The sequence below is a fragment of the Paenibacillus sp. LC231 genome (genome assembly GCF_001860525.1).
Taxonomy (GTDB): Bacteria; Bacillota; Bacilli; order Paenibacillales; family Paenibacillaceae; genus Paenibacillus_AQ.
Genome location: NZ_JFOM01000008.1, coordinates 115,343 through 173,013 on the forward strand (window position 1 = coordinate 115,343; position 57,671 = coordinate 173,013).

The following is a 57,671-nucleotide window of genomic DNA, read 5'->3' on the forward strand; positions in this document are numbered from 1 at the left end:
GGAGGACTGGAACCGGCGGGCGTGGCGGACCGAGGTCACCTATATGCCGCAGCAGCCGTATTTATTCGGTGCTAGCCTGGCGGATAATGTTCGCTTTTATGCGCCGGAGGCGACCACAGCGCAAGTCGAGGCAGCGGTAGAAGCGGCGGGTCTGTCGGATCTGGTGAAGAGCTTGCCTGGCGGACTCGCAGAGATGATCGGCGGCGGCGGGCGCACTTTAAGCGGCGGTCAGGCACAGCGTGTAGCCTTGGCCAGAGCGCTGCTCGGGGGCCGGCGGGTTCTGCTGCTGGATGAGCCGACGGCCCATTTGGATATCGAGACGGAATACGAGCTGAAGGAGAGGATGCTTTCCCTTTTTCAAGATAAGTGGGTATTCTTCGCGACGCACAGACTGCACTGGATGCAGGATATGGATTACATCATCGTTCTGCATCAGGGGCGGGTGGCGGAAACGGGAACCCATGATGAGCTTATCGCTCGGCAAGGCGTCTATTATGGGTTGATTACATCGCAGATGGAGGGAGTACAATGAAGCAGGAATCGTGGTTTCGGCCTTACGTAACGGCAAACTTCTGGCGCTTTCTGCTGATTGTGATGCTTGGCGTGCTCACGATCCTGTTCGCCGGGATGCTGATGTTCACATCCGGGTATTTGATCTCCAAGTCCGCCCTAAGACCGGAAAATATCCTGATGGTATACGTGCCGACCGTAGGGGTTCGGACCTTCGGCATCGGACGCGCGGTCATCCATTACGTGGAGCGCCTGGTGGGGCATGACACGATTCTTCGCATCCTGTCCCAGATGCGCCTGCGGCTGTACCGCATTCTGGAACCGCAAGCCCTCCGTTTATCCTCCCGGTACCGCACCGGGGATCTGCTGGGCGTGCTCTCCGATGATATCGAGTATTTGCAGGACGTCTATATTCGTACGGTCTTTCCATCGATTGTTGCGCTTGTGCTATACGCCGGGGTCATTCTGGCCGTCGGCCTGTTTGATCCGGCATTTGCTCTTCTGCTCGCGCTGTATGCAGCCGTGCTGATTCTGGTACTGCCGCTCGTTTCCCTGCTGCTCACCAAGCGGAAGAACCGGGAAATGAAGCAGGCCCGAAGCAACCTCTACCAGAAGCTGACCGACGCGGTACTGGGCATTCATGAATGGTATGTCAGCGGCCGGCAGACGGAATTCCTGACCGGATATGAGGCGGATGAAGCGGAGGTCGACCGGACCGATCGCTCTCTCAAGCGCTGGTCGCGTCTTCGGGCTTTTATCGGCCAATGCGTGGTTGCCGTGACGGTGGTATCGATGGTGTATTGGTCAGGAAGGCAGTATGCGGACGGCTCGATCGATGTTACGCTGATCGCGGCTTGCGTTCTGGTTGTGTTCCCGTTAATGGACGCATTCCTGCCGGTATCCGAAGCCGTGGAGCGGATTCCGCAGTACGGCCAATCGGTCGCAAGGCTTCAGGCGATAGAAAGCGCCGAAACATCTGAAGGGAAACGGAATCGGGGTCAACAGCTCAATAAGGGAGAGATCGAATCTGTCATAAGCAGCGGTGTCCATGTGAAGGCGGATGGCGTCAGCTTCCGTTATGATCAGGCGGCAGGCGGCAAATCCGGGCTGGAACGATCCGGTATGAATGGGGAAGGGGCTACGTTAACGGATGTATCCCTGGATATTCCTCCTGGGGCCAAGGTGGCCATTATAGGGCGTTCAGGTGCAGGCAAATCCACCCTGCTGCAGCTGATTCAGGGTGTGCTGGCACCCTCAGGGGGCAGCCTGACTTTAGGCGGAGTGGATTCCGTGCGGTTTGGCGACGAGATATCTTCCGTTATTTCGGTGTTGAACCAGAGTCCGCATTTGTTCGATACGACGCTGGCAAACAACATCCGGCTCGGACAGCCGGATGCCACGGAAGCGGAAATACGGGACGCGGTTGCTTTGGCACGGCTAGAACCGTTGGTGGCTTCCCTTCCGGAAGGTCTTCGCACCCGAATGCAGGAAGCCGGGCAGCGTTTCTCCGGAGGAGAGCGCCAGCGCGTGGCTTTGGCCCGAATCCTGCTGCAGAAAACGCCCGTTGTCATTCTGGATGAGCCTACGGTCGGGCTGGATCCCAAAACGGAGCGGGAACTGCTGTCCACCATATTCGCCAGCCTGCAGGACCGGACCTTGATCTGGGTGACGCATCATCTGGTCGGCGTGGAGCGCATGGATGAGATCCTCTTCATGGAAGACGGTCAAATCGTCATGCGGGGTACCCATGATGAGCTGATGGAGCGATATCCGCGGTATCGGAACTTGTACCGTTTGGATCGTCCGGCGATATAGACAGCGATAGCGATTTGTCAGCAGAAGAACCGACCTTTCAGGAGGGTGGTTCTTCTTTTTGTTGCCTTCTTTTTTTCTTATAAGCCCGATAAAAGATCAGAATCCACGTGCCTTCTGGAAAGATGTAACATTAGTCTTAAGCAGGATCAAGGGTTAATTACAACGTTAGGGGTGTGGTGTAGGGTGGATTCGAAACAGTTGGTGAACGTGTTTCGTCATTTTGCTGAACGGGAATGTCCGGGATCCAGTGTGTTCTATGAGTACTTGGCTCGCCATATAGCCGATGATGAAGAGGTGCTGCAAGTCGCTGCGTTTGTTCCTGCAGGCCAGCCTGTCCCCAATATGCTGTTTGGCGCCGTTCAATATTTGCTGCTGCAGGGTGAGGGGCCGGATCTGAGGGCGTATTACCCCGGTCTTGTGGAGCATCCGAAGGAAATGAGCTCCTGTTATCCCTATTTTCGTTCATTTGTGCTGAAGCATCAGGCAGCCATTATCAGGATCCTGGAGAGTAAACGGGTACAGACGAACGAAGTCCGCCGCTGTGCGTATTTGTACCCGGTGTTCTGCTCGATCTATGATAAGGTCCGTAAGCCGCTTGCCTTGGTGGAGCTTGGAACCAGTGCCGGATTGCAGCTGCTGTGGGATCAGTACAGCTACTCCTATGGAGACGCCGTTCGTTACGGCCTAGCGCGGTCGAAGGTTCATATTACATCGGAGATCAGAGGAGGTCGGACGCCGTTCCTGCCAGCTTCCATTCCCCCGGTCGTCTATCGGATGGGGATCGATCTGCATGTGAATGACGTGCGGAACCCGGAGCACTTTTTGTGGCTGCGGTCTTTAATCTGGCCGGGGAATCACGACAGGGTATCCATGCTGGAGCATGCGGCGGAGGTATTGAAGCAGCAGTCCGGGATACAGTTCCGGGAAGGGGACGGGACCGAACTGCTTCCCGATATCGTGAAGAGCATCCCGGAGGAGGCCGTCATTTGCGTATTTCATACGCATGTGGCCAATCAGATCCCGGAGGCATCCAAGCAAAAGCTGCTGCATCACTTGAATGAAATCGGAAGCGTCCGCGATATCGTCCATGTCTACAACAATATGCAGGATGGCGATCTTCATGCGGATTATATCCTCAGGGGCGTGCGAAGCGAGTTTATGGTCGCGCGGACGGACGGGCATGCTCGCTGGTTCCAGTGGCTGTTGTGAAGCGGCAGTAGTCCCGTTAGCTTGATTGAAGAAGCATAGCGAATCGTGAGGCACCTGCCATTGTTCCGTGTGAAGTGACGGCAAGCAAGCGAGCCTGGAAAGCAGCCGAATCAAGGCTGTATGTATGGAAGTCGCAGCTGTTCATCCGGTCTGTTTTTTTCTTGGGCAAGTCTATGTCATAATAGGGGAGATGGAATAATAAGCGCTTAAATTCAAGGAAGCCAAAGGAGGAAGTTGGGATGGATTATCGTATTGAGAAGGATACCCTGGGTGAGGTTAAAGTGCCTGCGGATAAGCTATGGGCAGCGCAGACACAGCGCAGTTCCGAGAATTTCCGGATTGGAACCGAAACGATGCCGAAGGAAATCATTCGGGCGTTTGCGATATTGAAGAAAAGCGCGGCTATTGTGAATGGCAAGCTTGGCAAGCTGGACGCAGACAAAGTGGATGCCATTACGACCGCCGCCGACGAGATTGTGGCCGGCAAGTGGGATGAGCACTTTCCGCTGGTGGTTTGGCAGACCGGCAGCGGCACGCAGTCCAATATGAACGTGAACGAAGTCATTGCGAATCGGGCCAATCAGCTGCTTGAGCAAAAAGACAGCGCCCTGCGCGTTCATCCCAACGACGACGTCAACAAATCCCAAAGCTCTAACGATACGTTTCCGACAGCAATGCACATGGCCGCGGTCGTGGCCGTGGAAGATCATGTGCTGCCCGCGCTGCGCCGCTTGAAGAAAACGCTCGAGAAGAAAAGCGATGAATATAAGGACCTGATCAAAATCGGCCGCACGCACCTTCAAGATGCCACACCGCTGACCCTCGGACAGGAAATCAGCGGCTGGCACCGGATGCTCGAGAAGTGTGAATTGATGCTGGCTTCCGCCGTAGAACCGCTGCGTGAGCTGGCTATTGGCGGCACAGCCGTCGGCACCGGCATTAACGCTCATCCGAAATTCGGAGAAATGACGGCAGCTGAAATCAGCATGCAAATCGGAAAAAGCTATACGTCGGCCAGCAACAAGTTCCATTCGCTGACCAGTCATGACGAGATTGTATTTGCCCATGGGGCACTGAAGGCGCTGGCTGCCGATCTGATGAAGATCGCCAACGACGTTCGCTGGCTGGCAAGCGGTCCCCGTTCCGGGATTGGCGAGATCTCGATCCCTGCCAACGAACCGGGCAGCTCGATCATGCCGGGGAAAGTGAACCCAACCCAGAGCGAGGCACTGACGATGGTGGTCTGCCAAGTGATGGGCAACGATGCCACGATCGGTTTTGCAGCAAGCCAGGGTAATTTTGAGCTAAACGTCTTTAAACCGGTCATCATCTATAACTTCTTGCAGTCCGTACGCCTGCTGTCGGATGCGATGGATTCATTCGACCAGAATTGCGCGGTCGGCATCGAAGCCAACCTTGACGTTCTCCGTGCGAACATGGAGCGGTCGCTGATGCTGGTGACGGCGCTGAATCCGCATATCGGATATGAGAATGCAGCGGCCATCGCAAAAAAAGCGCATAAAGAAGGGACAACGCTTCGCGAGGCGGCTCTGGCAAGCGGGCTGCTCCGCGGAGAGGATTTTGACCGGATCGTTCGTCCGGAAGAAATGATCCATCCGAAGGAGTAAGGGCTCAATGTTTGGAGCTTGATCGGAAAACACGCCTCGGTTGACCCAAAACCCATTTCACGACGGTGAAATGGGTTTTGGGTTTTTAGATTTTTTCTTTTCCCAAGCTTCGCAGCGGTTATAATAGGGTGTCAGGATATTGACCATGATTGACAAACCATTTGCATGAAGGACGGATGATAACTTGAAGAAACATCAATGGATTGCCACGCTGCTCTCTCTGGTATGCACCGGGCTCGGGATGTTTTATATCGGGACGCCGGGTATGATTATAGGCGGAACGCTGCTTATGGCGTTTCAGGGAGCGGCTTTGTTTATTTTTTTCATGACATTGGGATTTTTGGGCCTGATTATTGGTCCGCTCGTTATTGGACTACATATTATAGGTCTGATTATACCGGTTATTTACTTCAACTACCGATCACCCAAGAAACCGATGTTCGACGAGAAGCGGAAGCGCCAATTCGCCTCTCCTTGGAAAATCGTCTTGCGGACGGTGATTGGACTTGCCCTGTTCGCCGGGTCCATCTACGCGGGGTATACCTGGGGATCTGCTCCGTTCATGAAGACGGCCGCCGAGAAACGAGAGGTCCAGGAGGCGGCAGAGTCCTATTTGGAACAGAAGTACAACGAACCTTTTAAAGTTACGGACGTGGACTATACCTGGGCCATCGGCTCATACAATCTGAAAGCCCATCCGGTACAGTCGCCTGAGCTGGAATTCACGCTTAGCAGCAATGAAGCCAGCCCTCCCAGCATATCGAATGATACATATTTGAATCTGCTTTGGGGACAGCAGCTGAGAGACCGGCTGAAACCTCTGCTGGCTGAACTTTATCCGGACCAGGCGTTTGCGAATGCTTATGTTAACTCCGATATCGACACCATCGAGCGTGATTATAACCAACTCGCAAATACCGACGGGAATATCAGTCAGAATATCAGTTTAATCGTATTCGCGGATCTGACGGCAGACAATCTGGCGCAAGAGAAGGAACGGGTGCTGGAGCTGATTCGGCGGCTGCCTTCGGTGACGGTACCGGGGGAGACGGACCTTCACATTGAATATTATGGGGCGGATTTGAAGACGCCGGACCGTGTGAAGAAGCTAGAGCAGGATTTTGATATGAAGGGGAAACAGAGCACCCATATTTTCAGAGAGTTTGATATTACGAAAATCACGTCCACGGATGACATTGAAATCAGAGGACTGGAATGAGGAATATGGAAAAATTGAAGGATTGGATTGCCTCAATTCCGAATAAAAGCCAGGCGGAGTTCATGACTCTGCCTGGCTTTTTTAAGTATTCGTTAGGGGAAATGGGAGCTTCAGCGCTGGGACAGATGAATGATGCTCCCTTTCTGGGTGTGCTTCATGGTCAGCTTCAGATTTAAGGCTGTGGCCATATCTCGGACAGGTACGTAGAGGGTATTCTTGATGAAAAGAGGGCCGTTATACTTGCTCTCATCAAGCTTGCAATGATCCGATTCCTCGGGGCATAGCTTGGCCGGCTTATAAATGTCGATATCGTTCACGTTCATCTCTTGCGTTGCCCGCCGAACGATCGTATACCCCCATCTGTCGTTGCCCCATATCGATACCGGGGGGCTGTTCGCAGCCTTCACGTCATATTGATGAAAGTTGTCCAACTCTTCCTTCAGCGTATAGGAAATTTCATACCCCATTGCATCAGCTAAGGACTTGAGCGGGACGTACGCTTTGCCTTTGTGAACAAAAACGCTAGTCAGGGGGGTGCCTGCTGCCTTCACGGAATAGTTCTCTGCATCGCTAGCGGCTGCTGGTTCGCTGTTCCAGACCAGCGAAGCGGCTAGCAGGACACTTGTCAGCGCGAACAACGATATTCTTCTGAATTTCACGATCATCATAACCTCCTTCCGTTTTTCGGGTATAGGCATCCAAATCTGGGAGCCTATCTATAATATAAACCCTTTTTCAGGACGTTTGGTTAGTTAAAATCCTGCTTATTGGAGCTGACCATATCCTACATGCTCACGGTGTTTTTCGCATCCCGATAACCGGACAGTTTGTTTACGAAGAACGTAATCAGGAACGAGCAGAGCATGCTGGCTGCCATAGAGATCAGGAAGCCAATGGTGTTATTCGATGTGATGGGACCGATGAAGGAAGGCACGTAGGCGGTTCCCCGAACGCCGAATAAACCGACGAGCATGCCGCCAAGACCTGCGGAAGCAATCGCTCCAGCAAACACGAGTTTGTTCGAAAACATGAAGGGATAGGCGGCTTCAACGAAGGTGCCAAACCCCATATTGATGGCAAAACCGGGAGCCGCTACGGCCGCTTCTCCCTTATCACGCGGGGCGATAATGTTAGCCAGCGTGATTCCTGCGGACACCATCACCAGACCGACCATATCGACCGCGCCGAGGAAGCTGTTGCTTGTTGTCTCCATCTCCAAGAGTACAATCGGCAGGATGGCCGCATGATAAACGCCGCCAATGATCGCGGGCCAGATCAGCAGGCCTGCAATCAATCCGGCTATAGCCGGGCTCCAGGAGACAAGCGTTTCGATCAGGAAGCGGATACCTTGCCCTGCACTTAGCGCAATCGGTGCAATGAGGAAGTAAACCAGCAGACCGGCAATCAGCCCCGATATACCGCCTGCAACAATGTTGACCGTGGTTGCGGGGAAACGCCACTCCACGCACTGACGGAATATGTAATGGACGATGATACCTGCGCCAATTCCGCCAATGATGCCTCCGATAATGCCCCCCTCGATGGAGAGGACACCTGCCACGATGCCTGCCACGATGGATACCTCGTCCAGTTCGGATACCTGTTTGGCTGCGATGACAGCAACGATGACCGGCAGCGCCTTAATCAATAGATCAAACACTTCAGTCAGCGAGGATAACCCCGGGATTTTGCTGACTGCGAGGATCAGGGCCATGCCGATAAACCCGGGGAGGGATGCCATCATAATGCCCCGAATATTGATGCGCCGCCATGGCGACGAGCTTCCGGACGCTCCGTGAAGGTTCGCGGCTGCATTTCCGATGACCGGCCGATACGTTAGTCGCCAATGCTTGCTGAGGGAAGTAACAAAGGTGACCGCGCGGGTTCGGTTGGTGGTTCCAGTGGTACCCGAAGCGGCGATGACATGCGCGCCTTTGGTTTGTATGATGGCCATGGAAGTCCCGCCAGTACCGGTCACTGGCAACCGGAACTTGGCAGCAGCCTCAATGGCGTGCCGGTTGCTGCCCTCAGGGTCGGCACTCATAACGATGATGCCGTCAATCTCGCCGAGTTCAATCTGCTCGGCAATCTCCCGGTCCAGCCGTTCAGCCGCCTGATTGACCTGCTGAAGAGTGCCCTCGGCAATGACGACCGGCTCCCCTTGAGAAATGCTCCAGCTGTAAAGCGCGGCAGGCGTTGTATCTTTGGCTGCATCCATAGAGACCTGGGCAGCGATAAACTGCAGCGCCCCGCAGGACAAGCCTGCGCTCTCCAGCTGCATCAATATCTCATCCAGCAGCTTGCGCGGGTCTTTGCCGCCGAGATTGTACAGATTGCCGCCGCTGCTTCCAATGATAGCGATTTGACGATTCATGACTTGCTGCCCCCCATATATATAAAATTCGATTATTTCTATATTACAGTAGAGTTATAACTTGTTAAAGTGTTAAAATGCCATTCCGATATACGAAAAGCCGCCATGCATAACCCTGTAAGGGCTGCATGGCGGCTTGGCTATCTGTTATCTATTCGTTGTTTTCGCTTGCAGCTGCGACGGCAGCTGCTTCTTCCGCTGCTGTTTCGGCTGTTTCTTTAAAAATTTGCAGCTTCGTGTAGCGGTGGGTCTTCTTCTCGATGATGGTAAACGTCAGTTCACCGTAAGTCCATGTATCGCCTTTGGCAAGCTCGGAGTTATGTCCGTATAGCCAGCCGCCGATCGTATCCAGATCATCGGTGCTCAGGTCGATGTGAAGCAGATCGTTGATCCGGTTAATGGATACCTTGCCGTCGGCAATAATGCGGTTCGGCTCAGGCTGGGTCAACTCGCGTTCTTCATCCTCGTCGAATTCGTCGCGGATTTCGCCGACGATCTCCTCGAGAATATCCTCGATCGTGATCATCCCCGAGGTGCCGCCGTATTCATCGATCAGGATGGCCATATGCGTGCCTTCCTGCTGCATTTTCCGAAGCAATTTCTTGATCGGTATCGCTTCGGATACCGTCATGGCCGGATGAATCAGCTTGGTCAAGTCGATGTTGGAATTGTCATCAAACTCCAGAAAGAACTGCTTGGTGTTCACCATGCCGACGATCTGGTCCTTGTCACCGCGTACAACCGGAAAACGGGTGTACTGCTCGCGCTTGATGATCTGCAGGTTCGCAGCAAGCGGCTTATCGACATACAGGCAGATCATATCGGTACGGGGTACCATAATTTCTTTGGCAAGCATATCATCAAAAGCAAAAATTCGGCTTACATAACCGTATTCGGCTTGGTTGATTTTTCCGCTCTCATAGCTGTCGCTCAGAATCATGCGGAGTTCTTCTTCCGAGTGAGCTTCCTCGTGCTCACTGGCGGGATGCATGCCGAACAGACGAACGATCTTGTTGGCGGATCCGTTCAGCAACCAGATGAACGGGTACATGATCCGGTTAAACCAGATAATAGGTGTCGCACAGAGGAACGACACGGCTTCCGCTTTATTAATAGCAATCGTCTTCGGCGCAAGTTCACCGATAACGACGTGAATATAAGTCATGATAATAAATGCAAGCAAAAACGAGATTAGCGATCCGATGGCCGCAGGAATTGCAAAGCTATCAAACACCGGGTGAAGAATTTTCTCGATGGTCGGTTCCCCGAGCCAACCAAGACCGAGCGCCGTGATGGTAATTCCCAGCTGACACGCGGACAGATATCCATCCAGATTCGAAGTTACCTTTTTGACGGCAAGCGCGCCTTTGCGCCCTTCCATTACCAATTGGTCTACCCGGCTGGGGCGAAGTCTTATGATAGCAAATTCCGTCATAACGAAAAAAGCGGTAGCTGCGATAAGCACAGCGACTAAGAATAAATTTAAGCCTATACTGTCATCCAAACAAAACACATCCTTTTTTATCTGATCCGAATTAGTTTTTTAATAACCATCACTTACTATGCATGGCTGTCAACATAATTCGACCGGAATTTTAAAGGGTCTAGTTTCATGTGCTTTAGGAGCAGAAACATATCGGTATCCGTGCGGCATGTAACGTTATGCAAGGAAAGCAGAGACACATGGTATTTCGACTCCAACATCAACCGAACGGGTTCCGGGCTCTTGGGTATCGGCGTTGGCGATGGAAGAGTCCCTTCAGACGCTTCCATTCCCTGCGTAGCAGCAGCGGAATCGGTAATGTCCACCAGGGGGACATGCGTAAAGGAAGCAATCAGAAGAAGGCCAAGTGTTGAACATATAATTCTGTTTATCCTTCGTATGGGGTCCAAGTCGGATCGTCACTCCTACAATTCATAATCGATTTGTTCATAAAAAATATATGGCTTAATTGTCAGCGTATGAGTATGAGTCATTTAAGTTGTTGTACGTAATTTCACCACGAATGCGAGTTTCAAAACAAGGTATATTGCTAAGATTATAAAATTTATAGTTTTCAGCGAAGCTGAACAAATTCGATAATCGCAAGAAAAACTTCCTCTAAACGCGGTCTGTCTACTGTGAAAGTACATCGATAGAGTTTTTCTTATTAATCATAAGAAAAAGTAAGCCGCTATGTCAAATAACCGTCGCCCTCGGGTGTGAAAAACCTTATGCATCAAGGGTTGCCGGCGATTCTCTGCCGAACACAACAAAAGGACAACCCTTTCGATTATCGAAAGAGTTGTCCTATTAAGCAACGGGCTATTTATGGTATGGCAGCTGTCTGATATAGCTGTCCGACAGATGGAGCAGCTGCAGCGCGCGTTCGAATTCTTCCTTGGTCGCCTGGATCTTCTTCTCGTCCGCGTTCGGGAGCGGATGCTTGGTTCCATCCTCAAAGCCGATTCCCGGGATGTACAGGGTCGTATTGTTAATAAAGGTACCGGAAGGAAGGTAATACCGTTCCGGCAGCAAGTTATTATCGGTGTTGTTTAACAGATCCTGGCCGAAATGAAGCTGATTGTCCATCGATACGCCGAGCAGGTTAGCCACCGTGGGCATGAGGTCGATCTGCCCGCCGACTTGCTCCCTCACTTCCGGCTGAATGCCTTCTCCGTGAATCAAAAGCGGAATATTGATCATATCCCCGGAGTTATAATCACGGCCATAAATTTCGTGCATCAGCTCTTTATCCTTGTTGTCCAAGGAATAAATCGGCAGTCCGAGGTGGTCTCCGTAGAGAACAATCAGGCTGTTATCCCACACGCCGTCTTTCTTCAGCTGCTCAATGAATTTACCAAGCGCATCATCGGCGTAATTCTGCGAACGGATGTAGTCGCCGACGAAGGTGCCTTCATAACGCTCCGGCAGCGTCATCCGATATTTATCTTCAGGAATCGTGAACGGATGGTGAGCCGACATGGAAATGACATGGCTATAGAACGGTTTATCGGCTTCGTTCATCTTCTTCAGCTCGGCTGCGGTTTTGGAATACAGGGCATCATCCGAGGCACCGAAGAACAGCTTATCTTCATCGCCGAAGAATGCTTTATCGTAATAACGGTTGAAACCGAGCGCCTTGTACAGCTCTCCACGGTTCCAGAATTCCACCACATTGGTGTGGAAAGTCGCAGTATCATAACCTTCCCCTTGCAGCAATCTCGGCAGGCTTGGCAGAACTCTGTCCGCATAATGCTGCGTTGCCGCTCCCCGCGGCGGAATGTAGAAGGAAGTATTCACCACAAACTCGGCATCCGAAGTATTACCTTGGCCGACATTCTGGTAGAAGTTCGGGAAGTATTGGCTCTCGCGGGCCAGCTTGTTGATGTTAGGCGTAATTTCCTTGCCGTCAATCTTGAGGTCGACCAGGAACTCCTGGAAGGACTCCATCTGGATAATGATCAGGTTCTTCCCTTTGGCGACACCCGAGAGCAGGGCTTCCTGATCAGCCGCTCCGAGGCCCTTCAATTCGTTGACTTTATCCTGCGTGATGGTCTTGGCGTCCACGAGCTCTTTGTTCTCCTGCTGGAAAATCGTATAGGCCTCATAGTTAAGAATGCCCATCTCCTGAGCCTTCACGATTTCGTTCATGCTTGCGCGGTTCGGCATAATTTGGAACAGGCACAGCATTAAAGAGACAACGAAAACAATAGGGATAATTTTGCGTTTTTCTTTCTTGGCATGCCGAATCTTCCATTTTTTAACGCGGTCACTTCGCCATAATAGAAAAAACATACCGATGATATCCGTGAAGATCAGCAGATAGTAAGGGTCCATTAAGGAGAATACGCTATTGCTTACCGCGGTTACCTGATTGACCTGCTCCAGCGCGTGATACGTAACAATGACACCGTAATATTTATAATACATAATGGCTGCGAAGAATATGGCGGTCAGCAATAAGTTAACACTCATATAGGCAGCGAGCTTTCGCTTGGAAGCGAACCATTCGATTAAGCTGAATGCAAGCCAAATAAAAGGAATTTCCGTAATGAGCGGCTTCCATGGCATGACATCATCAAAAATAACCATCCAGGCCAGGTAGCTTTTGAGCAGCATAATGACAGAGAAAAATATAAAAGGCTTCGTAATCGTTAACCGAAACCGCGAGGTGGAAAACACCTGTATCGCCTTCCTTTCAGTGCCGCGGTATACCTAATTCTAAAACTCCAGCGGCCATTCGTTATTTAAGAATCGATAGACGTTATTCTTACTGTTGATATACATTCCGTATACCATTTATTTTACAAAACTAATGAACAGAACTTATTATGACCTCTTCGGAGGAGGTTGTCAAAGAGTTAAAGTAAGTCCCCAAGCTTCTTATAACAACATGAAATAGACAACCAAAAAAAACCGGCCATCGCCGGTTTTGTCAGGGTCTTAGCAATATTAATAAAGAAAGGACATAATCAGTGGTGCGGTTCCTAGGGTGAAGAGAGCGGCGACAATCATCGAAATGCTGGAGATCGTCCCCGAAAGGGAGCTGAATTCGAATGCCTTGGAGGTGCCGGTTCCATGGGCGCTGGTCCCAAACAGCACACCTCTTGCGATATCGCCCCGAATCCGGAAGATCCGCATGACGGCCGGTCCGATCATGGAGCCAAGAATCCCGGTCATAATGACAAAGACGGCGGTCATGTTCGGCACCCCTCCAATGACCTCCGAGACGTTCATGGCAATGGGCGTTGTTATGGAGCGCGGCACGAGACTGGTGGCGAGCGAGCTGTTCAAGTGCATCCATTTTGCGAGAAATGCAGAGGATATCATCGCAAGTACCGATCCGGTCAGCACGCTGAGCATAATTTCGGCCGCATGCTTTTTAAGGGTTTGGAAGTTTTTATACAAAGGCACGGCAAAAGCGATCGTAGCCGGTCCAAGCAGCTTGCTGATCCACTGCGCCCCTTCATTGTATGATTCATAGGATACGCCTGTTTGTGTCAATATCACAACAATTAGTACAGGAGTAATAAGGAGCGGTGACAAATAGACCTTTGGCAGGCGGCGATACAGTTTTTTGGCCCCCCCATAAATCCCGATCGTTAACAATAAGCCGAGAATTACCGTCAACAGGATGTTCATGGTGTTTTTCGCTCCTTTCTGGATGAGATGAAGCCGGCGGTTAGTCCTGAGCTGACCATCACAATGACGGTGCTGAACAAAACCACGGCTAGAATCTGGAGCCCTTCGGCCTCCAGCATCGGGAAATATTTCATGATGCCGACCGCAGCAGGGATAAAGAACAGCAGCAATTCGGCGAGCAGCCAATTAGCGCCGAGTTCGATCCACTCCAGGCGGAGGACTTTGGTTTCGAGAAGTATGAAGACAACAACGATTCCGAGAATGCTGCCCGGAATTCCTATATTCAGCCAAGCGGCCAGTCGATCCATCCCTAAGGAGAGAAGCATGAAACCGGCCACTTGGAGCGTTCCTTTCAATATGTTGATCATGACCGGCCTCCTTTATTTTCATTGGTAATGAAATTTTACAACGATAATTTTCATAGGTAAAATGCATATATCGAATGATATGCATTCCATTTATCTATACATAGAAGAAACCGGAGGGAGTATCGGATGGATATACGGCACTTGGAGTATTTTCTTGAGGTAGCGAGGAACCAGAGCTTCACCAAGGCTGCCGAGAAGCTGTATATTACGCAGCCAACGATCAGCAAAACGATTCGCAACATGGAGGACGAGTGGGGCGTAACTTTGTTTTATCGGCAGGGCAAGCGGATTGAGCTGACGGACGCGGGTCATATCATGTATCAGCAGGCTCAGCAAATGGTGGATTCCTTTCAGCGGGTATCGGCCGAGCTGGAGGATCTTATGAACCTGAAGCGCGGCCATCTCCGTATTGGGCTTCCGCCTATGGTAGGTTCAAGCTTTTTCCCGGAAGTGATCGGGCAGTTCCACCGGGAATATCCGAAGATCACCATTCAGCTGATTGAAGATGGGGCGAAGAAGGTCGAAGCGGATGTGGAAAGCGGTCAGACGGATATCGGCGTCGCGGTGCTGCCGGTCAATGAGGACGTATTCCACTATTATTCCTTTGTCAAAGAGAAGCTGAATTTGCTCGTCCATCCTTCTCACCGGCTCGCAGACAGAGATCATGTGCATCTGAATGAGCTTGCCGACGAGGCGTTTGTGTTGTTTCGAGAGGACTTTACGCTGCATGACCGGATCATCCGCGAATGCGTCAGCGCGGGCTTCGAGCCAAGGGTGGTCTATGAAAGCTCGCAGTGGGATCTCATCAGCGGTATGGTGGCCGCGAATCTGGGCATCGCACTGCTGCCAGAGACGATCTGTAAGGAAATCGATTCTTCGCGCGTGACGATACTGCCGCTGGATAATCCCTCGATCCCCTGGCAGCTCGGGATGATCTGGAGGAAGGACCGATACCTGTCCTTTGCCGTCAGGGAATGGATCAGCTTTACGCGCGCACTGTTGGGTGAGCATGATTAAGTTTGTTTTAAATTAAGGGACATTTCATACATTTTCACTCCTTGGACATAATATCCATAGTAAGAGAACCCATTTTACAAGCCTTATATCCAAGGAGGAATGACATTCGTGAGTGGTCAAGAACATGATGGTAATAATGGAACGAACCCAGAACGGGAAGGATTTGCCCAGAACCGCGGCGAGACGGAGCGGGAGGATACGCTGACGAACCGCCAGGGGCATCCTATTTCGGATAATCAGAATGTGAGAACGGTAGGGAATCGGGGTCCGATGACCCTGGAGAATTATCATTATCTGGAGAAAATCACGCATTTTGACCGGGAACGCATTCCGGAACGCGTCGTGCATGCTCGTGGTGCTGGAGCTCACGGTTACTTTGAAGCTTACGGGAAAGTGGGCGATGAGCCTGTTTCGAAATATACCCGGGCCAAGCTGTTTCAGGTTGAAGGCAAGCGCACACCGGTGTTTGTCCGGTTCTCCACCGTTATCCACGGTGCCGGCTCACCGGAAACGCTTCGGGATCCGCGCGGGTTTGCCGTGAAATTTTACACCGAAGAAGGCAACTGGGATCTGGTCGGCAACAACCTGAAAATATTTTTTATCCGTGATCCGCTCAAATTTCCGGATATGGTCCATGCGTTCAAACCGGATCCGGTATCCAACGTTCCGGGGCCTGTCGGCATGTTTGACTTTGTCTCCCGTTCCCCGGAAGCGACGCATATGATCACGTTTGTTTTCTCCCCATGGGGCATTCCGGCTAACTACCGCCAAATGCAGGGCTCTGGTGTGAATACATACAAATGGGTCAATGCAGAGGGCAATAGCGTGCTGATCAAATACCATTGGGAACCGCTCAAGCAAGGCATTAAGAACCTTACCCAGGAAGAAGCAAGCAAGATCCAGGCCATGAATGACAGCCACGCGACACAGGATTTATATGAGGCCATTGAACGCGGGGATTATCCGGAATGGGAGCTATGCGTTCAGATTATGAGCGATGATGAGCATCCGGAGCTGGAATTCGATCCGCTTGATGCTACCAAGCTGTGGCCGGCAGATCAATTCCCGTTCCTGAAGGTAGGCAAAATGGTGCTGAACCGCAATCCGGAGAACTACTATAACGAAGTGGAGCAAGCGGCCTTTGGCACGGGCGTGCTGGTGGATGGGCTCGATTTCTCGGACGACAAGATGCTCCAAGGTCGCACATTTTCTTACTCGGATACCCAGCGGCATCGGGTGGGCACCAACTATTTGCAGCTGCCGATCAATGCGCCGAAGAAGCGGGTCGCTACTAATCAGCGCGGCGGGCAGATGTCTTATTACGTGGATAAGGCACCAGGGCAAAGTCCACATGTGGATTACGAGCCGTCCATGACCGACGGTCTGGTGGAAGCCGCTCAGACAGCGAAACCGCATCAGCCCCATTATAATGCCAACCTCGTCCGGCAGAAGCTGGATCGCACGCTGGATTTCAAGCAGGCCGGGGATACGTACAGAGCCTTTGAGGATTGGGAGCGAAACGAATTGATTAGCAACCTGGTGGGTGCGCTGATCCAATGTGATATCCGGATTCAAGACAAGATGGTGGAATATTTCACAAATGCGGATGAGGATTATGGACGCCGCGTGCGGGAAGGACTCGAGCAGGCCAGAAAGGGCTCGAACGAGAACGTACGGGAGCAGGCGGTAGAGGATGCAAACCGCATGGGCCATGAGGCGGATCCTTACTAAAATTCGCTAGGCCGAGAGCGGTCTCCAGGTTATCATTTAGCTATGGCAATAAAGAAAGCCGCCTGTACAGTGATTAATGTGCAGGCGGCTTTCCCATTTGAGGTTGTAAAATATTTGCGGAATGTTAAGATGTTGCAAGGAATCAAAACGATACATATCGAATCAACATAGAACCATGGGAAGAGGAGGCTTGCTTTATGGCAATACAAGCGGGAATCATCGGCTACGGCCTGTCCGGGTCGGTGTTTCATGCACCTATCCTGAGAAGCGTGCCGGATTACGAAGTCCACACGGTTGTGTCATCAGATCCGGACAAGGTTCATAAGGATTTGCCTGATACGGCGGTTGTCGATAGTGTGGATGAGCTTTTGTCTAATCCGGATATTGATGTTGTCATCATTACGAGTCCGAATGCAACGCATTACGAATATACCCGGTTAGCCATCGAGGCTGGTAAGCATGTGGTCGTCGAGAAGCCGTTTACCGTAACATCCGCCGAAGCGGATCAGCTGATTGATCTTGCCAAGCAGAAGGGTGTCCTGCTGACGGTATATCACAACCGCCGCTGGGACAATGACTTTCTGACCGTCCGCAATCTGCTGGAGACGGGGGCGCTCGGCAAGCTTTCCATTTATCAGGCGCAGTTCAGCCGCTACCGTCCGGAGGTGCAATCGGAGCGGTGGAGGGAACAGGGAAATCCCGGGTCCGGCATTCTGTACGATTTAGGTTCGCATTTGCTTGATCAGGCGCTGTTCCTGTTCGGTCTGCCGGAGACGCTGTGGGCGGATTTGAGGACGGAGCGCAAAGGGTCCAAAACCCATGATTATTTTCATCTGGTGCTGGGTTACAAAACGTTTCGCGTTATTCTGCATTCCGGTTCGCTGGTCCGGCAAGCCGGCCCGAAATTCGAGCTGCACGGGGATAAAGGAAGCTTCCTGAAGTATGGAACAGACCCTCAGGAAGGCCAGCTGAAGCAGGGGATGCACCCGGGGGATGCGGGCTGGGGCGAAGACCAGCCGGACCAGTACGGGGAGCTTGCTACCGAGCTGAGCGGGCTTGCGGTACAGGGCGAGATTGAGACGCTGCCCGGCCGCTACCAGGCCTTTTATCAGGGGCTAGCCGAAGCGATTCAGAAGGATGGCCCGTTACCCGTCCAGCCTGAAGAAGCCCGCAATGTTATTCGCATGATCGAGTATGCATTGCAGAGTCATCAGAAGGGCCGATTGATCAAGATCACGTGAGACGCCGCTGAATCCGGTATTTGAGTCCTTGCTCGCCAACACATAGTTTGCTCCGATTTGTGGGATATTAGGTGATGCTACCCTTGGCAGGTCTTTCATCAGGGGAGTCGATCCATATCACAACAATGAAGGAGAGAGAACGGATATGAAGCAACGTGGTATCCTTCGTCCGGCCCTTATGCTTCTTATGAGCTTGGCGGTGATGCTGTCCATCGCCGGAGCGGCTTTGGCGGGCGGAAGCGGTCCGTTTCATTTTGGGTTCAAAAAAAGCGTCAATGGCCAGCTGCCCTCCATCAACGAGGAGGGTTTTAAGGAGCTCCTGCAAAAATACGATGCGATCTTCATGGGCGATGCCGAGCAGAAGGAGCTTTATCTTACGTTTGATAACGGATACGAGAACGGATATACCTCCCGTATCCTGGATACGCTCAAAGAGAAGAAGGTGCCCGCCACCTTTTTCGTGACCGGACACTACGTGAAGACGCAGGAAGATCTGCTGAAGCGGATGACGGCGGAAGGCCATATTATCGGCAACCATTCCTGGAATCATCCGGATGTGACCACGATCTCGGCAGAGAAGCTGACCGAGGAGCTGGAACGGGTGAAGAAGGAGGTTATGCGCATAACCGGTCAGCCGGACATGAAATATTTGCGTACGCCGCGGGGCATTTTTGATGAGCGGTCGCTGGCGACCAGCAAGCAGTTGGGTTACACCAATGTCTTTTGGTCGCTCGCGTATATGGATTGGGACGTGAAGTCCCAGCGTGGTGCGCAGTATGCGTATGATAAGGTAACCGCGCAGCTCCACCCGGGCGCTGTGATCCTGCTGCACTCGATCTCCAAGGACAACACCGAGGCGCTTGGGCGAATCATTGACGAGGCCAGGAATCGGGGGTACGAGTTCAAGAGTTTGGATCAGATGCAGAAGAAAGCCCCGTAAGCATAGTTGCATACAGCGTGCAGAACGCCATCCTGTCAGGATGCCTTCTGCACGTTTTTTGTTTCGAACGAACTTGGATGCTTCGCTTTCAGGAACGAATGTTTGGTATAATACCCTTCATAGAACATGAACGAAGGAGACCATCATGCCTCATACTATCCAAATATCCGTCAGGCCGCTGGTGGAATACGTCTTTCGCAGCGGCAGCATTACCTCGGGTTTTCGCACGGCGACATCCTTGACCGAGGGGACCCGGGCGCATCAACAGGTGCAGCGCGACTATGGTGAGAACGATCAGAAGGAAGTTCAGCTTGAAGTGGAGATTCCTTACGAGGATCTTCTGTTTGTCGTGGAAGGTCGCTGCGACGGTCTGATTCAGGAGGAAGAGCGGATCATGATTGACGAGATCAAGTCGACCTCCGGCGATTTGGGCGTGATTACGGAGCACACGTACCCGGTTCATTGGGCACAGGCGCAAATGTACGCCTATATGTACGCCAAGCAGCATGAGATTCCGAAGATGGCGGTGAGATTAACCTACTTCCAGGTCCCGAGCGGAGAGCGGAAGCAGTTTGTACAGGAATGGAGCTTCGCTCAGCTGGAATCCTTTGTCTTGGAGGTCGTGGCGGCTTATGCGCCTTATGCCAACCTGCTGCGGGAGCATGGCGAGCGGAGGGATCGGAGCATCCGCGAATTGAAGTTTCCGTTTCCCTCTTACCGCGAGGGGCAGCGGAAGCTGGCCGGGGCCGTCTATAAAAGCATCGGGGAAGGACGAAGATTGTTTGCCAAAGCGCCGACAGGCATAGGGAAAACCATATCCACGCTGTTTCCTTCGGTTAAAGCGATCGGGGAGGGCCTGTTGTCGCGGATTTTTTATCTGACGGCCAAGACGATCACCCGAACCACCGCGGAGGAAGCCATGGCGCGTATGGAACGTCAAGGACTTTGCATGCACACGGTCACGCTGACGGCGAAGGACAAGATTTGTTTCCGTGAGGCGGAAGGCTGCAGTCAGATGGGCTGCGCCTTCTCGGAGGGTTACTACGACCGGATTAACGGAGCCATACTGGATTTGCTCTCGAATGAAACATTGATCACGAGACCCGTTGTCGAAGAGTACGCCCGGAAGCATACGGTGTGCCCGTTTGAGTTCTCACTGGATGCCGCGTATGCAGCCGATGCCGTCATCTGCGATTACAACTATGTGTTCGATCCGCGCGTATCCTTCAAGCGAATGCCGGAGGACGTGAAGAAACGCAGCGTGCTGCTCATTGACGAGGCTCACAATCTGGTAGACCGTGCGCGGGGAATGTTCTCGGCCGAGCTGAATAAATCGGCTTTTCTGGAACTGCAACGAGCTTACAAAGAGAGCAATCTAGCGCTCTACAACGCGGCGAAGCGGGTGAATAACCGCTTTAAAGTGCTGCGCAAGGTCAGCGAGGAGGAAGAGCGGATTGTCGGGTCCCAGCAGCCGGAGATGATGGTTGAGCTGCTTGAGGATTTCTCGCTCCAAGCGGAGGCAGAACTGATGACCGGCAAGAGCGGGGATGAGGCCGATGCGCTACTGGAGTGCTATTTTGCGGTGCAGGGGTATCTGCGCATCTCCAAGCTGTATGACGACCGATTTGTCACGTATGCGGAGATGAGTCAGAGCGAGGTGTTTCTCAAGCTGTTTTGCCTGGACCCCTCTTATTTGCTTCAGCAGGCGGGAAAAAACTACCGCTCCAGCGTATTTTTCTCGGCAACACTCATGCCGCTCGGATATTACCGCGACATGCTGGGAGCAGAGGAAGAGGACTACAGCCTCTCGATTCCCTCTCCCTTCTCTTCCGAGCAATTGGATGTTCGAATTTTACCGTTATCGACGCGCTTCAAGGATCGGGAGCGCAACAGCGAGGCCATCGTCCGGATGCTGAGTGCGCTGGTTCAGGAAAAGCCGGTAAACACCTTGATCTTCCTGCCGTCTTATCCTTACATGCAGGATATTCATGAGGCGTTTGCCAGAATGAATCCGGGAGCGCGTACCTTGCTCCAGGGGCATGGGATGAGCGAGGAGGAGCGGGAGGCATTCCTGAACGCCTTCCAGGCGGATGCGGAAGATCCGCTGATCGGCTTTGCCGTGATGGGCGGTATTTTCTCCGAAGGCATCGATTTGAAGGGGGAACGGCTTTCGAGCGTCGTGGTCATCGGGGTAGGACTGCCGCAGCTATCTTTCGAGAATGATATCATCAAGGATTATTTTGATCGTACCGGCAAGAGGGGATACGATTACGCCTACGTGTACCCCGGCATGAACAAAGTGCTGCAGGCCGGAGGGCGCTTGATCCGATCGGAGCAGGACAGCGGGACGCTGACGCTGGTGGATGACCGCTTTCTGAATCGACAGTACGGGATGCTGCTGCCGGAGGAGTGGAGGCATTACAGGCGAATCTAATTTTTTCATGAGATGTTGACACCTGGAAATACGACCCCTATAATACGGATATATTAATTAAGCTGAAGGAGGCTGATGTCAAATGGTTATGATGCATAGTGGATGGGTCGCATTGACGTTGGTCTCTTTGGACGGGAAATTCTAATGGTATAGGGGTATAAGGCATGTAGCTATAGTTGTCTTTAACTCCATACTGAAAGAGCCCGCAGGAGACCGTGCTTGGTATCCTGCGGGTTTTTTGTGTCTGTACAAGGGCTTGGTATGACCTTTATCGGCTTGGCCGTACGAGGTTTGGTGCCTTCTTCTTGTATATATTCAGATTAGCCGCGGATACAAATCTGCGGTTTTTTTTGTGTTTGATAACAACCAATCCAATAACGATAAGGGGATATAACGAATTTGACTAAACAAGACATGACCATGCTGCAAGCCTATGGATGGAATGAGCATTGGAGTTTGATGGCCGGGCAGATCCCGCAGCAGGATAAAGCGCTGGTACCTGCACGCATCACAGCCCAATTCTCGAAGCAATACCGCATTATTACGCAAGAGGGAGAGCAGTCCGCGATTGTCACGGGCAAATACGAATACGAAGCAGCCAGCAAAAGCGATTTTCCCGCTGTTGGCGACTGGGTCATGGTGGAGCCGCTGCAAGGGGAATCCCGTGCCGTCATTCATCAGCTGCTCCCCCGAAAGTCCGCGATGACGCGCAGGGAAGCAGGAAGCATCCCGGATGAGCAGATCATTGCCGCAAACATGGATACCGTGTTTATCATTAACGCGCTGAACAAGGATTTTAATGTCCGCCGGATTGAGCGCTATCTGATTGCGGTCTGGGAGAGCGGAGCCGCACCCGTCGTGCTGCTTACCAAGGCGGATTTATGTGAATCGCCGGAAGATTATGTCGCGCAGGTAGAGGCTGTTGCACCGGGCGTGCCGGTTCATTCGGTGAGCTCCTTGATGGATCAAGGGAAGGAGCAGCTGCAGGCTTATCTGGTTCAGGGGAAGACGGTCGCCATTACGGGTACCTCCGGTGCTGGCAAATCGACGCTGCTGAACTGGCTGTCCGGTCAGGAAATGCAGAGGGTTCAAGGGATACGCGAAGAGGACGCAAGAGGACGGCACACGACGACGCATCGAGAGCTCTTTGTGCTGCCGGGAGGCGCGATTATGGTGGATACGCCGGGCATGCGGGAGCTGCAGCTGTGGGATTCGGAAGAAGGGTTCGAGGCAACCTTTGCAGACATTGCCACGCTCGCCCAGCAGTGCCGGTTTCATGATTGCCGTCATGAAACGGAGGCCGGCTGTGCGGTCCGGGAAGCACTGCAGGACGGAACACTGGATGCGAGACGATACGCGAATTACAAGAAGACGGAGCGGGAGCTGGCCCATATCGCCCGTAAAGAGAGGGTCAGCACCCGCCGTCAGAATAAGATTTCAGGCAAGACCTCACGGAAGAGCGACAGAGACCGCAAGGGGACGTACCAGCAGCTTCTGTACGATGACGAATAATGGATGTTACGGGAGGTCCGGAGTCGATTTGACTTCGGCCTTCTTTCAGGTATATAGTTAGGTAACCAAATAAATTGGCAGACTATCTATTTATTGAAGTGGTTGCAGAAAAGAGGTGGATCATGGCAGAGGATAAGCATCCAGATTTACATCATGAGAACAACGGGAAAGAGGAAAAGGAATCGCGAGCAGGGCTGTGCATGAAGGGTGGCAGCCGAGAAGATAGCGTCGCCGGCAGGCTCTTATACAGCATACGCATGTTCCACAAGCAGGAATGGGATCAGCACTTGATTTCCGGTTATACGCCCGGCGAGATCCGCGTTCTGATGGGACTCAAACATCATATCGAGCCTGATGGTCCTGGCATGAAAGTGTCCGAAATCAGCAGCATGATGAATGTTACGTCACCGACGATCACCCAATTTATTAACGCTCTCGAGAGCAAGGGTCTGGTGGAGCGGGTGATGGATGTACAGGATCGACGTGCGGTGCGCGTACAGCTTACCGAGGAAGGGCACCGCGTTGTCCAGGAAACTTATCAGAACGTCAAGAACAACTTTAACGAGCTGGTGGATTTTCTAGGCGAAGAGGACAGCGTCAAACTGACGGAGCTGTTAACGAAGGTGTATCATTTCCACGAGCAAAAACGCAAAACGAATGAAACGACATCAGACAACGAGTAGGGGTGGGGGATTTGTTAAAACTGTTTCACTACATGAAACCGTACCGGACCGCGGTCATTTTTGTACTGCTATTCACATTTTTCCAATGTCTGTCTGATCTGTACCTGCCGACCTTGATGGCAGACATTGTGGATTATGGCATCGTTGAGGGTGATGTGCCTTACATTTGGCGTGTGGGTGGCTTTATGCTCCTGGTAGCAGCAGGGGGCATGGTGTGCTCTATTGCCGCGAGTTATTTGGCATCCAAATCCGCTACGGGATTCGGGAAGATTGTTCGGGGACGCGTCTTTTCCCATGTAGAGAATTTCACGCTGCAGGAATTCGACAAGATTGGTACGGCATCCCTGATTACCCGTACAACGAACGATATTACGCAGGTACAGCAGGTCACGATCATGATCCTTCGTATGATGGCGATAGCACCGATGATGTGTATCGGGGGCATTGTGATGGCCGTGTCGAGAGACCCGGGACTGACGACGGTGCTTCTGATCGTCCTGCCGATTCTGGCACTGGCTATTTTCCTTATCGCGAAAAAAGGGATTCCGCTCTTCAAAGCGATCCAGGTGAAGATTGATACGCTGAGCCGCGTGCTGCGGGAGAATCTGACCGGAATCCGGGTCATCCGTTCCTTCAACAGGATGGGCCATGAAACCGTCCGCTTTAACGACGCGAACGAGGACCTGACGGCCACCTCGATCAAAGTCAATAAAATCATGGGGGCGATGATGCCCGTCATGATGCTGGTTATGAACTTTGCCACGCTGGCGATTGTCTGGTTCGGAGCCCACCGCATAGAGGACGAATATATGAAGGTCGGCGACCTTATGGCATTTCTCCAATACGCGATGATGATCATGTTCTCGCTCATCATGTTATCCGTCATGTTTGTCATGATTCCGCGTGCACAGGCATCGGCGGTTCGGATCAATGAGGTGTTGAACATGATGCCGGAGATCCATGATCCGGAGCAGCCGAGCGATGCCGGCGTGGAGCACGGCTCGATTGAATTTCAGGATGTCACCTTCTATTATCCGGGTGCGGAGGAACCCGCCATTTCGGATATTTCCTTCCATGCCGGGCCGGGTGAAGTCACGGCGATCATCGGCGGAACCGGCTCAGGTAAATCGACGCTGATCAGCTTGATCCCTCGCTTCTATGACGTGACATCGGGGCGGATTCTCGTCAACGGTACGGATATCCGGGACATGATGCAGGAGGACCTGCGGGGCCGGATCGGATTCGTGCCGCAGAAGGCGCTGCTCTTTACCGGTACCATTGCGGAGAATATCCGCTACGGTAAAGAAGATGCAACAGACGAGGAGATCCGGCATGCAGCGAAGGTTGCTCAGGCCGCCGATTTCATCTCCTCCATGGAGGGCGGATACGATGCCGAGATTTCGCAAGGCGGCAGCAACGTATCCGGCGGTCAGAAGCAGCGGCTCTCGATTGCAAGGGCGCTGATTCGACGGCCCGAGATTTATGTGTTTGATGACAGCTTCTCGGCGCTGGATTTCAAGACGGATGCCAATCTTCGGGCAGCGCTCCGCGAGGAAACGACGGAAGCTACCGTTCTGATTGTCGCTCAGCGGGTAAGCACCGTCATGGACGCTGACCGGATTATCGTGCTGGATGAGGGACGCATTGCCGGCATCGGCACGCACGAGGAGCTCATGGCTTCCAGCGATGTGTACCGCGAAATCGTTACCTCGCAGCTGTCAGAGGAGGAGATCGCATGAGTGAGAAGAAACGGGGAGGACATCCCCGGGGACCTGGCGGTCCCTTTGGCGGCCCGCACGGGCCCGGAATGGCGGGGGAGAAAGCCAAGGATTTCAAAGGCACGTTTCGCCGGTTAACGCGATATCTTAAACCGCATACCGGCAAGCTGCTGATCGTTTTGATTGCAGCTATTCTCAGTACGATATTCAGCATCGTGAGCCCGAAAATATTAGGGGATGCGACCACGATCCTGTTCAAGGGCTTCATGGCCAAGATGCAAGGCGTGCCGGGGGCCGGGATCGACTTTGACGCTATTCGGACGATCATGCTCTGGCTTGCAGGTTTATATCTCTTAAGCTCTCTATTTGCATACATCCAGCAATATGTTATGGCTGGTGTGGCCCAGCGGACCGTGTATGATTTGCGTAAGGATGTTTACAACAAACTCGGCCGTTTGCCGCTGAAATATTTTGACGCTCGGACGCATGGGGAAACGCTGAGCCGGGTGACCAACGATATGGACAATATCAGCAGTACGCTGCAGCAGAGCCTGACGCAGATGATTACCTCCGTTGTCACGCTGGTCGGCGTTATCGTGATGATGCTCACGATCAGTCCACTACTGACGTTGGTGGTTATTCTGACCTTGCCGCTTAGCGTGGTGGTCACCATTGTGGTTGCCAAGCGTTCGCAGAAGCATTTTGTAGCTCAGCAGAAGCATTTGGGTGAGCTGAACGGACATGTGGAAGAAATGTACACGGGTCATAAGGTCGTGAAGGCCTTTGGCCGGGAACGACAATCCATGGAGCAATTTGATGAGGTCAACGACAAGCTCTATGATGCCGGGTGGAGAGCCCAATTTATATCGGGTACCATCATGCCGCTGATGGGTTTTGTCGGAAATATCGGTTATGTGATCGTCAGTGTCGTCGGCGGCGTGCTCGTTACCCGCAGAGCGATTGAGATCGGGGATATTCAGGCATTCATCCAGTATTCACGCCAATTCACGCAGCCGATTACCCAGCTTGCGAATATCGCGAACGTCATTCAATCCACCATCGCATCGGCAGAGCGCGTATTTGAAGTGCTGGATGAGGAAGAAGAAGTGTCAGAGCATACAGCTCCGGCAGCGCTCAAGAAGCCGCTTGGCGATGTGTCTTTTGAGAATGTGAGCTTCGGCTATAAAGCGGACCAGCTTCTGATCGAGGATATGAATGTGGACGTGAAGCACGGGCAAACGGTCGCCATCGTCGGACCGACCGGTGCCGGGAAAACCACGCTCATTAATCTGCTGATGCGGTTCTACGAGCTGAATAAGGGCAAGATTACGATAGACGGCACCGATATTACCGCTCTTCGGCGCGGCGAACTCCGCAGCCTGTTCGGGATGGTGCTGCAGGATACATGGCTCTTTAACGGGACTATCCGGGATAATATCGGATATGGACGCGAAGGCGCCACGGAACAAGAGATCATCCGAGCGGCGGAAGCGGCTCATGCGGATCATTTCATCCGGACGCTGCCGGACGGCTACGATACCGTTCTGAACGAGGAGGCCTCTAACATATCGCAGGGGCAGAAGCAGCTTCTTACGATTGCGCGTGCCATTCTGGCTAATCCATCGATTCTGATCCTCGACGAGGCAACCAGCAGCGTGGATACCCGAACTGAGCTCTATATCCAGAAAGCGATGAATGAGCTGATGAAGGACCGCACCAGCTTTGTCATCGCGCATCGACTGTCCACGATCCGGGATGCGGACCTGATTCTGGTCATGAACAAGGGCAGCATTATCGAGCAGGGAACCCATGAAGAGCTGCTGTCTCAAGGCGGCTTCTATGCGGACTTGTATAACAGTCAATTCAGTGACCAGCATGAAGCTGGGTAGCGAGGCAAGGAAGGTTATAATAAGAGACCCATCCGCGTGCGGAGTGGGTCTTTTTTTGGGAGATTAATGATAGGTTTTGGTAAGTTGGGAGTAAGCCGGCAGGCATATTTGTTATTGCATTTTCATATGGTTCTTTTATAATGATGTTTATGTTTATATCTTTAAAGGGAGCCATGATCATTATTGAATAAGTCCGAACTGAACCGAATCACGCAAGAGCTTCTACGTCGGTCGGGCAGCAGTGTCACCGTGGAGATGGAGGCGTATTTTCCAGGGGGCCGTTTAATCGGCGGGAAATATGTCATGAATTCGCACAGCGTGACGATGTATACCGAAGTCATACGCCAACAGTGTTTGCAGCTGTTTGGCACGCTTGAGCCGTTTCATGCCTATTTTGCGGTGGTATTTGCACATGAGCTGGGCCATTCGATGGACCTGACGCTGACAGAACTTTGCGACCGGATGGATCGAACGGTGGATGAATGGGAGCAGAAGCAGATCGCGCTTCAAATCGAGGAAAATGCTTGGGACAACGCCATGCCATGGCTTCAGGATATGGATCCGGAATTTATACGGATCATCGTGGACCGTTCGCTTGAGGCATACCGCGAGGAACCGGCACCAGAAATCGCTTAGGCCTGCATAGGTAATCCAGGTCCAGGTCATAACATAACACAGGCACCCGTCAGGGTGCCTTTTTGGAATGGTAAGAAACTATAAGCTTCAGTGATTTACTGCCTTGGAGGCATAATTGAAGGGTCTCTAATATCGTATGTTATACAAGATGAAACCAAAGATGGCAGCCACCACAATGAAGGCACCTGCAGCGGCAAGGGTCATTAAAAAATCACTAAGCAGGCTTTGCTGCCGGATACCGCGCAGCTTCTCCTGCGCTTTTTTCTCCGAGACGTCCTCTTTAATTCGATCCAAATACTCAGGGCCTAGAACCATGGGCTGTCCCTCCCGTAAACGATGTGTAAGCTCATTATACCAGAAATATGTTATTTTTGGTTGGATTTAGGTCATTTCTGATATGTAGGCCCATGTTATCTAAAAGAAGTGAAGCTCGCATGGGCTTCACTTCTTTTAGATAAGGCGTCACTAGAGGGATCGCGGCGTCCGCTCAGCTCTCCGGATCCAGCTGCTTCAATGGCTCAATGGCCGGCCCTTCAAGTACCTCGCCATTATAGCGATAGCGTGATCCGTGACATGGGCAATCCCAGGAGCGTTCGCCCTCGTTCCATTCCACTTCGCAGCCGAGATGGGTACAGGTCGTATCCACGAGATGGAGATTCCCCTGATCATCCTTGTAAGCCCCGGCGCGCTGACCGTTATGGCGGACGACTGCGCCTTCGCCGGCTTTTAGCTCGGTTATATCGGCGTGGGACATTTCCACCTTGCCGGACACGAAATCCTTCGCAACCAAGGCATTTTGAACGACGAATGTTTTGATGCTCGGGTCCGCTTTGAAGCGGGACGGGCTGTACACCTCGGAGTAACGGTTCTCTTTCTCCAGAATTTGATCGCTAATGATCTTTGCGGCTAGCGTGCCGGTCGTCATTCCCCATTTCCGGAAGCCTGTCGCAACAAAGATCCGGTCTTGACTGGATGTGATCGGCCCGATATAAGGCATATTGTCCAGTGTGATCAGGTCCTGAGTCGACCAGCGGTATGGAATGTCAGAAGCGCCCAGCAGTTTTCCTGCAAAAAGCTCGAGATTTTCGTAATGCTGATGAGTACAGATGCTGCGGCCCGTCGGGTGATTCTCGCCTCCTACGATAACCAGCTCCTCACCACCATAAGAAGCTGAGCGCAAGGAACGGGTTGGCTGATCGACGCTTAGATACATCCCGCCCGGATAGGCGGTTTCGGGCTTGACAGCAATGGCGTAGGAGCGCTCCACATGCAGCCGCGTGAAATACAATCCCTTCTCGTCAACGAACGGAAAATGAGATGCCGACACGGCGTGATTGCACGTGATCCGATGTCCGCCCCGTTTGGTCAGCAGCGTGATCGGTCCATCGGTTTCGGCCTTTTCATCCATGGTCGTGTTCTCATAGATCCGCCCTCCGAGTTTCAGAAATTGTTCCGTCAGATGTTTCAAATACTGCAGAGGATGGAACCGATACTGCCCGGGCATCTTGATGGCTCCCCGAATCGGCATAGGCAGAGGAAGGCTGTCCTGCCACTCTCCCGGAATGCCGAGCTTCTCATAAGCTTTGATCTCATCCTCGAGCTTTGTGAGATACTTGTCCTCCTGTTGAGCGTAGATATAGGCATCCTCCAGCTTCAGCCCGAATTTCCCTTCGTCTCCGCCAATAATATCCCTAATGAATTCGATCGCTTCGCGATTTCCTTCGTAGTAGAGCCTTGTCTTCTCCTCTCCAAAATGGTTCATAAATTCATGATAGATCAGCCCATGCTGCGCCGTTACCTTCGCGGTTGTAAAACCTGTTGTTCCGTTCAGAATGCGGCCTGCATCGACGACGACCACATCTTTACCTGCCTTCGCCAGCAGATAGGCTGTGGTGATTCCGGTTATGCCGGCTCCGACGATGGCCACATCCGCTTCGATATCCTCGGCCAAGCGTGGGAAGTCGGGCAGTTCGGTAGTCGCTCTCCACAGCGACACCGGGTATTGCGGTAGTCCTTGGTACGATGAATTGGATGGGTTCATTCACGATTCCTCCTCAGTTTCTAGGGGTCTTGCCCTTAAACTCAGACTCTGTCTTCATTATTACCACATGGGAATGATTAGAAACGAGCTGATTTCGATTCGAGGCTTTCTTACGTTTTCTGGATGATTGTAAATAATTTGGGACATATGTGCAGAACCTAAGGAAACAGCGTGAGATTCGGAATTTAGTGAAACGAGGGGTGGTAACATGACCAGCGAACCATATTTAAAGGTGGAGGATGCCAAGAAGTGTCTGCAAGAACATCTACGTAATATCGGAGATATCGAGCAGCGCGAGCTGAAGAATGAAGGGGAGCACGCGTTATTGATTTATCTTAAGAGCATGTGCGATCCCATCATGATTAACGAAAATTTGATTAACCGTTTTTATGAGCTGAAATCCTTGGATCTATATGACCAATTCCTCCGGTCCTTTCCCTCAACCGTGGAGCCGAAAGATGAACAGGAATTGCTCCGGAATATACTTAGGGGCTGCGTTGCCGTATTTCTCCGGGACAGCGTGCTCCTGTTTGACGCCGTATTGGTTAATGCAGGCGCGATCCAGCCTGCCAGTACGGAGAATGTCATTCAGGGTCCCGATGATTCGTTTACGGAAAATATCGAAGTGAACCTGAACCTGATTCGCCACCGTTACCAAACCGCGAATTTAAAAACGGAATTCATGACCGTCGGCAAACTATCGCAGACCCGAATCATCATTATGTACGATGCCTGCAAAGTGGATGAAACGGTATTACAGGAGCTCAAAAAGCGATTGTCCGAGCTCAAAGCGGATATTGTGCAATCGGCGTCCGAAATCGAGAGACATACGATGCATCCTAAATTTCGTTTGTATCCGACACTCATGCTAACCGAACGCCCTGACCGGGCTGTATTGAATATTTCCCAAGGAAAGATTGCAGTATTGATGGATTCAACGGGGTATGCGCTTATGCTGCCGGCCATATTCAATGATTTCTTCACGGCGATGGATGACAAAATCCAGCTTCCCCCGATCGGCTGGTTTCTCAAGGGAATCCGGTATATCGCCTTGTTTGTCACCGTGCTGATGCCAAGCCTTTATGTGGCCTTCACCTCCTATAATCCGGAGATATTGAGGATGCAGGTTACGCTGCTTATTGCGGGAAGCCGGGCTACGGTGCCGTATCCGTCCTTTTTTGAAGTGATTTTCATGCTGCTGGCGATGGAATTTCTGACGGAGGCGAGTGTTCGGCTGCCCAAAGCGATTGGTCAGACCGCTACCACGGTAGGGGGTCTCATTCTGGGAACCGCAGCTACGGAGGCGGGGTTGGTTAGTAACATCATGATTATCCTGGTTTCCGCCGTCGCGATAACAAATTTTGTGATCCCGATAACGATGATGAGCTCAGGCATCCGTGTCACGAAGTATTTGTTCATTGTACTGGCCATCTTCTTCGGCTTAGTCGGTATTGTATTGGGGATGGTGGCCATGATCATGTACCTTACCAGCCTCAGGTCCTTCGGTAAACCATACTTGAAGATGTTTGCTGTGGAATGGAACAAGAAAGGAGATCAGCGAAGTGGTTAGAAATAAATATTTTTATTACCTCTTCCTGCTCAATGCAACCATCAACCTGATTAATTATGTCCCTCGCATCTTGATTACGGATCGCTTTGACGGTGCGCTGATGTCGATTCTCGTGTCCATTCCAATCGGCACATTGCTATTGTTTACTTTCGTGAAGCTGATTCAAAAATTTCCGGGACAAGGGCTGCCGGAGATTTTCCACTCGGTTATGTCCAAGTGGATATCCGGCATCCTGCTTTTTTTATACGGACTCGCGTGGTTTTTCTCCAGCGTGATTACCTTGGTCAGTTTCGTTGATATTACCTCTCGCTACATCAGTCCGGATGTGTCTCCCTATATTGTTCTGGTGGGATTTCTGGTGGTGGTTGGACTTAGCGCGAGGCTGGATTCCGAGTCCATTATTTATGCCCTGGAGATGATTCTGTACATTTGTGTGCCTATCATCGCCTACATGTCATGGCGTGTCTTCAGCAATCCCTATTTCAGCTGGGATTCCGTAAGGCAAATCATAACCTATGCATGGAATATGCCCAATTATGAAACGGTGGCGGCGGCAACTTTTATTTTTACGGGCTACGTGAACATGGTGGTATTCAATCGGATATTTCACCGATTCAGAGTACGCCATATTTGGGCGATTGTGGTGGTCAGTATGCTTACCCTTCTGGTATCGATCTTTGCACCCATTGGCATATTGGGCGCTGCGGGCGCCGGAGGACACGTATATCCAGCCTTCTCGACGGTAGACTCGCTTCGGATTCGTTATTTCATCATTGAGCGGATGATTTATGTCTTCTATGTGGTGTATATGTGCCTCTCCCTCGTGAATTCCATCATTCACTGGCATGTGGGTAAGGATCTGATTCTGGGAAGCTTCGGATTAAAGGTCGATAAGGGCGAAGCGATGACAAAAAGGAGGAAAATCGAATGGTGGGTGATTCTCCTCTTTTCCCTGATTACCTTCGGGACGTCGTTTATCGTGAATCAATACATATTAAATGATATGGCGATTGTCTTTCTGGATGTTCGGTTCGCAGGGGAATTCCTGCTCATTGCCCTGTTATTCTATGCGGTATGGAGGAAAAGGAGGAAGAAGGCATGAAAGACCTGAAACGATGGCTGGTCTGGCTCATGTGCTGCTCTTTTTTGTTTCTGTCGGGATGTGATTTTAGGGATATCGATCTCAGACTTTTTGTTGTGTCCATTGGCATTGATGTCTCGAAGGAAAATCCCGGCATGAACCGATTCAGCTTCAAAATCGCGATTCCTTCGGGAGACCCGAAGACCGGGGATAAGAAGTCATTGCTTATTACGCAGGAAGCGACAAGCATCGCAGAAGCGATCAGGGAGGTTAAATCCAAAGTAGATAAGGAGCTTGACTTCGGACATTGCAAGGGAGTTATGTATGGCGAAGCATATGCCCGGGAAAATATCGGTAAAATTCAAGACTGGACCGTTCGGAGGCGAGACATGCAGCTGCTGATGTATCCAGGAGTTGCTGTTCCTACAGCGGAAGCCGTATTAAAGGCTGAACCCCCCACCGAGCGGATAGCCGGAAACGCGATATTTCTGGCGCTCAGTGAAGAGGGGACGGAATCCCCTTTCATTACCAAGACGTACTCCTTCGATCTGACCCGCCGAATGATGGAGGAAGGAGAAGATCCGGTTATGCCCGTCGTGGAAACAACCGACGAACAAGTTCTGAATATCAACAAGGTAGCTTTGATGGATAAGAACAAGGTGAAGGTGATTCTGAATCAGGAGGAAACCAGGCTGTATAACCTGCTTGATCTTCGGAACTTAAGCACCAATTTCGGGACGAAGGTTGAGGGCCAATTGCTTGAAGTGAATACGGACAGGACACGGGCTAGATATAAGATCATAACGGATAAAACAGGGGAAGAAACCATTGACTACAAGATTCGGATCACGGCGATTTTGGAGGAGAAGGAGGATCCCGAACAACTGGATCCGAAAGATCTGCGTAAGGTCGAAGAGCAATTTAGCAAGGAAATATCCCAATCGGTCAAAAAACTGCTGGAGAAGATTCAAAAAACAGGCCTGGATCCGCTCGGTTTCGGCCTCCGATATGGAGGCACGCACTGGAACAATCAGACGGAGATGGAGGAATGGCGTGCCATGTACCCCCATATCAAGTTTAATGTAGCGGTCAGGTTAAGGATAAAGTCGACCGGTTATAAACGTTAGACAAGGCACAACTGTCTATCGTACAGGAAGATGTTACAATAAAGAATAAGCATCTATCTTGTATGAAGGAGGTTTCACATATGGAATTTAGAAGATTGGGCGGAAGCGGACTGAAGGTTAGCGATATCAGTCTCGGGAGCTGGCTGACGTACGGGGGATATGTGGAACGGGAGAATGCCGTGAAGTCGATTCAGACCGCGTATGGACTCGGCGTTAATTTTTTTGATACGGCGAATGTGTATGCGCAAGGGGCGGCTGAGGTGGTTGTCGGGGAAACCTTGAGAGCTTTCCCACGGGAGTCCTATGTCCTGGCCACGAAGGTATTCGGCAAGATGGGGGACGGACCCAATGATCAGGGCCTTTCCCGCAAACATATCAGAGAGCAGTGCGATGCGAGTCTGAAGCGGCTGGGTACCGATTACGTCGACATCTATTACTGCCATCGATATCATGAAGAAACACCGCTAGAGGAAACGCTGCGGGCGCTGGATGATCTTGTCCGCCAAGGCAAGGTGCTCTATATAGGCGTCAGTATGTGGACCGCTGCCCAGATGGAGGCGGCTTTGGCCGTTGCGGACCGTTACTTGCTGGATCGCATCGTGGTGAATCAGCCGCTGTACAACATGTTCGAGCGCAAGATCGAGGAGGAGATCATTCCTTTAGGCGAGAAGAAGGGCATTGGACAAGTGGTTTATTCTCCTCTAGCTCAAGGGCTTCTGACTGGCAAGTACGCCTCCAAGCAAGCCGTTCCGGAGAACAGCCGCGCATCGAAGATTGGAGCCGACCGGCTCAAAATGAGTGAAGTCCGCATTCAGAAGGTGCAGGCTCTGGGTCTCATTGCAAGCGAGCTGGGTATGACCGTCGGCCAATTGGCCTTGGCCTGGATTCTGCGTCAGAACAACGTAGCCAGTGCGCTGGTGGGCGCCAGCCGTCCGGAGCAGGTGGAAGAGAATGTGAAGGCCTCCGGCATGAAGCTGTCTTCGGATACGCTGACTGCCATTGATGAAATACTGAAGGCGGATTCGAATTAAGAAAGAATCAAATCATTGATTTCGGGGGCGGAGCATACGCGGTTGCGCCCGCTGTCCTTGGCGCGGTACAGCTCGCGGTCCGCTTGCTGAAGCAGCTCCCTGGCATTTTTCGACCGAATCGTATCGGGGTGAACAGCAACTCCAATCGACACGGTGATCCGAATCTTGGTTCCGTCTTCCAGGACAAAGATATGGTCCGCTACGGCGGCCCGGATTCGTTCCGCAATAGCGGCCGTCTCGTCGATGGTCGCTTCAGGAACCAGCACCGAGAATTCTTCCCCGCCGTTGCGGGACACTTCGTCAAAAGAACGGGAATGCTCCCTCATCACTTTGCTGAGCTGCTGCAAAACGGCATCTCCGGCCGCATGGCCGTAGGTGTCGTTTATTTTTTTGAAGTGATCAATGTCCACGACAAGAACACCCAGCCGTTCGCTGAAATGCTGGGCTTCGAGAAAACGTTCCGACAACAGCTGCTCGAACTGGCGCAAATTGTGAAGACTGGTCAGGTAATCCGTTTCCGCATTTTTCTTCAACTGCAGAAAGAGTTGATTGGACGTGTTGATATACTCGGTCAGCATGTAGATGACCACCGTGGCGAGCATGGATATGATGAGGTGCTCCGTGAAGACGGTATACACCTTGTGGTGGTCCGGGATATTCATCCACATAATACATAGGAGCACCAGCATGCTCGATACGCTCATGAGCAGCATTTTGCTTAAACGACCCCAATGGGTACGAGAAAGCGTCCCGCAGATGATTCCGATCAGCAGCATGCCGGCTCCCGCAATGGCAGAGGAAGCGGACATGCCGAACAGGATCAGCCGCCCGAGTGCAATCAGCACGCCGGCAATTAGGGAGGGAAGCCAGCCCAGGTAGCTGGCGATCACGACAATGGCCAGATGCCGCAGATCCGCAAAAAATCGGGGGTCAATCGGAAAAGAATAATACATCAAGATGATCCCGTAAATGCCAAAGAGCAGTCCGGCGTTGATCTTAACGTTGATGGACGGTGTCACAACGCCTGTTACATATTTTTTGGACAGCAGTCCGGATAAGTATAAGAAAGTCACAAATATACAAAAGTTGGTAAATAGTATATTAGTCATGGGGGATCATTCCTTTCATGTACCTTGCATAAGAGCGGCAAGGCGATGAAGACATTCACCCCCTATTTTATCGGAAAATGGAATTGTATGTCGAATATTAAATGCTTTATGTTGTTAATTTTGAGGAGCCTCTAAAGGCAGGAGAACTTCAAACATCGTCCGTTCCGTATCACTGGTCACCTGAATCGTGCCATGATGGGCATCCACGATGGTTTTGACGATAGCCAAGCCAAGGCCGGAGCCGCCGGTTTGATCGGTACGGGATTCATCCGCCCGGTAGAACCGCTCGAACAGATAGGGGATTGCATATGGGGGGATCGGGGGACCGTAATTGATTACCTGTACAATGGCAAACTTCGCATCACTTGATACCTTCAAATCCACCACCCCGGCCTCTCGCCCGTGCCGTACCGCATTGGACAGCAGATTCTCGAAGGTACGCATCAGCTTATCCCCGTCCGAGGAGATTATGATTTTCTCCGTTTCAGGCGTGAAGATGACTTGTACTCCTCCCTGCTGCCCGGTGAGCGAAAAGTCTACGGCCAATTGTGCGAGCAGCTCCACCAAATTAATGTCAACCCGGTTTATCGGGGAGTACCCCATCCGGGTGTATTCAAACAAATCGTTCACGAGTCCGCCCAGGCGCAGCGACTTATCGTACGCGATATCGGTATAATACCGGAGTTCGACCTCATCCTTGTAATGGTCTTCATTGACCAGCCGCAAGTACCCGATGATGGAGGTGAGGGGGGTACGCAGATCATGCGATACGTTGCTGATCAGCTCGTTCTTGGACTGGACTGCCATCCGCTCCTCTGCCAGCGATAGCTTCAGCTGCTTGGCCATTTGATTGATTTGCGTTGCCATCTGGCCCAGTTCGTCATTCGAGCTGACGATAATCTCTTGGTCCAATTCGCCCTTTGCCAAACGCTTTGTTCCCTCCATTAAGTGATTGATTTGACGAATGGTGCCCTGGCTCAGGAGCAAAACCATGCAGATAAACAGCACGATGCCGATGATCGTCGGGATGATGGGAAAACCGAAGAAATCCTCCAGAATACGATCAACTCTGAATAGGGTGTTTACCCAGGGCTCCTTCCAGTATTCCCGGCCGATCAATCGGATGATCTGCTGCGCGATGAACAGGATGGACAGGGTCAGGGCTCCACCGACAAAAAACAGCGTGATGATTTTCCATTGCAGCTTACGCATGGATTTTGTACCCGACGCCCCATACCGTTTGAATGAGCTTATAACCCAGCTCCTTCTCGAGCTTGTCCCGCAGGTTGCTGATGTGCACCATAACCGTATTATTGGAGACGTAATATTTCTCCTTCCAGACCTGCTGGAAAATATCCTCGGCGCTAAAGATTCTCCCCGGTTGGCGGGCAAGCAAATACAGAATTTCGAATTCCCTTGCCGTCAAAGAGATCGCTTTGCCATTGGCCGTTACTTCATGTGTTGTTCGGTTAATGTCGAGCCCGTCGATCTGGATCCGGTCGCTGTCCTCCCGAAGCAGTTCGGCATTGTACAGGGTGGAGCGCCGCAGCAGTGTTTTGACGCGAGTCGTCAGCTCCAGCGGATTGAACGGTTTGATCATATAGTCATCCGCGCCGGTCATCAGCCCCAGGATTTTATCCATGTCTTCACTCTTGGCGCTCAGCATCAGGATGGGTATGGACGAGGTTTCCCGGATTCTGCGGCAGGTGTCAATCCCGTTCAGCTTTGGCATCATGACATCGAGAATCACGAGATCCACCGTACCACCGTGCGTGGCCATCGCCAGCAGTGCTTCCTCCCCGTCATGGGCTTGGATTACGCGGTAACCCTCATTCTCCAGATAAATGGAGATCAGCCCGGATATTTCTTTATCGTCATCTACGATTAATACGCTTCTCATTGTGATTTCCTCCAGTAAAACATCCATTGGAAACGATGATTCCATACGAACAGTGTACCCTAAATCAACCGCATAAAGTGCAGATTTGCCTTCAAAAATAGCGAGTTTTTGTGCAATTATCATTTAAAAAGGCCGGCGACGAGATTCGATAAAATGCCTTGACGATCGAATCCGTAATCCATCAGTTTCCGGGTTTCCTTAAACCGCTGATCTGCATCCCCGGTTCCCATCACGACGGATATCAGTCGGTTCCCACCACGCGACGCCGTTCCAGTAAAGCAATAACCGGCAGAGCGGGTATACCCGGTCTTAAATCCGTCATTACCCTCGTAAGAATATGGCTCCCCAGGGAGCATGAGATTGGTGGTATGCAGGGAAAGCTTCTTCTGCGGTACAGGCAAATCGCGCTGGCTCGTTACCTCGAGTAGATCGGGATGTTTGTTCACCAGCCATCTGGCCAGCATGGCCGTATCCCTGGCAGTCATGACGGTATCCCCTTCGGAGGCCGCTTCGGCAAAAGGAACCAGGTCTGCGGCAGGCAAACCAGATGCATTGGCGAATACGGTCCGATCAGAAAGGCCGATTTCCTTCGCCCGGGCATTCATGGTGTCCACGAACCGGGCCTCCGACCCGCTGAGATGCTCTGCAATAGCTACAGCCGCATCATTGGCCGAATGAATAATGAGCGCTTCGAACAGCTGCCTCAGCGTATAATGTTCGTCTTCATGCATGCCGATGGCCGAACCGGGCACCTCTGCGGCATATCGACTAATCGGCACGTTCTCGTCCCAACCATGCTGCCCGGAACGAACGGCATCCAGCACCAGCAGCTCCGTCATCATTTTGGACATGCTTGCCGGAGGAAGGGGGAGATCGGCATGCATCGCATAAAGCACGCGACCGGTATCTGCATGAATCAGGATGGCCGAGCTCGCTTTGATGGGAGGCGGAATAAATATCTTCGCGATGAACACGACCAACAGAATGACGAGAAACAGCAGAAAGAGCAGACTTAAACGTGCTCGTCCCTTTCGGCGTTTTATTCGTTTGCTTCGAATCGTGCCGGTTTGCTGACGGGATCGTTCAGGGGATGACGGTACTTGATTGGGATACTTGCCTATGGATTCCATGGCGGTCGATCGCCTCCTTTGGCGGGCTATACGTTTCATCGTTTATGTATGTTCTAATTCTAACCATACAAGCTAAAGGAATTTTTAATTGAATCTAAAGAAATCTTAAAGATTACCAGCGGCAATTTCGGCAAGGGATGTTGACCTTGAGAAGAATAGGATTTATACTTGATCTAAAAATAAATTAAAAGGGTGAATACCTTGAAATCTTTAAATCTGACGACGCAACGCCAAGCGGTGTACGATGTCCTACGGGAATCGCATGATCATCCGACTGCTGCGGATATCATGAACCGATTGGTGGAGAAAGGATATAATTTGGCGTACGGGACGGTTTATAATTCCCTGCGTTATTTGACGGATAAGCAGTTGATTCGAGAATTGAAGCTGGGCGAGAGCGCGAGTCGGTACGACGCCCGTACTGACGATCATCAACATATTATTTGTGAAGTATGCGGTAAAGTGGACGAGGTCATGACGGAGGTGCCAGAGGATTGGGCTGCTACGGTAGCCGGTGAAACCAATTACGTCATCCATCATGCTCACGTCGTATTCGGGGGGGTGTGTCCAGAATGTCAAACCAAACGGAAGAAATGACGGCACTGGGAACGGTCTATTCGTTTCCTGATTTCCAGTCCGGCAACCTGTATGTTCGTCCGACGACGCCGATGGCGATAGGGGATGCTTGTCCCACAACCCTGCGGGCTGCGTTACTAAGCCGTTCGCCCGGACGGGTGAATGAAATGTTCATTACCTTGACCGAGAACTGCTTCGAGGTGATGATGTTCCGTAAATGGGAACCGCGTCTTCAGTCGGCACTCAATACAGGATTGATTATTGCCGATATGACGGGCTGCCGGAATATAACGGCGTTCAACAAGGAGAAGGAGCTCCTGCTGCCAGAGCATTCCTCTATTCCGATTCTGTACCTTGTAGGGGAAGAATTAATGAGCAATGCGGGCTCAAGCCTGTTGAACGAAGAGCTCATGGTATGGCCTGCCCGTTCCAAAGATACGATGATGTATCAGGTGCAGCGAACCATCCGATTGTTCTCACCGGCTGCCGGATTGTCAGGTGGAGAAGAGGTCATGCGAGGCCTCGTTTATAAAGACTTATCCATTGATCGGGATAAAATGACGATCCACCGGGGCAGCACTCCGATCCATTTGACCAAGACAGAGTATCATTTGCTGATGCTCCTGCTGGACAGCGAAGGAGCCGTATGCACGCGTGAGGACCTGATGTGCAAAATTTGGGATACGGATTTTATGGGCGGCAGCAACGTGGTCGACGTCCATATCAAAAGCTTGCGTAAAAAGCTGAGCGACAACGCGGGAGCCCCGCGCTATATTGCAACGGTTAGAGGAGTGGGATACCGCCTGGCGGACTAATCCCCCTCCCCTTTTTTTGTACATTCACCGCACTCTAGAAGGTTCATCCGAACTTCATATTACGATCATAAAAGGGTCATATAACACTCATGCGACAATCATGATCCAATGGATTCTCCAATGATACAATCAATTCATAAATTTAGATTCAGTCTAAAATCAATTATAGAAATGATGGAGGGTTCATATATGGATAGAATGACAACCAATCAAGGGGCTCCGGTTGGAGATAACCAAAACTCTAAAACGGCAGGACGCCGCGGACCAACGCTGCTTGAGGATTACCATCTGATCGAAAAAATCGCCCACTTCGACCGTGAACGGATACCGGAGCGCGTCGTTCATGCCCGTGGGGCAGGTGCACACGGCACATTTGTTGTGGAGAATGACATGAAGCCTTATACGAAAGCGGCATTCCTGCAGGAAATCGGTCAAGAAACTCCTGTGTTCGTTCGCTTCTCAACGGTTATTCATGGAACGGGGTCACCGGAAACAGCACGCGACCCGCGCGGATTTGCCGTGAAGTTCTATACGGAAGAAGGCAACTATGACATTGTAGGGAACCATATCCCTGTCTTCTTTATTCGGGACGCAATCAAATTCCCTGATATGGTGCATTCCTTGAAACCTTCGCCGGAGACCAACATCCAGGAGCCCGGCCGGTACTGGGACTTCATGACGCTGTCCCCGGAATCCACGCATATGATGACCTGGGTGTTCTCCGATCACGGCACACCGGCGAACTATCGGGAGTTGGATGGCTTCAGCGTCCATGCCTTCAAGTGGGTGAATAGCGAAGGCAAAGTGACCTACATTAAATACAAGTGGGAGTCTGCACAAGGCGTGAATACACTGAATGCAGACGAAGTGGTCGAAGTCCAGGGCAAGGACTTCAATCACGCCACCCGTGATCTTCATGAGCACATCTCAAACGGGAATTTCCCGAAATGGCGCCTGCAGGTGCAGCTGATGTCCCCGGAAGAGATGGATGAATTGTCCTTTGATCCGCTGGATCCTACAAAGACCTGGCCGGAGGACCGCTTCCCGTTCGTAACGGTTGGCACAATGACCTTGAATCGCAATCCGCAGAACTTCTTTGCTGAAGTGGAGCAGGTCGCTTTCTCCCCAAGTGCGTTGGTGCCTGGCATCGAGCCGTCGGAGGATAAATTGCTGCAAGGCCGGTTATTCTCCTATCCGGATACGCAGCGTCATCGACTGGGTGCGAATTATTTGCAGATTCCGATTAACTGCCCATATGCTCCTGTGCGTAATCATCAACGGGATGGCTTGATGAACGTGAATCAAGATCCTTCACCGGTAAACTATGAGCCGAATAGCTATACAACAGGCCCTGTGGAAGATCCGTCTGTAAGTGAAAGCGAAGCACCGCTCGTCGGGCGTGTCGTTCGCCAGCGTATCGAGAAAACGGATGATTTCACACAGGCCGGAGAGTTGTATCGTTCGTTTACCGAGCAGGAGAAGGATCATCTGATCCGCAATCTGGTTGATGACCTGAGTCAGGTCAAATCCGATATTCAGCTTCGTGCCGTATGCAATTTCTACCGTGCGGACGCTGAATACGGCGCACGACTCGCTGCCGGGCTTGGTGTAGACCTAAGCGCATTCATCCCTTCCAATCAGTCGAAGTAACGTAATCTGAACGTATAAGAGCCAGCCACCTTGGTTTCCGCTGTGCAGGATGGATGGCCATTATATAGACGGTAATCTAGGATTGCCGGCAAGAGGGGTACCCGTTTAACAGGGTATCCCTCTTTTTATGGAATTAATTACCTATATATACTGCATAATGAATGGTTCAGGAGATGCCGATAAGTTGAAGGGAGTATTTTTATAGAAGACAGGCGAGATTCACTGCAGTTTAGAAAGGAAAGAAACCCATGAAGAAAAAAAGTGCCAATCGTATTCGAAGAAATCTGATTCTCACATTTCTCCTCGTGCTCCTTGTGCCCAGCTGCGCCATCGGTATTATCACCTACCGTGACGCCAAGGGAACGATCGAGGATGAAATTCTGCGCAGTGCATCGCTGAGCGTTGATACGGCGAATGAGATTATTAACCACACGCTGCAATCCAAGTTTGATGACCTGAATTATTTAAGCAGCACGATGAAGTCTGCGGAAATCGACAAGGAGCTTAAAGCGCAAGCAGGTTCAACAATCAATGCGCTGAAGCAGTACTTGGGACTTCATCCCGAGACGGTGGACGTATTTATCGGTACGGCGCAGGCTGGAATTATCAAGGCATCGAGTGAAAAGCTGCCGCCGGGCTATGACCCTAGACAAACCGGCTGGTACCAGGAGGCGATGAATGCATCGGGCCAACCGATTATTACAGCCCCCTATGCTTCGAATGCTGGCTCACTGATTGTTGTAACGATCGCCCAGATGCTGCCTGACGGCAATGGCGTCGTGGGCATTGATCTCAACCTCCGCAGCATCCAGAGTCTGGTCGAGGTGCAGGTAGGTAAAGAAGGCTACACGATGGTGCTGGATCAAAACCACAAATATTTGTTTCACCCCGATTATGAAGCAGGGACGGACGCGTTGGCTGAGGAAACCTGGATCTCCAAGATGTATGAGCAGCCGACCGGTCATTTTCACTATGTTCATGACGGCATGGAGAAACAATTGAATTACATTACAAATGAACGAACCGGCTGGAAAATTGCCGGGACCATGTATGTTCAGGAAGTCGACGACGCCGTTAATGGCATCCGTCATACGATGATTGTGGTCATGACCGTGTCGCTGCTAACCGCCTTAATTCTGGTGACTTGGAATGTAAGCTCAGTGATCAAGCCGATCCGTCGTATGCGCCAAGCGACCGAAGTCATTAGCGGGGGGGATCTGACGCTTCGCATGAAAGGCTTCAAGCGAGATGAGATTGGAGAATTGGCCGATCACTTCCAGCAGATGGTGGATAGTCTCAGAGACATGGTTCACGGGGTCAAGGCGATGACGGAGAATGTTTCCGCATCTTCCGAGGAATTGTCCGCAAGCGCCCTGCAAAATACAAGCGCCGTCGAGCATGTCACGTCTTCCATTCAGGAGGTGGCCGCCGGCAGCGAACGCCAGTTGAACGCCGCGGAGGAGATTCTGAAGCGCATCCTTCAAGTATCCAGGCATGCTGATGAGATTGCGGAAGTGTTGGAGAAGGTTACAGACGCCATGAACCAGACGGAGGAATTGGCCCAGGAAGGGAACAAGACGGTGATTACCGCAGCAGCGACGATGCAGGATATCGATCATGCGATGAACGATTTGAATGGGGTTATCCATCAGCTGTCTGAGCGGACCGAGGAGATCGGCGGTATCGCATCTGCCATTACCGACATTGCCAAGGAGACGAGCCTACTGTCGCTGAATGCCTCGATCGAAGCTGCGAGAGCCGGGGAGCAAGGCAAAGGATTTGCGGTTGTGGCCGCCGAAATCCGTAAGCTTGCGCAAAGGTCGGAAAGCTCAGCAGATTACATATCAGGGCTGATTGCAGGGATACTTGCAGAAGTGGAACGAACCATGGAGGTGACGGAAGCCGCCAGGCAGAAGGTGTCGGACGGCGTGGACGCAGCGGATCTGACCGGGCGCTCCTTCTCCCGTATCAAAAAGGCCGTGAATACAGTGTCCGGCCAGGTAAGAACCACTTCGAGGGCGGCTAAGGAATTGGCTCAAGATACGGCCTCCACGAAAAAGTCCGTTGAAGATATCCGCGGGGTGTCGGAGCAAACGTCCAGTCAGACTCAGACGATATCGGCTGCCTCTCAGGAACAGCTTGCTTCTATGGAAGAGGTGAGCGCGTCTGCTGCAGATTTAAGCCGGTTAGCCGAAGAACTGCAGGAGATGGTGAAACGCTTCAAGATTTAAGAGTTTCCGGGGCGTGCAGTATGTCTCGAATATTTCATGTTGAAGCAGCAAGGGAACTTATATTCCTTTGCTGCTTTTTGGTTTGTGGCAGGAAAGGGGGGCTTTTTGAAGAATAAGACCAAAGTGACTTTATCTATAGGAGCAGGGCCTTTATACTGGAGTCAACTGCTAGAAGCGCAAGATTAACGGATCCACAAGCTAGAAATGATGAGAGTGGGGCATATAACATGGCACAGCATATGAAAGATCGGATCGTCGCTTTGGCTGGTCCGCGCAAGGCGGCAGACATGGCTAAGCTGGTGGAGAAGATGGGAGGAACCGCGCTGCTTCGTCCGGCCCAGGGAACCGTATTTTTGGATGATGAAGTATTGCGCCGTTCGATCGAAGCTTGGCTCAAAGCGCCTGCACCGTGGGCGATATTTACGACGGGAATCGGCCTGGAGGCCATTTATGATACGGCCGAACAGATGGGTCTTTTGGATACATTGAATGAAACGCTGCAGCGCACCTCGATTGCGGCAAGAGGGTACAAAACGGCAAATGCGCTGAAAAAACGCGGCCTGGCGCCGGTCGTCCGAGATGATGATGGCAGTACATCGGGGCTGATCCGGTCACTTGCGCCGCATGACTTGTCGGACAAACGCGTCATTCTGCAGCTGCACGGCGAATCTGCCCCTAAGCTGGTGGAGTGGCTGGAGAGTCGCGGGGCGGTAGTAGAGCAGATCCTGCCGTATAAGCACATTCCGCCGCTGGAGGAGGATGTTTCGCAGCTCGTGGACGAAATTGTGGGCGGCAAGGTTGATGCGGTTGCTTTTACAAGCGCGCCCCAGTTCCGTTTTCTTGCGGATTATGCACGTGCCCACGGCAAGCTGGAGGCTGTGCTTGAGGCATTCCGCGGACCGGTCCTGGCCGCCGCTGTCGGCAAAGTTACGGCCCAGGGGCTTCGCGAGGAAGGCATTGAACGCATGGTGGTTCCCGAGGAAGAGCGAATGGGCAGCATGATGGTGGCGCTTGGCCGCTACTTTGCTCAAAGCCAAGAATAATGTCATGATATAACGTAATGAAGTTGGGGAGATTTCATTCCATGCCAGCTTCTTCATGCATGTTCCCAGGGATCATGTGAAATATTGAGTAGTAATATAGGAGGATGACCGATGGATAAGAGAAAAGCATTGCTGCTTGGCAGCTACACGCACCCGAAGTTTCATCCGCTGCAAGGCATCGATAAACAAGTGACACATCTGCTGAACGACATGTTCACCGTGCAGTGCACGGAAAATCATAAAATGCTGCATGAAAGCAATCTTTACCCTTACGAGCTCTGCATCGCCTACAGCGACCTATGGGATGAGCGCGTCTCGCCCCGGCAGACCGCAGGCCTGTTGTCTTACGTAAGCGGCGGCGGCGGCTTGCTCGTGATTCATAACGGCGTTACGCTGGCCAATCGTTATGAGCTGGCGCAGCTGATCGGTGCCCGTTTTGACGGACACCCGCCCATGGAGAAGCTGTATTTCGTTCCAGGGGAGACCGATCACGATATTACGGAAGGCGTGGAGCCTTTTGTGCTCGATGAGGAGCCTTACCGATTCATATTCAGTCCGTTTACGGAAAAAACCGTGCTGCTGCATTATGAATATGAAGGGAAGCAGTGGCCTGCCGCCTGGTGCCATACGTATGGCATCGGACGCGTGGTTTTCTTGATGCCGGGCCACCACGAGCCATCCTTTCTCCAGCCTCAGCTGCGTTTAATGATTACGCAAGCGGCCAAGTGGGCGGCGCGGGTTCCGGGTTAAGGCATTTCGAAATGATGGGCAGGAGGGACGCGCGTGAGCGGGAAGATACTAATTGTTGAGGATGAAGCGAAAATATCCCGTTTGCTTGAAATCGAGCTGGAAAGTGAAGGATACCAGGTCACCAAGGCAGACAACGGGCTGGATGCGCTGGAGGCATACCGCAGTCAGGACGTGGATTTAATTCTGCTGGATGTCATGCTACCCGGAATGAGCGGGATTGAGCTGCTGCGGCGCATCCGTGCCCATGACTCGCACACCGCCGTGCTGCTGCTGACAGCCAAGAGCTCCGTTGAGGATAAAGTATCGGGGCTTGATCTAGGAGCCAATGATTATATAACGAAGCCGTTTCAGATCGAAGAGCTGCTGGCGCGGATTCGTGCTGCGCTGCGGCTTCAGGGTAAGCAGGATCCGGAAGAGCAGGCGGCAGGAGAGTGGCTTAAGGCAGCGGATTTGAAATTGAACGAAGGCACGCGGGAAGTCATTCGCGATGGCAGAAGGATCGATCTGACGCCGCGTGAATTTGACTTGCTCGTTTATTTACTGAAGAACAAACGGCAGGTGCTGAACCGCGAGCAGATTCTCGCTGCCGTATGGGGATACGATTATTACGGCGACACCAACGTCGTCGATGTGTATATACGATACGTCCGCAAGAAAATCGATCATGATAGCGCAAATGAGCTCATTCACACCGTCCGCGGCGTCGGCTACGTGCTCAAAGAGACCCCATGAAGCTGAGCAGTAAAATCCACCTCTATTCGTCGGTGCTGATGGCGGCCATTCTGATAGTCATGAATTTATCCGTGTACTATGTGTTTAGCAAAATGACGGTGGACAGCCAGCTGGAGCAAGCGGAAGCGGAGGACTCTAGAATTTCGCGGGAAATGGCCAAAGCCGCGGATACGATTCCGACGAGCGATCTTCTACGAAGCTATGTCCCTCTGGACGGGAAGATTCAATTGCTCGGGCCCGATGAAAGCTATCTGTCCACTTCAGTGACTCCCTCCGGGGAGGATATGGATGATCTTAAGCTGCCGTACGATACGCAGAAGCAGGTGAAGGTCGTCGAGTATGATAATATCCGGTATACGATGGTTTCCCTGCCTATCATTTGGAGAGACGGGGTCGTGGTTAATATACAGGTGGCCCGCAGTCTTGCCGCTACGATGGAGACGCTCCAAGTGCTGCGCATCGTACTGGTTGCCGTAACCGCGATTGCCTTGGTTCCGGTCATCCTTTCGACGCGAATATTGGGACGTTTGATCGTACAGCCGATTACGGCTTTGATCCGTACGATGCGGGAGATCCGGCAAAGCGGGCGGTTCCGGCGCATCGAGCTGAAGGAGAGATCGAAGGATGAATTGGTGGAGATGGGGGCTGCGTTCAACGACATGATTACGCTGCTGGAGAGCAATCATGCGAGGCAGGAGCAATTCGTGTCCAACGCTTCCCATGAGTTAAAGACGCCGCTCACTATCATCGAGAGTTACGCAAGTCTGTTAAAGCGACGAGGTCTGGACCGGCCGGAGTTGTTCATGGAATCCGTGGAAGCGATCCATTCGGAAGCAATTCGGATGAAGGAGATGACGGAGCAGCTGCTGCTGCTTGCCCGCAATCAGGATCAATGGCAGGTCGAGATGGAGCAGGTGGATCTCGTGGCATTATCGGAGTCATCTGCGCGTGCCTTTCGCGATGCCTATAACCGCACGGTGGAGGTTGAAGCCGATGGCGAGGTTCTCGGCTGGACGGACAGCCGCAGGCTGAAGCAGCTCTTGTTCATTCTGCTGGATAATGCGCGCAAGTACAGTGACGAACATATTGTCATCCAGGTTGGCAAGAAATCTTCAGAGGTTTATATCCGGGTCATCGACCGCGGAATCGGCATTGCCAAAGAGGAGCTGGAGCACGTGTTCGACCGTTTCTACCGGGTGGATGAGGCTCGTACCCGCCGGGGCGGGGGGGCCGGTCTTGGTTTGTCCTTGGCGAAGGATATCGCTGAGGCCATCTCGGCTTCGATTGAGCTGGATAGTCTGCCGGGTGTCGGTACAACCGCCACGATCCGGCTGCAAGAATCGAAATAAAAGGCTAAAACGTTCCTTTTTCTCATCGTATTCTAACTATGCTGCGCTATACTGACGGTAAAGACAGATTGTATCCGAGGTGATTCGATGCGTAAAAAAGTCAGTCTGCTGCTGGGTATCGTGATGCTGGTAGCGATTATGATTATTGTGAATGCGGTATGGAGTCCTTTTAGCCGTTCTACTTCCGCTATGTCAATGGATGAAGTGGTGGAGGAGGTGCTCTCCCAATATCCTGGCGGCGAAATAACGAAGACCGCGCTGGACGGCGGGGTGTATCGTTTAGAGCTTCAGTCGGGTACCGGAACATATGAGATGACGGTGGATGCTCGTCAAGGTGATATCGTGTCCATAGAGCAGCGGGATAAGACCGCTGTGAAGCCAGATCCTGAACCGGCTGGGCCAAGGGAGCCGGATCAGCCAACGGAACCGGATCAGCCAACGGAACCGGATCCAGACACTCCTCCTTCCGAGCCAGCGGATAACGGTGGCAAGGGAGCAGCGGAGGGAGCTGCGGGCGGGGAAAGCGGAAACAGAAGCGGCACTTCGGAACCGCCTGCAACGATGATTACCAAAGAATACGCGATCAAGCTTTCTTTAGACAAGGTACCCGGAACGGTGGAAGATGTGGAATATCGCGAGAGTAAGAGCAGCCGTTACTATCTGGTGGAGGTTGAGAGAGCGGACGGGCGTGAAGCGACCATTCAAGTCCATGCCATTACCGGTAAGATCATGACGGTGACTTGGGATGATGAGGACGACGATGAATAAATGAGAGGTCTTGTCCGCGTTTTCTCATCGTTTTCTAATCTTTCTCTCCGAAAGCTCTCATGTTGAGACGGTATATTGGTTTTGTAGAGATCAACAGGAGAGAAGAATGAGGAGGCGTAATATGATGAAGAAAAAAATATGGTGGGCAGGCGCACTGTCCGTAGCTATCGCGGCGAGTGGAGTATACGGTTATAACGCTGTACAGGCGGCAGGATCAGGACAGACGACTGCAGCGGGAACTCAGGCAGCAACGAAGCAACAGCAGCAGCTGATCGGAATGGAAAAAGCGGAGCAATTGGCACTGGCTGCTGCCAGCGGCAAAGTGGAGAGCATTGATATAGACCGAAAAAAGGGCAAGCTGGTGTACGATGTGGAGATCCAGCAGAATAACCGGGACGTGGATGTATGGATTGATGCCTATACCGGCAAATCCCTTGGCGTAAGAGCCGACCAGGATGACGATGATGATGATCGTGATAACCTTCCAGGCAATCTGATCGGTGCCGGCAAGGCATCCGCTATCGCAGTTAAACACGCTAAGGGCGGTACGGCTGTGGAAGTGGATCTGGACCAAGATGACGGCAGATGGGTGTATGACGTCGAAGTGAAGACGGCAAACGGATCATCTGACGTAGAAGTCCATGCGATCAGCGGTAAAGTGATCAAGGCAGAGTATGAGAAATACGACGACCATGATGACGACGATTACGACCATGATGATGACTATGATGACCATCACGATGGGGATCATGATGATCGCGACGATCATGACGGGGATGACGACTAAGCCATTCTTCAACTGCATGAGATAACACCATAAGCGAACAGGCGGGATCATTTACTTTCCCGCCTGTTCGTTTTTTTAATTGTATTTTACATAATAAGCATGGCTGGAATGCAATTTCTTGTTAACCGATTCCGGATTCCCCTCATATTTCATGTGAAATCAGGGGAAATTGATAAGGCAGCTTCTCTATACTTATGAAAGCAAGTCCAAGGATAGATGTTTTTACCAGCGTTAAAGGTTATAATGGAACCAGACAACGACCGGGAGGGATGTACCGTGAGTGATCTTTTTAAGAAAGCCATCTCGTTAGGATTGGGCCTTACCGTGGTCAGCAAGGAAAAAGTAGAGAAAATCGTGGATGATCTGGTCAAACGCGGGGAGCTTGCTCCTGCGGAGTCCAAAGCGCTTGTGAACCGTCTCGTCGAACGCGGCGAAGAGGAGCAGTCGCAGATCAAGAACTATATTTATGAACAGGTGCAGCGTGTATTGTCCGATCTGGATGTTCCCAAAGAGAGTGATGTCGCCAGCCTGGAACAGCGCATTGCTACTCTGGAGAAGAAGGTTGTAGAACTGGAAGGATCGCGGCAGGAATAGATGGCGGTCCGAATTCGACATGCCGGACGTTACCGGGAAATCGCCATGGCGCTCATGCGTCATGGCTTTGGCTATATGGTGGAGGAGATGGGACTGTTTCATGTTCTGTCGCTGCCTGTCCGCTGGAGTTCCAGGGAACAGCCGGAGACGATTACGCTCGGGGAACGCATCCGGCGAGTGCTAGAGGATCTTGGCCCCGCCTTTGTGAAGCTCGGACAGTTGGCGAGTACAAGATCGGACCTGCTGCCTGACCATATTATCCAGGAATTGGTGAAGCTGCAGGAACGGGTGCCTCCATTTTCTTCTACGAGCGCAAGGGAGCTGATTGAGCAAGAGTGGGGTATGCCGATCGATGAAGTGTTGAGCGAGTTTGAAGACAAACCGCTGGCAGCCGCCTCGATTGGGCAGGTCCATGCCGGGAAGCTGAAATCCGGAGAGCATGTAGCGATCAAGGTTCAGCGGCCCGGTGTAGCCCGGATGATCGGCCGTGACTTGGAGATATTGCGGGATTTAATCTCGATTGCCGAGCGCCACTGGGAATGGGTGAAGCAGTACCGTGTGGACCGGATCGTTGACGAATTTGCCAGAGCGATGATGGCCGAGCTGGATTACAGCCATGAAGCCCGAAACGCAGAGAAGATAGCCTCCCAGATGCCGGAGCATGAATATATCCGCATTCCGCGGATTTATTGGGAGTACACGTCATCTAAAGTCCTGATGATGGAGTATGTCGATGGCCTCACCTTAAGCCGGAGGCAGGAGATCGTGGACAAGGGACATGATCTGAAGGCGATCGCTGAACATTTGATCGATGGCATGCTGCAGCAGATTTTTATTGAGGGATTTTTTCATGCCGACCCTCATCCGGGGAATTTACTTGTCAGAGAGGACGGCAAGCTGGTCTTTCTGGACTTTGGGCTGGTGGGTCATCTCAGCGAAGATATGAAGGACCATCTGTCCGGACTCATTATTGCCTTGATGCGGCGGAATTCGGAAGGGATGATCCGGGCGGTTTCCAGAATGGGTTTGATCCCGGACGATTGCGACATGGATTCGCTCCGGTCAGACATGGACCGGCTGCGGGGAGAGTATTATGATGTTCCTTTCGCTCAAGTGCGCATCGGTAAGGCATTGACGGATCTGTTTGCCGTTGCCCAGCGGCACCGGATTATGCTGCCACCGGATATGACGCTGCTTGGCAAATCATTGCTGACGCTCGAAGGGGTCATCGAGATGCTGGACCCGAGTCTGAGTATTATCGATATGGCGGAGCCTTTTGGCCGAAAGTTGTTGAAGAAGCGGTATAATACCCGCCGGATCAGCAGGAAGGTGCTGGACGGGGTAAGCGGACTTGCCGAGAGTTTACTTGATCTGCCCGGACAGGCCAGGCAGCTGTCGGCCCTGATCAGCAAGGGGAAACTGCGGGTGGAGATCAGTGTTCCCGAACTGCAAACCCTAATGCGCAAGCTGGATCAGATCAGTAACCGGCTCTCCTTCAGCATTGTGCTTCTGGCTTTCAGCATCATCATGGTGGGTTTGATTATCGGTTCGTCGCTCAGTCGAGAGCCGATGATGCTGTGGAGTTTCCCCGTGATTGAAGTCGGATTCATTGTGGCCTTGCTCATGGTTGCATGGCTGTTATATGCCATTTTCAAATCCGGCAGGTTCTAGGTAGATTCGGCTCTTGCCCGCTTGCGCTGCTGCACCCAAGTCTGGACTCCGATGAGGATCCATTCTATGAGGTGAAAGAATAAGGCAATGAGAAGCGCTTGCAGCCAGCCGCCGACAGGAATACCGGGCACGATCAGAGACGCTATGTGCAGCAAAACCGTGTCGGTCACAACGGTAACCGCCTGTTTGATATAGATGGAGGTATCCTTGCGAAGCAGCAGTCTTAGCAGGGTGATAACCAAAGGATGAAGGATGCCTTCGAAGATCAGGAACCCGATCAGGATGGTGAGCGAGAAGCCGAGCCATACGCCTTGACCGCCGTAAGCCAGGATTTCACCTGATCCGGATGGATCTGATATGGGGAACCACCGGGCATATAACATCGCAAAGAGTTCTAACGGTATAATAATAAAGGCCGACAACAGCGGGATAAGCCACAGCTTCTTTCGTAAGGGTACGGTAGGCTCCCCGTCGCGTCTTGAAATATAATTCATCATCAGATTGATAAGGCCGAACAGAATCATCAGGATGAGTGCTGACAGAATGATCTGTATGGTATGCATATCGGGGACACCTCCTTAGTTGGTGTAAACTGGATTTCTATATCATAGACATTACCAAAGTCAGGGTCTTTTGTCAGTTGAAAAGAAATACAACGACAACGTTTGTTCTTCTTAGAAACGAATTCGATCGACATTTTGTCGGACTTATATGTAAGTATGTTTGTTTGCTAAATCCAATTGATTTGACGCAACAGATGCTAAATAATTTAAATGAGGTGGAACGTTTGCCGAACTTTCAACAGCTGGGCATTGACGAACAAAGAGTACGGAAACTGAAGGAGCAGGGAATTGCCGTGCCGACTCCGGTACAGCAAGAGAGTATCCCGCTGCTGCTGCAAGGAAAGGACGTTATCGCCCGGGCAAAGACCGGCACAGGTAAAACGCTGGCTTTCATGCTGCCGATTCTGCAGCAACTCGATCCGAAGCGGGCGTACCCGCAGGCGCTCATTATTGCGCCGACACGGGAATTGGCATTGCAGATTACGGAAGAAGCCAAAAAGCTGACGGCCGGCGAGCCGGACGGGATCAAAATTCTGGCGGTCTATGGCGGTCAGGACGTGGAGAAACAGCTGCGCAAGCTCGAAGGCGGCCGACATTTGATCATCGGAACACCGGGCCGGTTGCTGGACCATTTACGCCGGGGCACGCTTGAGCTGGGTGGTGTGAAGCAACTGGTACTGGACGAAGCCGACCAGATGCTGCACATGGGCTTTCTGGATGAGGTGGAGGCACTGATGCACGCGCTTCCGTATCGGCGCCAGACGATGCTCTTCTCGGCCACGATGCCTGCCGGCGTGAAACAGCTTGCCGGCAACTATATGAAAGACCCCGTCGATATTGTCATTAAGGGGGCTTCCCCGATTCCGCTGGAGCAGATCCAGCAGGTTGTGGTCGAGTGTACAGACCGTTCCAAGCAGGATGCCCTGCGTGCGATGATTGAGGAGCATAACCCTTTTCTCGCGATTATCTTCTGCCGGACAAAGCGCAGAGCATCAACATTGAATGAAGCGCTGCTGGCCCATGGGTATCAATCGGACGAGCTGCACGGGGACCTGTCCCAAGCGAAGCGGGAAGCGGTCATGAAGCGATTCCGGGAAGCCAAGCTGCAGCTGCTGGTGGCAACGGACGTTGCTGCGAGAGGGCTTGACGTCGAGGGCGTGACGCATGTCTTTAACTACGATATGCCTCATGATGTTGAAAGTTACATCCATCGTATCGGACGGACCGGACGGGCCGGTGGGAACGGGATGGCTATCACGTTTGCTGCCGGTAAGGATCTTAATGATCTACAGCGCATTGAGGAAGGAATTTCCCTGCGCTTGAAGCGAGTCCGATATGATTCCAGTGCTGGAGGCCTTCGGGAAAGCACGGGCGGCTCAGGCAGAGATACAGGCAGACCGGGAAAAGCAAGAAACATCTCTTCGCTTGAAGCCGATCAGGAACGCGGCCAAGGCAGAAGCCGAGCGGATCGCGGTACGGGTTCAGGGCGGAGCCGCGGCAGCGAGCAGAGCAGAGGAAGGGCCGGATCGTCACGCAGAGATGAACGTGGATCCGGACGGGCAGGAAACCGTGACGGCCGTGTAGACGAGGGACGTGGACAATCTGCGGCTGGAGGCCGCAGCAGCGGTAGTCGTGACGGCGGGCGTGCAGGCGAAGGCCGCGGACCATTGTCGGCTGGAGGCCGCAGCAGTGGCAGTCGTGACGGCGGGCGTGCAGGCGAAGGCCGTGGATCACAGGCCGGAACACGCGGTGGCAGCAGCCGTGGACCGTCCAGAACCGAGGGGCGTGGAAATCAAGGCGGTCGCGGCGGACAGGGCGGTACCCGATCCTCTGAAGGCCGTGCTGCAAGAGGCCAGAGTGGTGGCCGGCGCGGTGGACGCAGCCGCTAGAAGTTCCAGAAAAATTTCAGGAAGCATCTGTTTCAATCCGGAAGATCCCGTTTAAGTAGAGAGCGTTACCCAGTCAATGACAAGGAGGCGTTACCATGTCTGAACATAATCATGTAGTGAACAAGCAAGGTGAGCTGGATGTGAGTAAGGTCAGTGACGCAATGGACCGGATTGATGATGGGGAGAAGGAGAGAATCCTGGCCGATTTTGATGCCTTCCAATCCTATTTGAACAAGCGAATTCAGCTTGCCGAGAGCATTGGATTGAATGAAGAGCAGCTGGCGCAGGCAGCAGAAAAGGTGGCTGGTTATCTGGCTGCAAACGAGGAGCCTCGTAATTCCGAAGAGAAGCTTCTTCAGGAGTTATGGAAGGTCGGAACCCAAGCGGAGCAGCATCAGCTGGCTCATCTGCTTGTGAAGCTGGCTCAGAAACGAACGGCTCAATAAGGCAAAGCGTGAGATGGAAATCCTTCCCGGCTGACTTGCCGTGGAAGGATTTTTGGGTTCAAGAGTAGTAATTAACATACTTATAGGGATGTAGGGATGTAGGGATGTAGGGATGTAGGGATGTAGGGATGGATATTAATTTCTATACATAATATGCATGCAAGCTAGACGTGCTGGTCTGCCTCCGCCTTCGTTATCATATCGAGGTGCGGTGCAATGATGTGGTATCTGGGTGCGCAATGATATGGTATCTGGGTGCAACGATATGGTATCCGGGGCAATGTTATGGTATTGGGTGCAACGGTATGGTATCTGGGGCAATGTTATGGTATCTAGATGCAACGATATGGTATCCCGGGCAATGTTATGGTATTGGGTGCAACGGTATGGTATCTGGGGCAATGTTATGGTATCTAGATGCAATGATATGGTATCTGGGGCAATGTTATGGTATCTAGGTGCAACGAAATCGCTATGACGATGGCCAGAACCCTGCCGAACGCCGAGGCTAACGGACATCAGATACGTTATTTCCCTGTTATGAGGTCCATTTATCGTTCTAACGGACACCAGAGCCGTTATTTGGCCTGAAAACAGCCAAAATATCGTCTTTCCAGATGAATAACGGATCTCCTGTCCGTTCGATTCGCTTAAAACCCCATTTTTTGCGAAATAACGTCTCCTGAGTCCGTTAGACTTCGAGTGAACGCGGGACGCTCCTTCATAGCTCGGCAAGACTATCAATTACCGCTCTTCTGTCGAACTGTCAGACGTACACTCTACCGTTGGCCTAACATACTATTTGGTACATCCTGCGAACTGCTCCATATTGATCTCCAATGTCTTCGTTACATGTGAGCCATAGAAACAAATGAAGGAATAGTAGGGGGAGTTGCCTGAATGTCTCTGGTGATTCATGAGCAGAGAAAGCCCAAAATGCAGCCTTTTTATTGGGTGATTACATTTGAAATGCACGTGCTGGGAATACTGCTTGGCCTGGCGCTGACACTGGGTCCCTTGATGCTGCTGTACCTCTGGGCCAATGTCTGGACCTGGATGAGTCTGGTTGCCATACCCGCCGGTATCTTCATGATGATTCGTCTGTCCAGAAGCCTGAAAGGGCATATCTGGAACAATACGCATCTGGACGAGTATTTGTTATACGAAGATTTTATTGAATATGAGAGATGGGACCCGGAAACGAAAGACTCCCTGAAGGGGAGCCTTAGAATCGGTGACATCAAGGAAATATACTATGGGCGATACATCTTTCAATTCAGTTATGCTTATAAGAAGAGCAAAATGACCGAATCCGTGCCTATGGCGGAGTTAATGCCGATTATGTATCTGGTTGCGGGAGAAGGGCAGACGGAACGGGCGGTGGCCATTCCTTTCACGGATCCGATGGAGGCCAACCGGTGGCTGGAGGTTATCGGCAGAAGGGACATTCCCTTATACCTGACATCCATCATCATTCATGATCTTGGGGATGAATCGGTTGCGTCTTTGCTTCGCGAGGACGAGGATTTAGAGCGTGCCGAATTTGATGGCAATATGGAGCGGCAATTCCGGCCTTACCTGGACCGTCTGGTACAGGAAAATGAGGAGGAAGACCGGGAATTGACGGAGGAGGAGCTTAATCAGCTGGAATACGAGATGAAACTCCTCGAGTACGAAGAGACGCTGCAAAAGCGAAGATCGGCTTTCCGTGGAACCGGTTTGCTGGCTTGGCTGATTTTTCCGGTTCAGTTCGCTATCGGTTATTGGCTGACACGCCAGGCAGAGCTGGGTAACGCGGACCCGGAACGTCCGTTAGTCCCCATTTTACTTGTTGCACTCTCCGCGATCCTGTTTTTCTTCCTGGTGAAATGGATGCGCTGGCTCCAGATTATCATGTTCTCGTTGATTACCTTTATATCGTTTATGTTTTTGGATTTTTCCGAGATCGAAACGGATCCCTCGTACCAAATGTCCAGCATGCTCCTTGCTATAGCCATGCTGTCACTGCCTGTGGTCGGTCTCTTCTATTTGGGCATCCGGCATGTGCGCAAAGGTCGGGATGCGAAGAATCTGCCGCCGATGCCGGGGGCGTATCAGCCTCTTTCCGACAACGAGAAGCCGGGGATCCAGCCCGGAGACCATCTGTCAACTTAATACGAAAACGAGAAAACGCACCCTTCACATTTGGGGGTGCGTTTCGTATCGGTATCTGTAGGTTTCCATAGGTTGGCTCGTAAAGGCGGTGTCGAGCTTTTTCTTCTCGCCGGGGGCCAGGGTTACGTTCTTGTACATCTCGGTGAAGACTTCATCATCGTTCTTATCGTACACGAAAAGGGTGATGTGACCATGATATGTTTGGCTCTCATGGTAGTTGCCGGCATAGATCTCCATGTCCGCATCATCCTCGTTTTTATAGGCGCCAGCATGGACCACTATGTAGTCTTCAAAGCTTTGGAGCTCGGAACCCGCCTTCTTGTCCTCAAAATTCTGATCTAAATCGGTCAGCATCGTTTCTTCTTTGTAAAGCGATTCCTGGGTGATAAGACCAATGGGGATCGTCAGTATAAAATAGAAGGCCAGCGTCGATAACCCGGTGCTGCGAAGCACGGTCTTTCGGTCATAACCCCCTTTGATTAAGCCGATGAAGGCAATCAGTGCCAGCACAATGACAATGAGATGCCATGGGGATACAAACATTTCGGGATACAGTTTCATTTCTTTTCCTCACTTACTGTTGTTGAAATACAGAATATTGCAATATGTCTCCAA

The 57,671-nt window shown here is 51.8% G+C and carries 48 protein-coding genes (1 of these 48 cut by a window edge); 34 read left to right on the forward strand and 14 right to left on the reverse strand.

The window, feature by feature from the left end:
* The 5 genes from AK95_RS04575 to AK95_RS04595 all read left to right on the forward strand — a co-directional run.
* A protein-coding gene (locus tag AK95_RS04575) for an ABC transporter ATP-binding protein/permease (RefSeq protein WP_071218782.1) crosses the window boundary here: on the forward strand, positions 1-532 show its 3' end. The gene continues 1,349 nt to the left of window position 1, outside the view; the window shows 532 of its 1,881 coding nt (coding positions 1,350-1,881); the start codon falls outside the window, past its left edge; it ends in the stop codon at positions 530-532.
* On the forward strand, positions 529-2,325 hold the full coding sequence (gene cydC, locus AK95_RS04580) for a thiol reductant ABC exporter subunit CydC (protein ID WP_071218783.1): 1,797 nt from the start codon (positions 529-531) through the stop codon (positions 2,323-2,325). Before AK95_RS04575 ends, cydC begins: the two co-directional genes overlap by 4 nt.
* Before the next feature lie 183 nt (positions 2,326-2,508).
* Entirely contained in the window at positions 2,509-3,534 is a 1,026-nt protein-coding gene (locus tag AK95_RS04585; protein ID WP_071218784.1) for a DUF2332 domain-containing protein, read from the forward strand.
* A gap of 239 nt (positions 3,535-3,773) precedes the next feature.
* Positions 3,774-5,162, forward strand: a complete 1,389-nt coding sequence (gene fumC / locus AK95_RS04590) for a class II fumarate hydratase (RefSeq protein ID WP_071218785.1) — start codon at positions 3,774-3,776, stop codon at positions 5,160-5,162.
* A 184-nt stretch (positions 5,163-5,346) separates the two neighbouring features.
* The gene (locus tag AK95_RS04595) at positions 5,347-6,381 is read left to right on the forward strand and encodes a hypothetical protein (protein WP_071218786.1); all 1,035 of its coding nucleotides are present in this window, start codon (positions 5,347-5,349) and stop codon (positions 6,379-6,381) included.
* A 110-nt stretch (positions 6,382-6,491) separates the two neighbouring features.
* Here AK95_RS04595 and AK95_RS04600 read toward each other — a convergent pair whose 3' ends face one another.
* The 6 genes from AK95_RS04600 to AK95_RS04630 form a co-directional block, all read right to left on the reverse strand.
* Positions 6,492-7,046, reverse strand: a complete 555-nt coding sequence (locus tag AK95_RS04600; RefSeq protein WP_235612994.1) for a hypothetical protein — start codon at positions 7,044-7,046, stop codon at positions 6,492-6,494.
* A gap of 119 nt (positions 7,047-7,165) precedes the next feature.
* Entirely contained in the window at positions 7,166-8,755 is a 1,590-nt protein-coding gene (locus AK95_RS04605; protein WP_071218788.1) for a PTS sugar transporter, read from the reverse strand.
* 151 nt (positions 8,756-8,906) lie between these two features.
* Positions 8,907-10,259, reverse strand: a complete 1,353-nt coding sequence (locus AK95_RS04610; RefSeq protein ID WP_071218789.1) for a hemolysin family protein — start codon at positions 10,257-10,259, stop codon at positions 8,907-8,909.
* An 801-nt stretch (positions 10,260-11,060) separates the two neighbouring features.
* On the reverse strand, positions 11,061-12,920 hold the full coding sequence (locus AK95_RS04620) for an LTA synthase family protein (protein WP_071218791.1): 1,860 nt from the start codon (positions 12,918-12,920) through the stop codon (positions 11,061-11,063).
* 270 nt (positions 12,921-13,190) lie between these two features.
* The gene (locus AK95_RS04625; protein WP_071218792.1) at positions 13,191-13,880 is read right to left on the reverse strand and encodes a CidB/LrgB family autolysis modulator; all 690 of its coding nucleotides are present in this window, start codon (positions 13,878-13,880) and stop codon (positions 13,191-13,193) included.
* Complete coding sequence (locus AK95_RS04630) at positions 13,877-14,248, reverse strand: CidA/LrgA family protein (protein WP_071218793.1); 372 nt, start codon at positions 14,246-14,248, stop codon at positions 13,877-13,879. Before AK95_RS04630 ends, AK95_RS04625 begins: the two co-directional genes overlap by 4 nt.
* Before the next feature lie 126 nt (positions 14,249-14,374).
* Here AK95_RS04630 and cidR point away from each other — a divergent pair, with 126 nt between their 5' ends.
* From cidR to AK95_RS04680, 10 genes are all read left to right on the forward strand, one after another.
* Positions 14,375-15,265, forward strand: a complete 891-nt coding sequence (gene cidR / locus AK95_RS04635) for a cidABC operon transcriptional activator CidR (RefSeq protein ID WP_071218794.1) — start codon at positions 14,375-14,377, stop codon at positions 15,263-15,265.
* Between the two features lie 108 nt (positions 15,266-15,373).
* Positions 15,374-16,996: a catalase gene (locus AK95_RS04640; protein ID WP_071218795.1), complete on the forward strand. Its 1,623-nt coding sequence runs from the start codon at positions 15,374-15,376 to the stop codon at positions 16,994-16,996.
* Between the two features lie 197 nt (positions 16,997-17,193).
* Complete coding sequence (locus tag AK95_RS04645) at positions 17,194-18,237, forward strand: oxidoreductase (RefSeq protein WP_071218796.1); 1,044 nt, start codon at positions 17,194-17,196, stop codon at positions 18,235-18,237.
* A gap of 145 nt (positions 18,238-18,382) precedes the next feature.
* Positions 18,383-19,177 carry a delta-lactam-biosynthetic de-N-acetylase gene (gene pdaA, locus AK95_RS04650; protein ID WP_071218797.1) on the forward strand — a complete coding sequence of 265 codons (795 nt, stop codon included), beginning with the start codon at positions 18,383-18,385 and terminating at the stop codon, positions 19,175-19,177.
* Between the two features lie 145 nt (positions 19,178-19,322).
* Positions 19,323-21,611 (forward strand): ATP-dependent DNA helicase, encoded by a 2,289-nt coding sequence (locus AK95_RS04655; RefSeq protein WP_071218798.1) that lies wholly within the window; start codon positions 19,323-19,325, stop codon positions 21,609-21,611.
* A gap of 399 nt (positions 21,612-22,010) precedes the next feature.
* Positions 22,011-23,123, forward strand: a complete 1,113-nt coding sequence (gene rsgA, locus AK95_RS04660) for a ribosome small subunit-dependent GTPase A (RefSeq protein WP_071218799.1) — start codon at positions 22,011-22,013, stop codon at positions 23,121-23,123.
* Between the two features lie 122 nt (positions 23,124-23,245).
* On the forward strand, positions 23,246-23,806 hold the full coding sequence (locus AK95_RS04665; RefSeq protein WP_071218800.1) for a MarR family winged helix-turn-helix transcriptional regulator: 561 nt from the start codon (positions 23,246-23,248) through the stop codon (positions 23,804-23,806).
* Between the two features lie 11 nt (positions 23,807-23,817).
* On the forward strand, positions 23,818-25,545 hold the full coding sequence (locus tag AK95_RS04670; RefSeq protein WP_071218801.1) for an ABC transporter ATP-binding protein: 1,728 nt from the start codon (positions 23,818-23,820) through the stop codon (positions 25,543-25,545).
* Positions 25,542-27,413: an ABC transporter ATP-binding protein gene (locus AK95_RS04675; protein ID WP_071218802.1), complete on the forward strand. Its 1,872-nt coding sequence runs from the start codon at positions 25,542-25,544 to the stop codon at positions 27,411-27,413. Before AK95_RS04670 ends, AK95_RS04675 begins: the two co-directional genes overlap by 4 nt.
* 183 nt (positions 27,414-27,596) lie before the next feature.
* Positions 27,597-28,049 carry a hypothetical protein gene (locus AK95_RS04680; protein WP_071218803.1) on the forward strand — a complete coding sequence of 151 codons (453 nt, stop codon included), beginning with the start codon at positions 27,597-27,599 and terminating at the stop codon, positions 28,047-28,049.
* Positions 28,050-28,175: 126 nt separating this feature from the next.
* Here the strand turns inward: AK95_RS04680 and AK95_RS04685 are convergent, their stop codons facing one another.
* Together AK95_RS04685 and AK95_RS04690 are read right to left on the reverse strand one after the other, a co-directional pair.
* Positions 28,176-28,364: a hypothetical protein gene (locus AK95_RS04685; RefSeq protein ID WP_071218804.1), complete on the reverse strand. Its 189-nt coding sequence runs from the start codon at positions 28,362-28,364 to the stop codon at positions 28,176-28,178.
* Between the two features lie 172 nt (positions 28,365-28,536).
* Positions 28,537-30,090: an FAD-dependent oxidoreductase gene (locus AK95_RS04690; protein ID WP_071218805.1), complete on the reverse strand. Its 1,554-nt coding sequence runs from the start codon at positions 30,088-30,090 to the stop codon at positions 28,537-28,539.
* A gap of 208 nt (positions 30,091-30,298) precedes the next feature.
* On the opposite strand from AK95_RS04690, the gene AK95_RS04695 reads away from it, so the two are divergent.
* The 4 genes from AK95_RS04695 to AK95_RS04710 all read left to right on the forward strand — a co-directional run bounded on the left by AK95_RS04695 (position 30,299) and on the right by AK95_RS04710 (position 34,899).
* Positions 30,299-31,660, forward strand: a complete 1,362-nt coding sequence (locus AK95_RS04695) for a spore germination protein (RefSeq protein WP_071218806.1) — start codon at positions 30,299-30,301, stop codon at positions 31,658-31,660.
* A complete protein-coding gene (locus tag AK95_RS04700) occupies positions 31,653-32,762 on the forward strand; it encodes a GerAB/ArcD/ProY family transporter (protein ID WP_071218807.1) in 1,110 nt (369 codons plus the stop codon). Before AK95_RS04695 ends, AK95_RS04700 begins: the two co-directional genes overlap by 8 nt.
* The gene (locus tag AK95_RS04705; protein WP_071218808.1) at positions 32,759-33,868 is read left to right on the forward strand and encodes a Ger(x)C family spore germination protein; all 1,110 of its coding nucleotides are present in this window, start codon (positions 32,759-32,761) and stop codon (positions 33,866-33,868) included. The genes AK95_RS04700 and AK95_RS04705 overlap by 4 nt, the downstream gene beginning before the upstream one ends.
* A gap of 80 nt (positions 33,869-33,948) precedes the next feature.
* Complete coding sequence (locus tag AK95_RS04710) at positions 33,949-34,899, forward strand: aldo/keto reductase family protein (RefSeq protein ID WP_071218809.1); 951 nt, start codon at positions 33,949-33,951, stop codon at positions 34,897-34,899.
* Here AK95_RS04710 and AK95_RS04715 read toward each other — a convergent pair.
* The 4 genes from AK95_RS04715 to AK95_RS04730 all read right to left on the reverse strand — a co-directional run bounded on the left by AK95_RS04715 (position 34,896) and on the right by AK95_RS04730 (position 39,038).
* On the reverse strand, positions 34,896-36,008 hold the full coding sequence (locus AK95_RS04715; RefSeq protein WP_071218810.1) for a diguanylate cyclase: 1,113 nt from the start codon (positions 36,006-36,008) through the stop codon (positions 34,896-34,898). The two genes, AK95_RS04710 and AK95_RS04715, sit on opposite strands and share 4 nt — an antisense overlap.
* Positions 36,009-36,122: 114 nt before the next feature.
* Complete coding sequence (locus tag AK95_RS04720) at positions 36,123-37,220, reverse strand: sensor histidine kinase (RefSeq protein WP_071218811.1); 1,098 nt, start codon at positions 37,218-37,220, stop codon at positions 36,123-36,125.
* Complete coding sequence (locus tag AK95_RS04725) at positions 37,213-37,908, reverse strand: response regulator transcription factor (protein WP_071218812.1); 696 nt, start codon at positions 37,906-37,908, stop codon at positions 37,213-37,215. Before AK95_RS04725 ends, AK95_RS04720 begins: the two co-directional genes overlap by 8 nt.
* Positions 37,909-38,027: 119 nt before the next feature.
* The gene (locus AK95_RS04730) at positions 38,028-39,038 is read right to left on the reverse strand and encodes a D-alanyl-D-alanine carboxypeptidase family protein (protein ID WP_071218813.1); all 1,011 of its coding nucleotides are present in this window, start codon (positions 39,036-39,038) and stop codon (positions 38,028-38,030) included.
* A 201-nt stretch (positions 39,039-39,239) separates the two neighbouring features.
* On the opposite strand from AK95_RS04730, the gene AK95_RS04735 reads away from it, so the two are divergent.
* From AK95_RS04735 to AK95_RS04790, 12 genes are all read left to right on the forward strand, one after another.
* The gene (locus AK95_RS04735; protein ID WP_071218814.1) at positions 39,240-39,635 is read left to right on the forward strand and encodes a Fur family transcriptional regulator; all 396 of its coding nucleotides are present in this window, start codon (positions 39,240-39,242) and stop codon (positions 39,633-39,635) included.
* Positions 39,611-40,429, forward strand: coding sequence for a winged helix family transcriptional regulator (locus AK95_RS04740; RefSeq protein ID WP_071218815.1), 819 nt, complete (start codon positions 39,611-39,613; stop codon positions 40,427-40,429). Before AK95_RS04735 ends, AK95_RS04740 begins: the two co-directional genes overlap by 25 nt.
* 189 nt (positions 40,430-40,618) lie before the next feature.
* On the forward strand, positions 40,619-42,079 hold the full coding sequence (locus AK95_RS04745; RefSeq protein WP_071218816.1) for a catalase: 1,461 nt from the start codon (positions 40,619-40,621) through the stop codon (positions 42,077-42,079).
* A gap of 248 nt (positions 42,080-42,327) precedes the next feature.
* Entirely contained in the window at positions 42,328-44,310 is a 1,983-nt protein-coding gene (locus tag AK95_RS04750; RefSeq protein ID WP_071218817.1) for a methyl-accepting chemotaxis protein, read from the forward strand.
* 227 nt (positions 44,311-44,537) lie between these two features.
* Complete coding sequence (locus AK95_RS04755; protein ID WP_071218818.1) at positions 44,538-45,353, forward strand: uroporphyrinogen-III synthase; 816 nt, start codon at positions 44,538-44,540, stop codon at positions 45,351-45,353.
* Positions 45,354-45,464: 111 nt separating this feature from the next.
* Positions 45,465-46,103, forward strand: coding sequence for a ThuA domain-containing protein (locus AK95_RS04760; RefSeq protein WP_071218819.1), 639 nt, complete (start codon positions 45,465-45,467; stop codon positions 46,101-46,103).
* A gap of 33 nt (positions 46,104-46,136) precedes the next feature.
* On the forward strand, positions 46,137-46,835 hold the full coding sequence (locus tag AK95_RS04765; RefSeq protein ID WP_071218820.1) for a response regulator transcription factor: 699 nt from the start codon (positions 46,137-46,139) through the stop codon (positions 46,833-46,835).
* Positions 46,832-48,184 carry a sensor histidine kinase gene (locus tag AK95_RS04770; RefSeq protein ID WP_071218821.1) on the forward strand — a complete coding sequence of 451 codons (1,353 nt, stop codon included), beginning with the start codon at positions 46,832-46,834 and terminating at the stop codon, positions 48,182-48,184. The genes AK95_RS04765 and AK95_RS04770 overlap by 4 nt, the downstream gene beginning before the upstream one ends.
* Positions 48,185-48,271: 87 nt before the next feature.
* Entirely contained in the window at positions 48,272-48,952 is a 681-nt protein-coding gene (locus AK95_RS35095; protein ID WP_071218822.1) for a PepSY domain-containing protein, read from the forward strand.
* A gap of 121 nt (positions 48,953-49,073) precedes the next feature.
* On the forward strand, positions 49,074-49,739 hold the full coding sequence (locus AK95_RS04780; protein ID WP_235612989.1) for a PepSY domain-containing protein: 666 nt from the start codon (positions 49,074-49,076) through the stop codon (positions 49,737-49,739).
* A gap of 276 nt (positions 49,740-50,015) precedes the next feature.
* Positions 50,016-50,333, forward strand: coding sequence for a phasin family protein (locus AK95_RS04785; protein WP_071218823.1), 318 nt, complete (start codon positions 50,016-50,018; stop codon positions 50,331-50,333).
* Entirely contained in the window at positions 50,334-52,004 is a 1,671-nt protein-coding gene (locus tag AK95_RS04790) for an ABC1 kinase family protein (protein WP_071218824.1), read from the forward strand.
* On the opposite strand, the gene AK95_RS04795 is transcribed toward AK95_RS04790, so the two are convergent.
* A complete protein-coding gene (locus AK95_RS04795; protein WP_071218825.1) occupies positions 52,001-52,567 on the reverse strand; it encodes a hypothetical protein in 567 nt (188 codons plus the stop codon). The genes AK95_RS04790 and AK95_RS04795 overlap by 4 nt on opposite strands.
* 194 nt (positions 52,568-52,761) lie before the next feature.
* Here AK95_RS04795 and AK95_RS04800 point away from each other — a divergent pair, with 194 nt between their 5' ends.
* The 3 genes from AK95_RS04800 (at position 52,762) to AK95_RS04810 (ending at position 57,056) form a co-directional block, all read left to right on the forward strand.
* Entirely contained in the window at positions 52,762-54,456 is a 1,695-nt protein-coding gene (locus AK95_RS04800; RefSeq protein ID WP_071218895.1) for a DEAD/DEAH box helicase, read from the forward strand.
* A gap of 95 nt (positions 54,457-54,551) precedes the next feature.
* Positions 54,552-54,902, forward strand: a complete 351-nt coding sequence (locus tag AK95_RS04805) for a DUF3243 domain-containing protein (protein WP_071218826.1) — start codon at positions 54,552-54,554, stop codon at positions 54,900-54,902.
* A gap of 900 nt (positions 54,903-55,802) precedes the next feature.
* Positions 55,803-57,056, forward strand: coding sequence for a hypothetical protein (locus AK95_RS04810; RefSeq protein ID WP_071218827.1), 1,254 nt, complete (start codon positions 55,803-55,805; stop codon positions 57,054-57,056).
* A gap of 24 nt (positions 57,057-57,080) precedes the next feature.
* On the opposite strand, the gene AK95_RS33795 is transcribed toward AK95_RS04810, so the two are convergent.
* Entirely contained in the window at positions 57,081-57,617 is a 537-nt protein-coding gene (locus AK95_RS33795) for a hypothetical protein (RefSeq protein ID WP_083397523.1), read from the reverse strand.
* Between the last annotated feature and the right edge of the window lie 54 nt (positions 57,618-57,671).

What these genes read in the sequence shown, in the direction of transcription:
- AK95_RS04710 (WP_071218809.1), top strand. Translation starts at nt 33,949, where the DNA reads ATGGAATTTAGAAGATTGGGCGGAAGCGGACTGAAGGTTAGCGATATC.
- AK95_RS04690 (WP_071218805.1), bottom strand. Translation starts at nt 30,090, where the DNA reads ATGAACCCATCCAATTCATCGTACCAAGGACTACCGCAATACCCGGTG.
- AK95_RS04770 (WP_071218821.1), top strand. Translation starts at nt 46,832, where the DNA reads ATGAAGCTGAGCAGTAAAATCCACCTCTATTCGTCGGTGCTGATGGCG.
- AK95_RS04655 (WP_071218798.1), top strand. Translation starts at nt 19,323, where the DNA reads ATGCCTCATACTATCCAAATATCCGTCAGGCCGCTGGTGGAATACGTC.
- AK95_RS33795 (WP_083397523.1), bottom strand. Translation starts at nt 57,617, where the DNA reads ATGAAACTGTATCCCGAAATGTTTGTATCCCCATGGCATCTCATTGTC.
- AK95_RS04810 (WP_071218827.1), top strand. Translation starts at nt 55,803, where the DNA reads ATGTCTCTGGTGATTCATGAGCAGAGAAAGCCCAAAATGCAGCCTTTT.
- AK95_RS04705 (WP_071218808.1), top strand. Translation starts at nt 32,759, where the DNA reads ATGAAAGACCTGAAACGATGGCTGGTCTGGCTCATGTGCTGCTCTTTT.
- AK95_RS04730 (WP_071218813.1), bottom strand. Translation starts at nt 39,038, where the DNA reads ATGGAATCCATAGGCAAGTATCCCAATCAAGTACCGTCATCCCCTGAA.
- AK95_RS04740 (WP_071218815.1), top strand. Translation starts at nt 39,611, where the DNA reads ATGTCAAACCAAACGGAAGAAATGACGGCACTGGGAACGGTCTATTCG.
- AK95_RS04795 (WP_071218825.1), bottom strand. Translation starts at nt 52,567, where the DNA reads ATGCATACCATACAGATCATTCTGTCAGCACTCATCCTGATGATTCTG.
- AK95_RS04790 (WP_071218824.1), top strand. Translation starts at nt 50,334, where the DNA reads ATGGCGGTCCGAATTCGACATGCCGGACGTTACCGGGAAATCGCCATG.
- cidR (WP_071218794.1), top strand. Translation starts at nt 14,375, where the DNA reads ATGGATATACGGCACTTGGAGTATTTTCTTGAGGTAGCGAGGAACCAG.
- AK95_RS04800 (WP_071218895.1), top strand. Translation starts at nt 52,762, where the DNA reads ATGCTAAATAATTTAAATGAGGTGGAACGTTTGCCGAACTTTCAACAG.
- AK95_RS04720 (WP_071218811.1), bottom strand. Translation starts at nt 37,220, where the DNA reads ATGCGTAAGCTGCAATGGAAAATCATCACGCTGTTTTTTGTCGGTGGA.
- AK95_RS04695 (WP_071218806.1), top strand. Translation starts at nt 30,299, where the DNA reads ATGACCAGCGAACCATATTTAAAGGTGGAGGATGCCAAGAAGTGTCTG.
- AK95_RS04750 (WP_071218817.1), top strand. Translation starts at nt 42,328, where the DNA reads ATGAAGAAAAAAAGTGCCAATCGTATTCGAAGAAATCTGATTCTCACA.
- pdaA (WP_071218797.1), top strand. Translation starts at nt 18,383, where the DNA reads ATGAAGCAACGTGGTATCCTTCGTCCGGCCCTTATGCTTCTTATGAGC.
- AK95_RS04760 (WP_071218819.1), top strand. Translation starts at nt 45,465, where the DNA reads ATGGATAAGAGAAAAGCATTGCTGCTTGGCAGCTACACGCACCCGAAG.
- fumC (WP_071218785.1), top strand. Translation starts at nt 3,774, where the DNA reads ATGGATTATCGTATTGAGAAGGATACCCTGGGTGAGGTTAAAGTGCCT.
- AK95_RS04665 (WP_071218800.1), top strand. Translation starts at nt 23,246, where the DNA reads ATGGCAGAGGATAAGCATCCAGATTTACATCATGAGAACAACGGGAAA.
- AK95_RS04685 (WP_071218804.1), bottom strand. Translation starts at nt 28,364, where the DNA reads ATGGTTCTAGGCCCTGAGTATTTGGATCGAATTAAAGAGGACGTCTCG.
- AK95_RS04755 (WP_071218818.1), top strand. Translation starts at nt 44,538, where the DNA reads ATGGCACAGCATATGAAAGATCGGATCGTCGCTTTGGCTGGTCCGCGC.
- AK95_RS04630 (WP_071218793.1), bottom strand. Translation starts at nt 14,248, where the DNA reads ATGATCAACATATTGAAAGGAACGCTCCAAGTGGCCGGTTTCATGCTT.
- AK95_RS04605 (WP_071218788.1), bottom strand. Translation starts at nt 8,755, where the DNA reads ATGAATCGTCAAATCGCTATCATTGGAAGCAGCGGCGGCAATCTGTAC.
- AK95_RS04625 (WP_071218792.1), bottom strand. Translation starts at nt 13,880, where the DNA reads ATGAACATCCTGTTGACGGTAATTCTCGGCTTATTGTTAACGATCGGG.
- AK95_RS04805 (WP_071218826.1), top strand. Translation starts at nt 54,552, where the DNA reads ATGTCTGAACATAATCATGTAGTGAACAAGCAAGGTGAGCTGGATGTG.
- cydC (WP_071218783.1), top strand. Translation starts at nt 529, where the DNA reads ATGAAGCAGGAATCGTGGTTTCGGCCTTACGTAACGGCAAACTTCTGG.
- AK95_RS04725 (WP_071218812.1), bottom strand. Translation starts at nt 37,908, where the DNA reads ATGAGAAGCGTATTAATCGTAGATGACGATAAAGAAATATCCGGGCTG.
- AK95_RS04600 (WP_235612994.1), bottom strand. Translation starts at nt 7,046, where the DNA reads ATGATCGTGAAATTCAGAAGAATATCGTTGTTCGCGCTGACAAGTGTC.
- AK95_RS04645 (WP_071218796.1), top strand. Translation starts at nt 17,194, where the DNA reads ATGGCAATACAAGCGGGAATCATCGGCTACGGCCTGTCCGGGTCGGTG.
- AK95_RS04745 (WP_071218816.1), top strand. Translation starts at nt 40,619, where the DNA reads ATGGATAGAATGACAACCAATCAAGGGGCTCCGGTTGGAGATAACCAA.
- AK95_RS35095 (WP_071218822.1), top strand. Translation starts at nt 48,272, where the DNA reads ATGCGTAAAAAAGTCAGTCTGCTGCTGGGTATCGTGATGCTGGTAGCG.
- AK95_RS04715 (WP_071218810.1), bottom strand. Translation starts at nt 36,008, where the DNA reads ATGACTAATATACTATTTACCAACTTTTGTATATTTGTGACTTTCTTA.
- AK95_RS04780 (WP_235612989.1), top strand. Translation starts at nt 49,074, where the DNA reads ATGATGAAGAAAAAAATATGGTGGGCAGGCGCACTGTCCGTAGCTATC.
- AK95_RS04675 (WP_071218802.1), top strand. Translation starts at nt 25,542, where the DNA reads ATGAGTGAGAAGAAACGGGGAGGACATCCCCGGGGACCTGGCGGTCCC.